At 62.0% G+C, this 44,261-nt stretch carries 48 protein-coding genes and 1 tRNA gene; 42 read left to right on the top strand and 7 right to left on the bottom strand.

All coding sequences use genetic code 11. From position 1 onward, the window contains the following. Nucleotides 1–179: 179 nt before the first annotated feature. The 9 genes from alaC to ACF8GF_RS02995 all read left to right on the top strand — a co-directional run bounded on the left by alaC (nt 180) and on the right by ACF8GF_RS02995 (nt 9,172). A complete protein-coding gene (gene alaC, locus ACF8GF_RS03035; protein WP_021781745.1) occupies nt 180–1,388 on the top strand; it encodes an alanine transaminase in 1,209 nt (402 codons plus the stop codon). A gap of 113 nt (nt 1,389–1,501) precedes the next feature. After that, entirely contained in the window at nt 1,502–2,629 is a 1,128-nt protein-coding gene (locus ACF8GF_RS03030; protein ID WP_176685512.1) for a hypothetical protein, read from the top strand. A gap of 160 nt (nt 2,630–2,789) precedes the next feature. Further along, complete coding sequence (locus ACF8GF_RS03025) at nt 2,790–3,173, top strand: YkgJ family cysteine cluster protein (RefSeq protein ID WP_016393961.1); 384 nt, start codon at nt 2,790–2,792, stop codon at nt 3,171–3,173. A 267-nt stretch (nt 3,174–3,440) separates the two neighbouring features. Further along, nucleotides 3,441–4,004 carry a GNAT family N-acetyltransferase gene (locus tag ACF8GF_RS03020; protein WP_176685513.1) on the top strand — a complete coding sequence of 188 codons (564 nt, stop codon included), beginning with the start codon at nt 3,441–3,443 and terminating at the stop codon, nt 4,002–4,004. A 56-nt stretch (nt 4,005–4,060) separates the two neighbouring features. After that, nucleotides 4,061–4,588 carry a sigma-70 family RNA polymerase sigma factor gene (locus ACF8GF_RS03015; protein WP_012051229.1) on the top strand — a complete coding sequence of 176 codons (528 nt, stop codon included), beginning with the start codon at nt 4,061–4,063 and terminating at the stop codon, nt 4,586–4,588. Beyond that, the gene (locus ACF8GF_RS03010; RefSeq protein ID WP_339444413.1) at nt 4,585–5,556 is read left to right on the top strand and encodes a FecR domain-containing protein; all 972 of its coding nucleotides are present in this window, start codon (nt 4,585–4,587) and stop codon (nt 5,554–5,556) included. The genes ACF8GF_RS03015 and ACF8GF_RS03010 overlap by 4 nt, the downstream gene beginning before the upstream one ends. Before the next feature lie 76 nt (nt 5,557–5,632). Then, entirely contained in the window at nt 5,633–8,158 is a 2,526-nt protein-coding gene (locus tag ACF8GF_RS03005) for a TonB-dependent receptor (RefSeq protein ID WP_176685515.1), read from the top strand. Nucleotides 8,159–8,225: 67 nt separating this feature from the next. Further along, a complete protein-coding gene (locus tag ACF8GF_RS03000) occupies nt 8,226–8,765 on the top strand; it encodes a hypothetical protein (RefSeq protein WP_176685516.1) in 540 nt (179 codons plus the stop codon). Nucleotides 8,766–8,785: 20 nt separating this feature from the next. After that, nucleotides 8,786–9,172: a lysozyme inhibitor LprI family protein gene (locus tag ACF8GF_RS02995; protein ID WP_392487627.1), complete on the top strand. Its 387-nt coding sequence runs from the start codon at nt 8,786–8,788 to the stop codon at nt 9,170–9,172. A 135-nt stretch (nt 9,173–9,307) separates the two neighbouring features. On the opposite strand, the gene mnmH is transcribed toward ACF8GF_RS02995, so the two are convergent. Both mnmH and selD read right to left on the bottom strand, forming a co-directional pair. Then, complete coding sequence (gene mnmH, locus ACF8GF_RS02990; RefSeq protein ID WP_392487626.1) at nt 9,308–10,420, bottom strand: tRNA 2-selenouridine(34) synthase MnmH; 1,113 nt, start codon at nt 10,418–10,420, stop codon at nt 9,308–9,310. Beyond that, nucleotides 10,420–11,454, bottom strand: coding sequence for a selenide, water dikinase SelD (selD, locus tag ACF8GF_RS02985; RefSeq protein WP_209967943.1), 1,035 nt, complete (start codon nt 11,452–11,454; stop codon nt 10,420–10,422). Before selD ends, mnmH begins: the two co-directional genes overlap by 1 nt. A 126-nt stretch (nt 11,455–11,580) precedes the next feature. On the opposite strand from selD, the gene ACF8GF_RS02980 reads away from it, so the two are divergent. From ACF8GF_RS02980 to phnE, 4 genes are read left to right on the top strand one after another with little or no spacing between them, the layout of a single operon-like run. Next, nucleotides 11,581–12,435, top strand: a complete 855-nt coding sequence (locus ACF8GF_RS02980; RefSeq protein ID WP_392487625.1) for a putative selenate ABC transporter substrate-binding protein — start codon at nt 11,581–11,583, stop codon at nt 12,433–12,435. Next, a complete protein-coding gene (locus ACF8GF_RS02975) occupies nt 12,432–13,241 on the top strand; it encodes an ATP-binding cassette domain-containing protein (protein WP_176685521.1) in 810 nt (269 codons plus the stop codon). The genes ACF8GF_RS02980 and ACF8GF_RS02975 overlap by 4 nt, the downstream gene beginning before the upstream one ends. After that, on the top strand, nt 13,235–14,062 hold the full coding sequence (locus tag ACF8GF_RS02970; protein ID WP_176685522.1) for an ABC transporter permease: 828 nt from the start codon (nt 13,235–13,237) through the stop codon (nt 14,060–14,062). The genes ACF8GF_RS02975 and ACF8GF_RS02970 overlap by 7 nt, the downstream gene beginning before the upstream one ends. Next, the gene (gene phnE / locus ACF8GF_RS02965) at nt 14,059–14,826 is read left to right on the top strand and encodes a phosphonate ABC transporter, permease protein PhnE (protein ID WP_176685523.1); all 768 of its coding nucleotides are present in this window, start codon (nt 14,059–14,061) and stop codon (nt 14,824–14,826) included. The genes ACF8GF_RS02970 and phnE overlap by 4 nt, the downstream gene beginning before the upstream one ends. A 37-nt stretch (nt 14,827–14,863) precedes the next feature. Here the strand turns inward: phnE and ACF8GF_RS02960 are convergent, their stop codons facing one another. Continuing rightward, on the bottom strand, nt 14,864–15,757 hold the full coding sequence (locus ACF8GF_RS02960) for a bestrophin family ion channel (RefSeq protein ID WP_176685524.1): 894 nt from the start codon (nt 15,755–15,757) through the stop codon (nt 14,864–14,866). A gap of 223 nt (nt 15,758–15,980) precedes the next feature. Here ACF8GF_RS02960 and ACF8GF_RS02955 point away from each other — a divergent pair, with 223 nt between their 5' ends. After that, nucleotides 15,981–16,274: a type II toxin-antitoxin system RelE/ParE family toxin gene (locus ACF8GF_RS02955; RefSeq protein WP_176685538.1), complete on the top strand. Its 294-nt coding sequence runs from the start codon at nt 15,981–15,983 to the stop codon at nt 16,272–16,274. Beyond that, nucleotides 16,271–16,567: an addiction module antidote protein gene (locus tag ACF8GF_RS02950; RefSeq protein WP_176685525.1), complete on the top strand. Its 297-nt coding sequence runs from the start codon at nt 16,271–16,273 to the stop codon at nt 16,565–16,567. Before ACF8GF_RS02955 ends, ACF8GF_RS02950 begins: the two co-directional genes overlap by 4 nt. A 10-nt stretch (nt 16,568–16,577) precedes the next feature. Here ACF8GF_RS02950 and ACF8GF_RS02945 read toward each other — a convergent pair whose 3' ends face one another. The 3 genes from ACF8GF_RS02945 to ACF8GF_RS02935 all read right to left on the bottom strand — a co-directional run bounded on the left by ACF8GF_RS02945 (nt 16,578) and on the right by ACF8GF_RS02935 (nt 18,222). Continuing rightward, nucleotides 16,578–17,057: a GNAT family N-acetyltransferase gene (locus tag ACF8GF_RS02945; protein ID WP_176685526.1), complete on the bottom strand. Its 480-nt coding sequence runs from the start codon at nt 17,055–17,057 to the stop codon at nt 16,578–16,580. 170 nt (nt 17,058–17,227) lie between these two features. Beyond that, entirely contained in the window at nt 17,228–17,875 is a 648-nt protein-coding gene (locus ACF8GF_RS02940; protein ID WP_176685539.1) for a trypsin-like peptidase domain-containing protein, read from the bottom strand. A gap of 262 nt (nt 17,876–18,137) precedes the next feature. Continuing rightward, nucleotides 18,138–18,222, bottom strand: a tRNA-Leu gene (locus ACF8GF_RS02935). A 105-nt stretch (nt 18,223–18,327) separates the two neighbouring features. Between ACF8GF_RS02935 and queA the strand changes: the two genes are divergently transcribed. The 6 genes from queA to ACF8GF_RS02905 all read left to right on the top strand — a co-directional run bounded on the left by queA (nt 18,328) and on the right by ACF8GF_RS02905 (nt 24,392). Further along, the gene (gene queA / locus ACF8GF_RS02930; RefSeq protein WP_021781763.1) at nt 18,328–19,377 is read left to right on the top strand and encodes a tRNA preQ1(34) S-adenosylmethionine ribosyltransferase-isomerase QueA; all 1,050 of its coding nucleotides are present in this window, start codon (nt 18,328–18,330) and stop codon (nt 19,375–19,377) included. 14 nt (nt 19,378–19,391) lie between these two features. After that, entirely contained in the window at nt 19,392–20,507 is a 1,116-nt protein-coding gene (gene tgt, locus ACF8GF_RS02925; RefSeq protein WP_014589748.1) for a tRNA guanosine(34) transglycosylase Tgt, read from the top strand. A gap of 42 nt (nt 20,508–20,549) precedes the next feature. After that, nucleotides 20,550–20,885: a preprotein translocase subunit YajC gene (yajC, locus tag ACF8GF_RS02920; RefSeq protein ID WP_003248556.1), complete on the top strand. Its 336-nt coding sequence runs from the start codon at nt 20,550–20,552 to the stop codon at nt 20,883–20,885. 63 nt (nt 20,886–20,948) lie between these two features. Then, complete coding sequence (gene secD, locus ACF8GF_RS02915) at nt 20,949–22,811, top strand: protein translocase subunit SecD (protein ID WP_209967932.1); 1,863 nt, start codon at nt 20,949–20,951, stop codon at nt 22,809–22,811. A gap of 10 nt (nt 22,812–22,821) precedes the next feature. After that, nucleotides 22,822–23,730 (top strand): protein translocase subunit SecF, encoded by a 909-nt coding sequence (gene secF, locus ACF8GF_RS02910; protein ID WP_176685528.1) that lies wholly within the window; start codon nt 22,822–22,824, stop codon nt 23,728–23,730. Between the two features lie 119 nt (nt 23,731–23,849). Further along, nucleotides 23,850–24,392 carry a glycine zipper 2TM domain-containing protein gene (locus tag ACF8GF_RS02905; RefSeq protein WP_010952063.1) on the top strand — a complete coding sequence of 181 codons (543 nt, stop codon included), beginning with the start codon at nt 23,850–23,852 and terminating at the stop codon, nt 24,390–24,392. 168 nt (nt 24,393–24,560) lie between these two features. Here ACF8GF_RS02905 and suhB read toward each other — a convergent pair whose 3' ends face one another. Beyond that, a complete protein-coding gene (suhB, locus tag ACF8GF_RS02900) occupies nt 24,561–25,379 on the bottom strand; it encodes an inositol-phosphate phosphatase (RefSeq protein WP_003248548.1) in 819 nt (272 codons plus the stop codon). A gap of 151 nt (nt 25,380–25,530) precedes the next feature. Between suhB and trmJ the strand changes: the two genes are divergently transcribed. The 21 genes from trmJ (at nt 25,531) to ACF8GF_RS02795 (ending at nt 44,152) form a co-directional block, all read left to right on the top strand. Further along, on the top strand, nt 25,531–26,286 hold the full coding sequence (gene trmJ / locus ACF8GF_RS02895) for a tRNA (cytosine(32)/uridine(32)-2'-O)-methyltransferase TrmJ (RefSeq protein WP_176685529.1): 756 nt from the start codon (nt 25,531–25,533) through the stop codon (nt 26,284–26,286). A gap of 3 nt (nt 26,287–26,289) precedes the next feature. Further along, nucleotides 26,290–27,075: a serine O-acetyltransferase gene (cysE, locus tag ACF8GF_RS02890; RefSeq protein ID WP_176685530.1), complete on the top strand. Its 786-nt coding sequence runs from the start codon at nt 26,290–26,292 to the stop codon at nt 27,073–27,075. A 178-nt stretch (nt 27,076–27,253) separates the two neighbouring features. Continuing rightward, the gene (iscR, locus tag ACF8GF_RS02885) at nt 27,254–27,745 is read left to right on the top strand and encodes a Fe-S cluster assembly transcriptional regulator IscR (RefSeq protein ID WP_003248542.1); all 492 of its coding nucleotides are present in this window, start codon (nt 27,254–27,256) and stop codon (nt 27,743–27,745) included. Nucleotides 27,746–27,790: 45 nt separating this feature from the next. Further along, the gene (locus tag ACF8GF_RS02880) at nt 27,791–29,005 is read left to right on the top strand and encodes an IscS subfamily cysteine desulfurase (protein WP_003248541.1); all 1,215 of its coding nucleotides are present in this window, start codon (nt 27,791–27,793) and stop codon (nt 29,003–29,005) included. A gap of 46 nt (nt 29,006–29,051) precedes the next feature. Next, a complete protein-coding gene (iscU, locus tag ACF8GF_RS02875; RefSeq protein WP_003248539.1) occupies nt 29,052–29,438 on the top strand; it encodes a Fe-S cluster assembly scaffold IscU in 387 nt (128 codons plus the stop codon). 28 nt (nt 29,439–29,466) lie between these two features. Further along, complete coding sequence (iscA, locus tag ACF8GF_RS02870) at nt 29,467–29,790, top strand: iron-sulfur cluster assembly protein IscA (protein ID WP_003248536.1); 324 nt, start codon at nt 29,467–29,469, stop codon at nt 29,788–29,790. 8 nt (nt 29,791–29,798) lie between these two features. Continuing rightward, the gene (gene hscB, locus ACF8GF_RS02865) at nt 29,799–30,320 is read left to right on the top strand and encodes a co-chaperone HscB (RefSeq protein ID WP_010952065.1); all 522 of its coding nucleotides are present in this window, start codon (nt 29,799–29,801) and stop codon (nt 30,318–30,320) included. 43 nt (nt 30,321–30,363) lie between these two features. Further along, nucleotides 30,364–32,226 carry a Fe-S protein assembly chaperone HscA gene (gene hscA, locus ACF8GF_RS02860; protein WP_176685531.1) on the top strand — a complete coding sequence of 621 codons (1,863 nt, stop codon included), beginning with the start codon at nt 30,364–30,366 and terminating at the stop codon, nt 32,224–32,226. Between the two features lie 3 nt (nt 32,227–32,229). Then, nucleotides 32,230–32,571 (top strand): ISC system 2Fe-2S type ferredoxin, encoded by a 342-nt coding sequence (gene fdx / locus ACF8GF_RS02855; protein ID WP_021781772.1) that lies wholly within the window; start codon nt 32,230–32,232, stop codon nt 32,569–32,571. 10 nt (nt 32,572–32,581) lie between these two features. Then, the gene (gene iscX, locus ACF8GF_RS02850; protein WP_003248529.1) at nt 32,582–32,782 is read left to right on the top strand and encodes a Fe-S cluster assembly protein IscX; all 201 of its coding nucleotides are present in this window, start codon (nt 32,582–32,584) and stop codon (nt 32,780–32,782) included. An 88-nt stretch (nt 32,783–32,870) separates the two neighbouring features. After that, nucleotides 32,871–33,296 (top strand): nucleoside-diphosphate kinase, encoded by a 426-nt coding sequence (gene ndk, locus ACF8GF_RS02845; RefSeq protein ID WP_003248526.1) that lies wholly within the window; start codon nt 32,871–32,873, stop codon nt 33,294–33,296. Nucleotides 33,297–33,324: 28 nt separating this feature from the next. Beyond that, the gene (gene rlmN / locus ACF8GF_RS02840) at nt 33,325–34,470 is read left to right on the top strand and encodes a 23S rRNA (adenine(2503)-C(2))-methyltransferase RlmN (RefSeq protein WP_392461357.1); all 1,146 of its coding nucleotides are present in this window, start codon (nt 33,325–33,327) and stop codon (nt 34,468–34,470) included. Between the two features lie 14 nt (nt 34,471–34,484). Further along, complete coding sequence (gene pilW / locus ACF8GF_RS02835; protein WP_392487624.1) at nt 34,485–35,243, top strand: type IV pilus biogenesis/stability protein PilW; 759 nt, start codon at nt 34,485–34,487, stop codon at nt 35,241–35,243. Next, nucleotides 35,240–36,244: a RodZ domain-containing protein gene (locus tag ACF8GF_RS02830; RefSeq protein ID WP_176685533.1), complete on the top strand. Its 1,005-nt coding sequence runs from the start codon at nt 35,240–35,242 to the stop codon at nt 36,242–36,244. Before pilW ends, ACF8GF_RS02830 begins: the two co-directional genes overlap by 4 nt. Before the next feature lie 3 nt (nt 36,245–36,247). Beyond that, on the top strand, nt 36,248–37,357 hold the full coding sequence (ispG, locus tag ACF8GF_RS02825) for a flavodoxin-dependent (E)-4-hydroxy-3-methylbut-2-enyl-diphosphate synthase (protein WP_021781776.1): 1,110 nt from the start codon (nt 36,248–36,250) through the stop codon (nt 37,355–37,357). A gap of 25 nt (nt 37,358–37,382) precedes the next feature. Continuing rightward, complete coding sequence (hisS, locus tag ACF8GF_RS02820) at nt 37,383–38,672, top strand: histidine--tRNA ligase (RefSeq protein ID WP_176685534.1); 1,290 nt, start codon at nt 37,383–37,385, stop codon at nt 38,670–38,672. Nucleotides 38,673–38,711: 39 nt separating this feature from the next. After that, complete coding sequence (locus ACF8GF_RS02815; RefSeq protein ID WP_176685535.1) at nt 38,712–39,353, top strand: tetratricopeptide repeat protein; 642 nt, start codon at nt 38,712–38,714, stop codon at nt 39,351–39,353. Further along, nucleotides 39,354–40,496 carry an outer membrane protein assembly factor BamB gene (gene bamB, locus ACF8GF_RS02810; RefSeq protein WP_021781779.1) on the top strand — a complete coding sequence of 381 codons (1,143 nt, stop codon included), beginning with the start codon at nt 39,354–39,356 and terminating at the stop codon, nt 40,494–40,496. Nucleotides 40,497–40,609: 113 nt separating this feature from the next. After that, complete coding sequence (gene der, locus ACF8GF_RS02805) at nt 40,610–42,073, top strand: ribosome biogenesis GTPase Der (protein ID WP_176685536.1); 1,464 nt, start codon at nt 40,610–40,612, stop codon at nt 42,071–42,073. A gap of 151 nt (nt 42,074–42,224) precedes the next feature. Next, nucleotides 42,225–43,373 (top strand): pyridoxal phosphate-dependent aminotransferase, encoded by a 1,149-nt coding sequence (locus tag ACF8GF_RS02800; RefSeq protein ID WP_176685537.1) that lies wholly within the window; start codon nt 42,225–42,227, stop codon nt 43,371–43,373. Beyond that, a complete protein-coding gene (locus tag ACF8GF_RS02795; RefSeq protein WP_021781782.1) occupies nt 43,361–44,152 on the top strand; it encodes an amidohydrolase in 792 nt (263 codons plus the stop codon). Before ACF8GF_RS02800 ends, ACF8GF_RS02795 begins: the two co-directional genes overlap by 13 nt. The last annotated feature ends 109 nt before the right edge of the window (nt 44,153–44,261 follow it).

Here is a 44,261-nt window from a genome sequence, read left to right as displayed (position 1 = left end):
GAGGCCAGCACAGGAAAATATAAATCTCTGATTTTCAAACAATAGATCTGAAAAGCTCTAACAAAACAGGAAATTATCCTTTACACGGATCCTGTTTCGGCACTATCTTCTGATTCAGGCCGCCACATCGGCCAGCGTCGCTCGGACGGTTCCGGGCGCTTACGTAATCAGAGGAAGCCATGGCCAACCCAGGTTCGCCGCGCCGCTTTGCGCGCATCGATCGTCTCCCCCCCTACGTCTTCAACATCACCGCCGAGCTCAAGATGGCTGCCCGCCGTCGTGGCGAGGACATCATCGACCTGAGCATGGGCAACCCCGATGGCGCCACCCCGCCGCACATCGTCGAGAAGCTGGTACAGGTCGCCCAGCGTGAAGACACCCACGGCTACTCCACCTCTCGCGGCATCCCGCGCCTGCGCCGGGCCATCTCCAACTGGTACAAGGACCGCTACGAGGTCGACATCGACCCGGAAAGCGAAGCCATCGTTACCATCGGCTCGAAAGAGGGCCTGGCCCACCTGATGCTGGCCACCCTCGACCAGGGCGACACAGTGCTGGTGCCTAACCCCAGCTACCCGATCCACATCTACGGCGCAGTGATCGCCGGTGCCCAGGTGCGTTCGGTGCCGCTGGTACCGGGTGTGGACTTCTTCAACGAGCTTGAGCGGGCCATCCGCGAGTCCATCCCCAAGCCTAAGATGATGATCCTTGGCTTCCCGTCCAACCCCACCGCCCAGTGCGTGGAACTGGACTTCTTCGAGCGAGTGGTGGCCCTGGCCAAGCAGTACGACGTGCTGGTGGTGCATGACCTGGCCTATGCCGACATCGTCTACGATGGCTGGAAAGCCCCGTCGATCATGCAGGTCCCGGGGGCCAAGGACATTGCGGTGGAGTTCTTTACCCTGTCCAAGAGCTACAACATGGCCGGCTGGCGCATCGGCTTCATGGTCGGCAACCCTGAGCTGGTCAGCGCCCTGGCGCGGATCAAGAGCTACCACGACTACGGCACCTTCACCCCGCTACAGGTCGCGGCCATTGCCGCGCTGGAAGGCGACCAGCAGTGCGTCCGCGACATTGCCGAGCAGTATCGCCAGCGCCGCAACCTGCTGGTCAAAGGGCTGCACGAACTGGGCTGGATGGTCGAGAACCCCAAGGCGTCGATGTACGTGTGGGCGAAGATCCCGCCGGAGTATGCGCATCTGGGTTCGCTGGAGTTCTCCAAGAAGCTGCTGGCCGAGGCCAAGGTTTGTGTGTCGCCGGGGATCGGTTTTGGTGACTATGGGGACGACCATGTGCGCTTTGCTCTGATCGAGAACCAGGACCGTATTCGCCAGGCCATCCGCGGAATCCGGCAAATGTTCCGGGCTGACGGTTTGGCTCGCAAGTAAGCCCATTGGGGCTGCGAAGCAGCCCCATCTGCCTCTTGGGTGAGCTTTCCGCCTGCCTTCTGGTTACCCGTACGCCTACCTTCAGCACTCATTTCTCACCAAAGAGATCCCCCATGAGTGTCTTCACCGCCTACTTCTGCGGCACTGGCTCGCACCGTTTCGACGATGCCAATCCCAACTTCTGGAATGGCGAGCTGGTCTCGACCCTGGCCAGCAACGACCAGAGCCGGGAATTTGCCCACTGGATCGCCGTCGACGGCCCAGGCAGCGGCAACCTTCAGGATGACAACCTGTTCGTCGAACCCGGCGGCTACTTCAACTGGACCGGCCAGCTGTTTGGTCGCGGTTGGGAGGAGAACGTCAGCCATGTACTGCAGGTCATCAAGGGCGAAAGCAACTGGCGGCGCACCAAACTCAGTGAGCAAGAATACGAGCGGCTGAAAGCTGCCGGCGTGCCGATTCCGGATGTTGCTTCCTCCGCCTCATGGTTCTGGCGAACCTACGACTACGGCGATCGCCACCCAACCCCGCAGGAACTGCAGGAGCGCATCATCAGCATGTTCCGCAAACCGCGCCTGCCAACCCAGGTCAACCTGGTGGGCTGGAGCAGGGGAGGGATCAGTTGCCACATGCTGGCCAATGCCATGGCGCAAGACCCGGTATTGCGGGGCATACCGGTGAACATATTTGCCATCGACCCGGTGCCTGGGGTCGGTAACGTGCAAGCCGAGCGCGTAACGTTGGCGGATAACGTCAAAGAATACGTAGGCTTCTACTCGAGGGATGAGCGCTCCAAAGGTTTTGCCTGCGTGATCCCTTCGGTCGCCAAAGGGACGCGGATATGCGTTTATCCGATACCGGGCCGTCATGCCACGCTGGTAGGCAACGCCTCGGCTGATGGCGCAGGCGATGGCAAGGTGCTGGCCGAACCCGGGCTGGTCGTTCGCCACTTTGCCGAGGTTTGCCTGACCCGCTGGGGCGTGCAACTGGAGAAACGCTTGGCCTTGAGCAGCAGCCAGTTGATGAACTATCACCAGGTCATGGCGGCTGCCGACAGGCAGTACCAAGCGATGCGTAGTGAGTCCTACACGGTGCTCACCGAGGGCGATGAAAGCGATCGTCTGGTGCATTGTGGCGACGTGCAGACGCAGTTCAGCAAGGTGCAGGGAGGTGGCTACGAGCCGAGCGCAGGCCTTGGTCTGCAACGCTGGGATGCTGAAACTTATCAGCCCATCTGCTAACTGCAAGGGGGCGACCAGCGAAGGCATTGGTCGTCCTTGTTCAGCGGCCGGATCAGCGGTGATTTTTTTTTCATTCCCCCTCTATCCAGCGGCCCCCGCTTGGATTAAAAATGGCGCCGCGGGCCAGCCCCGATAACAACAACCTTCCCTCCGTGACATCATGTCTGAATATAACCCTTGCCTTGACTGCGGCGCCTGCTGCGGGTACTTCCGTGTGTCCTTCTTCTGGGGCGAATGCCAGTCTGCCGGGGGCCTTGTGCCGGACGACCTGGTGGTGCAGATCAACCCCACCCGCGTTGCCATGATCGGCACCGATGCCAAGCCTTGCCGCTGTGTCAGCCTTCAGGGCGAGATCGGAAAGGAAGTGGCCTGTACCATTTACGCCAACCGTTCCAGTCCTTGCCGCGAGTTCGAGGCGTCCTGGGAGGGTGGGGTTCATAACCCGAGCTGCGATGATGCGCGGGCGGCGTATGGGCTGCCACCGTTGACTCCGCCGGGGGCGAACGAGCCGCATTGGCCGGATGATGGGGCTGAGGTGGCGTGAAGTATCGATCGGCCTGACGCGGTCAATGTGGGGCCTTGTGTCGCGAAAGGGCTGCACAGTAGCCCCGGGGTTTCAGCGTCGATGCAAGTAATGCCGGGGCCGCTTTGTGGCCCTTTCGCGACACAAGGCCGCTCCTACAGGTATCGTGCAAGGCTACTGGTCTGTGGTGAACCTGCCGACGACGGGCTGCAAAGCAGCCCCGAGATGCCTGAACCCAGCACATGACGTTAAACTGTCATCTCCCCAGCAATGGACAGGAGATCCGGTGTGACCCCACCCCGCAGTTTCCCCAGTGACCTCTGCCTCGACAGCCCGCGCCTGCAATTGCGCCCCATGCGCCATGCCGATGCCGCGCAGTGGCTGGCGATCATGGCCGATCCCGAGGTCATGCGCTATTGGCACCATGCACCCTGGCAGGACCTGGCCGAGGCCGAAAGCGCCCTGGCCGCCGACCGCGAAGCCTATGCCAATGGCGATCAGCTCAAGCTCGGCATGTACCGCCGCGACAACGGCGAACTGATCGGCATGGTCCAGCTGTTCAACATCGACGATATTTCCCGCCGTGGCGAAATCGGCTACTGCCTGGCCAGCGCCATGCAGGGCAGGGGCTACATGGACGAAGCACTGACCTGCTTCATCGACTACCTCGCCCACACCCTGCACATGCGTCGCCTGGAAGGCGAAATCGATCCGCGCAACCAAGGCTCGGCACGCACCCTTGAGCGCCAGGGCTTCGTGCTGGAGGGCACGTTGCGAGCGCGCTGGTGCGTGGCAGGTGAGCTGTCCGACTCTGGCATCTACGGCTTGTTGCTCGAACCACCTGTTGCATAGGCTTACGGCGAATAGCTACTATTCGGGAACAATTCTCACTTGTGTCCCGGTGCCCCATGCCCGTAGCCGACTCACCGAGCCCGTACCCGCTTGAACAGCTTTACAGTGAGCACCATGGCTGGCTATTTAGCTGGCTACGTCGCAAGCTGCGCTGCTCGCACAGCGCAGCCGACCTCGCCCAGGACACCTTCGTGCGCATCCTGGCCTCGCGTGATGCCTTGCTGGGCATGCGCGAGCCACGCGCCTACCTCAGTACCACTGCACGCCGCCTGTTGATCGACCGGGTGCGTCGACAGCAAATCGAAGAGGCCTATCTCAGCGAACTTGCCTTGGCTGCCGAGGCGCTGGAGGGGCACCAGTCTCCCGAAAGCATCCTCATCACCCTCGAAGCGCTGGAGCAGATCGCTTTCCTGCTGGAAGGCCTGCACGTGAATGCCCGCGAGGCTTTCGTCGGTTACTACCTGGACGACCTGACCCAGCCGCAGATTGCCAAACGCCTGCAGATTTCCCCACGCATGGTGCGCAAGTACCTGGCCCAGGCCCTGATCCATTGCCACCGCACGCTGGACATTGCCGAACCGTGAACCCCTCGCGTATCGAACAGGAAGCTGCCGAATGGGCCCTGTGCCTGGGCGAGGGTGAACTGGATGCCGACGAGGCAGGTGAGTTCGACGCCTGGCTGCAGGCCGACCCACGCCACGGCGCCACCTTGCGCCGCATGCAAGGGGTGATCAGCCAGGTGCAGGCACTGCGCGAGCAACGCGGCCCGGTGGGTGCCGGGCTGCGCGCCGGCGTACGGGTTTCGACTCCAGGCTCGGGCGCACGGCACACTTTGCTCGGTGTGGCCCTGGCAATCTCCTTGCTGGGCGCACTGAGCCTTTCCGGTGGTACGCCGCGCGACTGGCTGGCCGACTTGCATACCGCGCCGGCCGAGTGGCGCAGCCAAACCCTGGAAGATGGCTCGCAGCTGACCTTGGCGGGCAACTCTGCCGTGGATGTGGAGTTCAGCACTGGCCAGCGGCGCATCCGCCTGCTGCATGGACAGGTGCTGGTGGATGTCAGCCATGACCCGACGCGACCCTTCGTGATACAGACCGACGAAGGCAGCTTCAAGGCCCTGGGTACGCGTTTCGTGGTCAGCCAAGGCCGTGCCCGCAGCGAACTGACCATGCTTGAGTCCCGGGTCGAGGCGCGCAGTGCCGTGTCCGGCGATCAGTTGGTCGTCGGCCAGGGCGAGCGGGCATGGGTGGCGCGTGACGGGCTTGGTCCGTTGCCGGCGATCGACCCGACGCGGGTCGATCGGGCTTGGCAGCATCACCAGTTGGTGGCCGACGGCGTACCGCTCGACCAGGTGCTCGATGCCCTGGCCGAGCAACGCCGTGGCGTGCTGCGCTTCGACCGCCAGGCAATGCGGGCGATCAAGGTGTCGGCGGTACTGCCTCTGGATGACAGCGAGCGGGCCCTGCGCCTGCTGGCCGAGGCACTGCCGATTCGTATCGGCGGCGTTGGCCGCTGGTGGACCACGGTCGAGCCCGTCTCACAAGAAAATTGACCCAGGTGGTTCCGCTTCTGCGCAGTGGCCCGTCAGACAAGAGGCCAACCGATCAAGAACAAGGAGCCGATCCACCATGCGCCGATTCCCTGGCCACCCCGTCCTCAGCCCGCTAGCCCTGGCCTTGCGCCTTTCCTGTGCCGGTTTGGCCCTAGCCGTTGCGGCCCTGCCGGCCGTCGCCGAGGAGGCCGCCCGCCGTAGCTTCGAAGTGCCCGCCGGCAACCTGGCCCAGGCGCTTGGTAGCTATGCCCAGCAAGCCGCCGTGTCGCTGGCCTTCACACCCGAAGCACTGGCCGGCCTGCAAAGCAAAGGCCTGCATGGCCTGTATTCGGTGGACAGCGGTTTTGCCGTGCTGCTGGCCGGCAGTGGTTACCGGGTAGAGCGTAGCGATAACGGCTACCGGCTGGTGGCCGAGCCGCAAGCGGCGGTGAGCAGTGACGCGATGGAACTCGGCGTGACCACAGTAGCCGGGCAGGGCATGGGCCAGAGTACCGAGAACACCGGCTCCTACGCGCCGGGCCTGATCAGCGTTGGCTCCAAGACCCCGACCAGCCTGCGCCAGACGCCGCAATCGGTGTCGACCGTGACTCGCCAGCTGATTGAAGACCAGCAACTGACCGACATCAACCAGGCGATGAAAGTGACGCCGGGCATCGTCACCCAGAGCACCACCTTCCGCACCCAGGACTTCCTCTCGCGTGGTTTCAGCATCCAGAACCTGCAGATCGACGGCGCTGCACCGCAGGCGCTGGGCACTGCCATGGGTTCGTTCTATTCGTCGAACATCTTCGAACTGGCCGAGTTCGACCACATCGAGGTGCTGCGCGGTACTGCTGCGTTGTATGGTGGCTCGGGTGACCCGGGTGGCATCATCAACATGGTGCGCAAGCGGCCAACTTCTTTTAACCAGCTGAAGCTGACCCTGTCGGCCGGTAGCTGGGACAACTATCGCCAGGAGTTCGACCTGTCCGGCCCGCTGGGCTGGGATGGTCGCCTGCGCGGTCGCCTGGTGATGTCCAACACCGATCGCCAGTATTTCACCGACAACCGCGCCACCGAGCGGCCGTTGGTGTATGGCGTGCTGGAGGCGGACGTTACGGACGACACCATGCTCACCTTCGGTGCTCGCTACAACAAGTCCCACGAAACCGGCAGCAACAGCGCGGTGCCGCGCTACAGCAATGGTGCTGACCTGAACCTGCCACGGCATACCGGCCTGACCAAGAATTGGGCCTACCTCGACGCCACCGCACGCGAGTACTTCGCCAAGGTGGACCACCGATTCAACGACGACTGGAAGCTCAACCTCAGCTACACCAACACTTGGGACCTTGGGCTGTTCAAGACGGCGACTACCCTGAATGCAGTAGACCCGGTGACCAATACCGGGGCGACCTGGTACGGCACCTCGACCCGCCAGGAGAACGAGCAGCACCTGTATGACGGTAACGTCTCTGGCCACTTCCAGGCCTTTGGTCTGGACCATGAAGTGGTCTTCGGTGCCGACTACCAGAAGATCGACAGCCGGTGGCTGGGCACTGCGCCTTATGCCGCATCGGGCGCGCCGGCCAACGTGTTCGACCCCGACAGCTCGGCGTTCGACGACCCCGGCAACGGGCGTGACTACAAGCGCGACTACAGCCCCAACTCGCAACGCCAGTACGGCCTGTACGGCAGCCTGCGTTTGCAGCTGGCCGAACCCCTGCACCTGATTGTCGGGGCGCGTGCACAGCGATTCCACTTTTGGCAGACCTACACCAACAACCTGACCTCGCCAGCAAGTATCTCCAGCCCGGAGCAGCGTATAGGCACCAAGGTCACCCCGTTCGGTGGCCTGGTCTACGACCTTGACGATCAATGGTCGACATACGTCAGCTATTCGGAAATCTACAAACCGCAGTCCAGCCGAATCAGCGGCCCTGCGCAAAGCGGTTCGCCGCTTGAGCCCATGACCGGCAAAACCTACGAAACCGGCCTCAAGGGTGAGTTGTTCAACGGCGCACTCAACGCCAGCGTGGCGCTGTACTACAGCACCCGCGAAAACGAAGCGGTGCAAGACCCGAACTTCCTGGCCACCAGCGCCGGCTTCTCGGGCAGCTGCTGCTATGTGTCCAACGGTAAGGTGGTGAGCAAGGGCATCGACATGGAGCTGTCTGGCGAGCTGCTGCCGGACTGGATGCTGGTGGGGGGCTACACCTTCAACCTGAACCGCAACCGCAGCGCCGATGCACCGCTGAGCACGGTGATGCCAAAGCACCTGTTCAAGCTGTACAGCACCTACCGGCTGCCGGGTATCCTCAGCGACTTCAAGGTCGGCGGCGGCGTGCAGGTGCAAAGCGCCACGTACATGAGCGGTACAGTGAATCGCTACGACAGCAGCGGCGCGCTGGTTGAGCGAAACGTACCGTTCGACTTCGACCAGAGCGGCTATGCGATCTGGAACGCATTGGTCGAATACCGTGTCGATGATCACTGGAACGTCACGCTCAACGGCAACAACCTGTTCGACAAGAAGTACTACGAAACCGTGGGTACTTCGACCTATGGCAACTACTATGGTGAGCCACGCAACTTCATGGTGACCCTGCGCGGCACCTATTGAGGGTTTGGAAGCGGGGCAGGGCCTGGGTTAAGGTCGTAGGCTGTCCCGTTTCTCTCAGGAATCCCCTTTGCCCGTTTTCTACCTGAGTATCAGCCTGCTGCTGTATCTGCTCGCCCTGTTCTTCGATGGTGCGCTGATGGGCGGCGAGCGTCACATGCCGGCCCTGCAGATGCTGCTGTACGGGCCATGGGGTATGCCATTCGGCTTGTACCAATGGTTCGCCAACCCACTGCTTGCCCTGGCCATCCTTGCCCATCGGCGGTTTCGCCGGCTGGCCTTGCTGGCCGGGCTTGGCGCGGCGTATCTGGCTGCCAGCAGTTTTGGCATCGACCGCTTGCCGGATAATCGCAGCTACGAGTTTCATGACCTTACCGGCTTTGGTGCAGGCTTCTACCTGTGGCTGGCGGCGATGGTGGTGTTTTGCCTTGGGCAAGCCTGGTTTTGCTGGAGGGCGCGAAGGGCTGATGACGTGCCAGGCTGGAACTGGCTTGATGTCGCCTTGATTGCGGCCCTGGGGGTAACGTTGTATGCAGCGACGCAAATGCCATCGCTGCGCTTCGAGCCAGGCAAGGTGTTGATGCCCCCGGAGCAGCCGCAGACGCTTTGAAACCCACAAGGAGGGTTAGCATGATCAAGCATTACCTGGCCGGCCTGGCACTGGCCTGCGTGCTACCGGTAGCGATGGCGGACGATTACACGGCGGCCTACGGGCAGTGCATGGACAAGGCTTCCAGCACCGTGGCCATGAACGCGTGCATCGGGGCCGAAACGCAAGTGCAGGACCAGCGGTTGAACCGGGTGTACAAGCAGTTGATGGGCAAGCTGGATGCCGGGCAGCAGAAGAGCCTGCGGGATGTGCAGCGCAAGTGGCTGGCCTACCGTGATGGCAATTGCCAGTTCCATGTACAGGCCAGTGGCGGGACCCTGGCGCAGTTGGAAGGTGGCACCTGCATGATGGACATGACCCGCGTCCGCGCGGCGGAGCTGGAGCGGGTGCTTAGCCCAGGGCAGTAGCGCCTGTTCGAGCATGATTGGCCCACATTTGCAGGCGCGGGTTTAGCCGCGAACATCGGCTTTGCCGGTGTCATGCACCGCGTTGCCGTCTTCGCGGGTAAACCCGCTCCTACAGGGGACTGGATGGTGCTGGTTCTATTTGCGCGGTTGGCGCAGCGCCCGGGCCTTGAGGTACTCGCGCACTTCCACGGCATCCCCGGCAAACTCGATGCGCTCGGCCTTGGCTGCGCGCTGGTAGGCATACATCGGGTCGTAGTACTCGTTCAGCAAGCCTTCGATCCAGCCCCGGTGCAGGTCTACCGCGCCGCTGCGCCGCTGCTCTTGCAAGGCTTCGCGCAGCATCTCGGACAAGCGCTGATGGCGCTCTCCACCTAAACGCTTGTAGATATTGGCCATGCTCTGCAGCATGCGCTCGGCAAACAACCGGGGACCGTCTTCCTCGCCATGCACGGCCTTGAACTCGGCGCTCAGGTTGACCACGTAGTCGCGCAGGATGCGCTCCACGCGGTTGGTGAAGCTGTCTTCAAGCCACACCAGGGGGTAATGCTGCATGCCTTGGTACAACTCCAGTGGCACCGTGCAACTGCCGACAATGCGGCCTTCATCTTCCAGCACGAACTGCCCGATACCGCGGTCGCGCTTTTTCAGCACGTCGATTGCCAGCTGGTTTTCAAAGTCGATCTGCGCCGGTTGCGCAGTGGCGCGCTTGCCGAAACTGGAGCCGCGATGGTTGGCGTGGCCTTCAAGGTCGAGCACGTTGTCCAGTTGGTGCAGGACATCGGTCTTGCCGGTGCCGGTCAGGCCACCGACCAGTACGAAATCACATTGCTCCACCGCTTGCTGGGTGGTCTCCAGCAGGAAGGTACGCATGGCCTTGTAGCCGCCTTTGACACGCGGGTACTGAATACCCGCCTCATCGCGCAGCCAGCCCTGCACGATCTGCGAACGCAGGCCGCCACGGAAACAGTACAGGTAACCCTCAGGGTGGGTTTTGGCAAACGCCGCCCAGGCCTCCAGACGGGCCTGTTTGGTGGCGCCACTGACCAACTGGTGGCCCAGGGCGATGGCGGCGGCCTGGCCCTGTTGCTTGTAGCAGGTGCCGACCTTCTGCCGCTCCTGGTCGGTCATCAGCGGCAGGTTTACCACCCCAGGGAAGGCGCCTTTGGCGAATTCGACGGGGGCGCGCATGTCCATCATTGGCACGTCGTCGAGGAACAGCTGACGGAAGTCGGTGCAGTCGTGGCGCATCAGATCACCTCGACCGCATGGCTCTGTCGCTCGACCAGCTTGCCGATCGGGGACAGTTTCAGGCCTAGTTCGGCAGCCTCGGCAAGGAACTCGGCTTCACCCTCCGGGGCCACTGCTACCAGCAAACCACCGCTGGTTTGCGGGTCGCACAGCAGATGCTTCTGGTCGTCGCTGAGGGTGCCGATCTTGTGTCCGTAGCTGTCGTAGTTGCGCAGGGTTCCACCGGGGATGCAGCCCTCGGCCAGGTAATGGTCGACGCTAGGCAGGCGTGGCACGGCGGCATAGTCCAGATGCGCGGTCAGGCCGCTGCCTTCGGCCAGCTCGACCAGGTGGCCAAGCAGGCCGAAGCCGGTGACGTCGGTCATGGCCTTGACCCCGTTCAGCTTGCCGAAGCGGCTGCCGGGCGTGTTGAGGGTGCACATCCAGTCGCGGGCCAGGCCCTGGTCCTGCGCGCGCAGCTTGGCCTTTTTCTCGGCAGTGGTGAGGATGCCGATGCCCAGGGGCTTGGTCAGGTACAGCTGGCAGCCTGCGCTGGCGGTGTCGTTGCGTTTGAGATGACGTTTATTGACCACGCCGGTGACGGCCAGGCCAAAGATTGGCTCGGGCGCGTCGATCGAGTGGCCGCCGGCCAGCGGGATACCGGCTTCGGCGCATACCGCACGGCCGCCGCGGATGACTTCGCGGGCGACTTCCGGTGGCAGCACGTTGACCGGCCAGCCAAGGATGGCGATGGCCATCAACGGGTCGCCGCCCATGGCATAGATGTCGCTGATGGCGTTGGTGGCGGCAATGCGGCCGAAGTCGTAAGGGTCATCGACGATCGGCATGAAGAAGTCGGTGGTCGAAACCACGCCGCGCTCGTCGTCCAGCGCGTACACTGCTGCATCGTCGCGCGATGCGTTGCCGACCCACAGTTTCGGGTCCAGGGCCTGGGTGCCGCTTTCGGCGAGGATCACGTCCAGCACCTTGGGGGATATCTTGCAACCACAGCCGGCGCCATGGCTGTACTGGGTCAGGCGAATCGGCTCGCTCATATGCACCTCTGCAGGTCAAATTGTTGCGCGATTGTAGCAAAGCTGGCCTTTGGGCCCTTGCCTCTTATAATTCCCGGTGCCGGCAAATGTGTCGGCACTTCCCCGCTATTGAACCGGAGAACACCCATGCTCAAACGCCCCTTGGCGCTCGCCGCCGGCCTCGTGCTGTCTTGCTGTGCTGTTGTCGTTCAGGCCGCCGAAATCCTGCGGGTCAGCGCCATCCCCGACGAAGCGCCGACCGAACTGCAGCGCAAGTTCAAGCCTTTGGGTGAGTACCTGGCCAAGCAACTGGGCATGGAGGTGAAGTTCGTACCCGTGGCCGACTACCCGGCGGTGGTCGAGTCGCTGGCCGCAGACCGCCTCGACCTGGCCTGGCTGGGGGGCTTCACGTTCGTTCAGGTGCACCTGAAGGACCCGACCGCCACGCCACTGGTACAGCGTGAGCAGGACGCACAGTTCACGTCCAAGTTCATCACCGCCAACCCCGACGTGAAAAGCCTGAGCGATCTGAAGGGCAAGTCGTTTGCCTTCGGTTCCATTTCGTCTACTTCGGGCAGCCTGATGCCGCGTTACTTCATGCTCAAGCAGGACAATATCAAGCCTGAAGATTACTTCAGCCGCGTGGCCTATTCCGGCGCCCACGATGCCACCGTGGCCTGGGTGCAGGCTGGCAAGGTCGAGGGTGGCGTGCTGAACGCCAGCGTGTGGCAGAAGCTGGTGGATGCCGGCAAGGTCGATACCACCAAGGTGAAGGTGTTCGCCACCACCCCGACCTACTTCGACTACAACTGGACCGTGCGCGGCAACATGGACCCGGCGTTGAAACAGAAAATCAAGAAAGCCTTCCTGGACCTTGACCCGAGCAATCCGGAGCACAAGGCCATCCTTGACCTGCAGGCCGCCAGTCGTTTCATCGAGACCAAGCCTGAGAACTACAAGGGCACCGAACAAGCTGCACGCGAGGCCGGCCTGCTCAAGTGACAGCTTCGAATGTGGCAATCCATCTGCACGGTGCCAGCCTGCGCCATGGCCAGGTACGCGCGCTTGATGCGGTGAGCCTGCGTATCGCGCAGGGCGAGCGTGTGGCCATCATCGGGCCGTCGGGAGCGGGCAAGTCCAGCTTGCTGCACCTGATGGCCACGGCCGTTCAGCCCAGCAGTGGGCGCCTTGAGTTGCTTGGCGAGCAGCCTTGGGCACTGTCGGCAAGGGCACGCCAGCGCCTGCGCGCGAGGGTTGGCCTGGTGCATCAGTCGCCGCCTTTGCCACCGCGTCAGCGGGTGGTGACCGCAGTGCTGGCGGGTCGTCTGGGGCAGTGGGGTACGCTGCGCAGTTTGCTCAACCTGCTGTGTCCCAGCGATGTGCCGGGGGCGCGCGAGGCGTTGGCCGAACTGGGCCTGGCCGACAAGCTGTTCGTGCAGTGTGGGCAGTTGTCCGGTGGCCAGTTGCAGCGGGTGGGCATTGCTCGGGCGTTGTACCAGCGGCCGCAGGTGCTGCTGACCGACGAACCGGTATCGGCCATGGACCCGGTGTTGGCTGACCACAGCCTCGCCTTGCTCAATCGCCATGCCCAAGCCACTGGCGTGACGTTGGTGGCGAGCCTGCACGCTGTAGAGCTGGCGCTGGCGCATTTTCCGCGGGTGATTGGTATTCGGGAAGGGCAGGTTGTGTTCGACTGCCCGGCCGAAGTGGTCACCGAGCAACTGCTGGACGCGCTATATGCCAACGAACAACTGGCTCCGCCGCCCACCCAGGGGCCGGCCCTGACCGTGCAGATTCCGCGATGCTGAAGGCCGACGCCCGCGACCCGGCCCTGCTGCCGCGGTTGCTGCTGGCCCTGTTGGCGGTGGCAATACTGTGGCCGGCTATCCAGTCAAGCGAACTGAACCCTGGGGTGCTGCTGCAGGCGGACAACCGTCAGCAGATTGCCAGCTTCACCAGCGCCTTCTGGCCGCCGGCACATGATGCCGATTTTCTTGCTCTATTGTATGAGGCCACCTTGCAGACCCTGGCCGTGGCGACTGCCGGCATGGCGCTGGCGTTGTTGTTGGCGATCCCGGCTGGCTTGCTGGCCAGCCGTGCCTTGTCCTTGCGTGCTGCTTCACGCGGCGGGCGGGCCGGGTTGTGGTCGCGACTGTTGCGCCTGCCGGTGCGCGGGCTGCTGATTTTCCTGCGTAGCGTGCCGGAGATCGTCTGGGCGTTGCTGTTCGTGCGCGCCGTGGGGCTGGGGCCGACGGCGGGCGTACTGGCTATCGCCATCACCTACAGTGGCATGCTCGGCAAGGTTTACGCCGAAATCTTCGAGTCGGTCGACCAGCGCCCGGCGCATGCCTTGTTGCAGGCGGGCAGTGGCCGGCTGGCGGCGTTTTTCTACGGCATCCTGCCCAATGCCGCCAGCGAAGTGGTGTCGTACACCGTCTACCGCTGGGAGTGCGCGGTGCGGGCTTCGGTGGTGATGGGCTTCGTCGGTGCTGGCGGGCTTGGCCAGCAGATCGACCTGTCGATGCGCATGTTTGCGGGTGCGCAAGTGGCAAGCATGCTGTTGACGTTCCTGCTGCTGGTGATCCTGGCCGACCTGCTCAGCCGCCTGCTGCGCTGGAGGCTGGCATGAACCGGGTAATCAACCTGCTGCTGCTGGGCTCCCTCGCGGTAGCGGTGGCGGCCTCGTTCGCATACCTGGAACTGGACTTGCACGCACTGGTCGGCAATGGCGGGCTGGGGCAGATGGGCGAGTACGCCGGGCGCTTCTTGCAGCCGGATCTGTCTACCGGCCACCTCAAGGCAGTGTGGCGCGGGGCGCTGGAAACCCTGGCCATGTCTGGCATGGGCACCTTGTTGGCAATGGTATTGGGAATGTTGCTGGCACTGCCGGCGGCGGGCCGCTTCGGTTGGCCGTTGCAAGGGGCGGCGCGTCTGCTGCTGAATGCCTTGCGTGCCATTCCTGAACTGGTGTGGGCAGCGCTGACTGTGCTGGCGGCCGGGCTCGGGCCGAATGCCGGTACCCTGGCTTTGGCGTTGCACACCGCTGGCGTGCTGGGGCGGCTGTTTGCCGAGGCGCTTGAGAACGCCCCGCCCGAGCCGGCGGCGGCGATCCGTTTGCAGGGGGGCAGCCAGGTGGCGGCGTTCTGCTTTGGCACCCTGCCCAACCTGTGGCCGCAGTTACTGGCCTACAGCTTGTACCGCTGGGAGAACAACATCCGCATGGCCAGCGTGCTCGGGTTCGTCGGGGCGGGTGGGTTGGGGCAGATGCTGTACACCACCTTGAGCCTGTTCCAGGAGGCCCAGGCCAGCACGGTGATCATCGGTATGTTGGTGTTGGTGTTGTTCGTGGATCTGTTGAGTGATGTATTGCGTCAGCGTTATGTACGGGCCTGATGGGTAGGCGGGGTTGCAAGGCATCCCCAAAAATCTCTCAGACGCTTACGGCCTCGGCACACTGCGCCTCCCGCTGCATCGACTCCAGGTTGCGCTCGATCGTCTCGCAGATGGTATCCATCTGGATCTGATGCTCGCTGAACCTGAACGGGCTCTGCAAATCCGTGCCGATGCGCTCGATAGCCAGCAACATGAACCCTACCACCGTCGACGCCAGCGGCGTGAACCAGCCCAGCGACTCCACCAGCCCCACCGGCACGATCAGGCAGAACAGCGTGATGAACAGCCGTGGGAAATACACATAGGGGTAGGGCAGCGGCGTATTGGCAATCCGCTCCATGCCACCCTGGGCGTTAGACAGGTCTACCAGCGTCGACTCCAGTCGCGCCAGGCGAATGCTGTCCAGCCGCCCGGCCTGGTACTCCCGCGCGAGCAAGGCCGCAGAGCCACTGAGGATGTCATTGGCGAAATTGTTCGAGCGGTTGCGCCGTTCGAACTCCGCCGGGGGGATGAAGGCCATCAGTTCCTCCGGGCAGCTTTCGCCTTTCAAGTGCGCCGCCAGGCAGTTCACATAGGCGATATGCCGGCGCAGCAGGGTGGCCTTGACCGGGTTCAGGCCGTCATCCGGGTCATCGATCAGCGTCAGCGTCTGCCGGGCGAAGCTGCGCGAACTGTTCACCAGCGCCCCCCATAGGGTGCGAGCCTCCCACCAGCGGTTGTAGGCGCTGCTGTTGCGAAAACTCACCAGCACCACCAGGGCTGAGCCCAGCAAGGTCAACGGGATCAGTGGCAGGGTGAACTTGCTGTTCAAGAACAGCATGAAATCGAGGGTGACCAGCACATCCCAGATCAGCAGCCAGAACAGCGACCAGCCAATATAGCCGATGGTCTTCACCACCAGGCGGTACTTGCGGGCGATGACGTCTTTCACGCGGGGGCACCTCGAAACGCGGGGGATGCAGGATGGGACGCCGAGGCTCGTCGAAGGTTCGAGGGTTGAATGTTGCAAGGGATTTTGTAGTTGAAACGAAGGGGAAAATCCGACCAGCCTATCAGATGTGCCTGAATTCCTGATTCAGCTCAAAAACGACAGAGTGGGCCGCTTCAATCCTTGAATGGGTGTATCCATAAGGATACGATTGGGTGACCTCTTGATGTTTCTCGTTGAACAGACGGAAAGCTTTGCCGCTTGGCTATCGAGCTTGAGAGATTTGAGGGCCAGGCTGGCGATAGGTCGTAGGCTGGAGCGAGCAGCGGCGGGCAATCTTGGTGACTTCAAGTGGCTTGGAGGCGGTATTGGTGAGCTTCGCATCGACATAGCTGCCGGTTATCGCGTCTATTTCACGCAAAAGGGGCAGAGGTTGGTTTTACTGCTGGTCGGCGGCGACAAGTCCACCCAGGCCGCCGACATCCTCAAAGCCAGAAAGCTGCTGAAGGAGATGAAATGAGCGAAAAATTGATCCCGTTTGATATGGCAGCCTTGTTGAGCAGCGATGAGGCAATCAGTGAATACCTTAGCCAGGTGCTATCAGATGGCGATACCGAGGAAATCATTCGAGCACTTGGCCATATCGCTCGTGCACGGGGCATGACACATATTGCTACGGAGAGTGGGCTGGGTAGAGAAAGCCTGTACAAGGCGCTGAGCCCTGGCGCGAAGCCTCGTTTTGACACTGTATTGAGGGTCATTCGTGCTCTGGGGGTGGACCTTCTCGTTCAGCCGCATGTAATGACCCGCTGATCCAGCTCGGTTAAGCCAGTATTTGCTTCATCTGCACCAACGCTACCCGCGTGCCGTCCCACGCCTGCCGCTCCTCTATGCCGAACGGTGTGAAGCCCAGCTGTGGATAAAGCAGCAGGCCGGCGGTGTTGTGATTGAAGCATGACACCCAAACCTCCCGGGCGCTGTACTGCTGGCGGGCGAGGTCGATCATGGCCGTTACCAGATAACGCGCTACACCAAGGCCGCGGGCGCTGGGGGCCACCACTACGTTGCCCAGGGCACATAGGCCGCCATGTTCGGCTTTGTAGAAATTGGCGAAGGCCAGGACAGCGCCGTTACCTTCCACTACCGTGGAGCCGCTGCGTTGGGCTATGGCGTCGCTCAGCTGGTTGGGGGTGAGGGGGTAGGTGGCTTTGGGGAACATGTAGAACAGTTCGTCCGGGCTCTGCGGGAAGCTGCAGATAACGGGGATGTCTTCTGGCCGGATGGGGCGGTGGGTCAGGTGCATGGCAGGTCCTTCTCGCGTTGGCTGGCAGGGCCTCTCCGCGGGTAAACCCGCTCCCTCAGGTACTGCACAAGGCTCAAATCCTGTGCAGGCCCTGTGGGAGCGGGTTTACCCGCGAAGAGGCCATCAGCCTCACATCATAGGCCGCTTTCCATCCAACACCGCGCCCCGATTCACGGCTTGGCGGCCACCGCCACGTAGCCTTTGACCGCAGCCGGCGCCCTCGGCTTGGCCTTGTGCGCCAACAGGTACTGATAGCGCCGCCATTCCTTGTCGATCTCGTTGAATGACATGAATACGCTGATGCGATCCTTACCGGCCAGGTCCGGGCGCTTGCCGGCGTCGATCTCGCTGGTGGGAATGATGGCGACGTTGATGCCTACCACCTTGCCGTCATCGGCAAACACAGGCCCACCCGACATGCCCTTGGTGATCGGGCCGTCATGTACTGAGTAGAAGACACTGCCAGGCGTACCTTCAAGCCGTACCAGCGACGACAGGGCATGGCCCTTGCCCTGCATCGGCATCATGAAACTGTTGAAGCCCACCGCCGTCACGGCTTCCCCAGGCACGTACTGGCGCCAGTGCGGCACGCTGCTGGCTTTGTGCTTGAAGAACACTACGTCACCGAGGCCCTCGTGGACCACGTTGCGCAGGAAGGGGGTGTGTTTGGCGGTTACAGCGTAATCCTCGTTCCACTGGATGGCGCTGGCCATCAGCAACATGGGCAGCGGGGCACCTGAGGTAACCACGAACGCCTGGCTGTAGACGGGATCTGAAACGTACGACGTTGGCACTCCATTGCACCCACTGAGCAGCATCATTGCCGCCATGCAGGGCGCGATTGTTTTCATGGGACACACATTGCGTGGAGAAAGGGGGGGCGCCACTATGGCGAAGTGCCATTACTCTAACAATACTTTCGGAATATATCTGACGAATGACAGCTTAAGTGCTAGTGCAAGGCGCGGCCAATAGAATGCAGGTATGGGGGGAGGCGTGGGAGTCAGGGGGGCGGCGTCAATGACGGGCGTGAATCGCAGGCACAAAAAAACCGACCGTAAGGTCGGTTTTTTCCGGATTTGGTGCCCCGAGGGAGACTCGAACTCCCACTCCTTTCGAAAACGGATTTTGAATCCGCCGCGTCTACCAATTCCGCCATCAGGGCGTGGCGCGCAGTATAAAGAGGTGCCGCTGGTCGGTCAATCGGCTTTCATGGTCAATTTTCACACATTGGGCTAAACTTCCCGGCCCTGCCGAACCGAACATCATCATGCGCGTCGCCGATTTTTCCTTCGAACTCCCTGATTCCCTGATCGCCCGCCACCCGTTGGCCGAGCGCCATGGCAGCCGTCTGCTGGTGCTCGATGGGCCTACCGGCGCGCTGGCGCACCGGCAATTCCCCGACTTGCTCGACTATCTGCGCCCCGGCGACTTGATGGTGTTCAACAACACCCGGGTGATCCCGGCGCGGTTGTTTGGCCAGAAAGCCTCCGGCGGCAAGCTGGAGGTACTGGTCGAACGCGTGCTCGACAGCCACCGGGTGCTGGCCCATGTGCGCGCCAGCAAGGCGCCCAAGGTAGGCGCGGTCATCCTCATCGATGGCGGTGGCGAGGCCGAAATGGTCGCGCGTCATGACACGCTGTTCGAGCTTCGCTTCACCGAAGAGGTGCTGCCGTTGCTCGACCGTGTCGGCCATATGCCGTTGCCGCCCTATATCGACCGCCCGGACGAGGGCGCCGACCGTGAGCGCTACCAGACCGTGTACGCCCAGCGCGCCGGTGCGGTCGCCGCGCCTACTGCGGGCCTGCACTTTGACGAGGCGCTGCTGGAAAAGATCGCAGCCAAGGGTGTCGAACGCGCCTTCGTCACCCTGCATGTGGGCGCCGGCACCTTCCAGCCGGTGCGGGTCGACAAGATCGAAGACCACCACATGCATAAAGAGTGGCTCGAAGTGGGCCAGGACGTGGTCGATGCCATCGAGGCCTGCCGGGCCCGTGGTGGTCGGGTGATCGCGGTTGGCACCACCAGTGTGCGTTCGCTGGAAAGCGCCGCGCGTGATGGCGTGCTCAAGGCCTTCAGTGGCGACACCGACATCTTCATCTACCCGGGCCGCCCGTTCCATGTGGTCGATGCCCTGGTCACCAACTTCCATCTGCCGGAGTCCACGCTGCTGATGCTGGTCTCGGCTTTCGCCGGCTACCCCGAGACCATGGCTGCCTATGCAGCGGCGGTCGAGCACGGGTACCGCTTCTTCAGTTACGGTGATGCCATGTTCATCACCCGCAATCCGGCGCCACGCGGGCCCGAGGATCAAGCATGAGTCGCACCTGTCGAATGTCCTTCGAACTGCTGGCCACCGACGGCAAGGCCCGTCGTGGTCGCATCACCTTCCCACGTGGCACCGTGGAAACCCCGGCATTCATGCCGGTGGGTACCTATGGCACGGTCAAGGGCATGCTGCCACGCGATATCGAGGCCATCGGCGCCGAGATGATCCTTGGCAACACCTTCCACCTGTGGCTGCGTCCGGGCACCGAGGTGATCAAGAAGCACAACGGTCTGCACGATTTCATGCAGTGGAAAGGCCCGATCCTCACCGACTCCGGTGGTTTCCAGGTGTTCAGCCTGGGTGCCATGCGCAAGATCAAGGAAGAGGGCGTGACCTTCGCCTCGCCAGTCGATGGCTCGAAGGTGTTCATGGGCCCGGAAGAGTCGATGCAGGTGCAGCGTGACCTGGGCTCGGACGTGGTAATGATCTTCGACGAGTGCACCCCGTACCCGGCCGAGCACGATGTGGCACGCACTTCCATGGAGCTGTCGCTGCGCTGGGCCCAGCGCTCGAAGAACGCCCACGCCGACAACACCGCCGCGCTGTTCGGCATTGTCCAGGGTGGCATGTACCAGGACCTGCGCATGCGCTCGCTGGAAGGCCTGGAGAATATCGGTTTCGATGGCCTGGCCATCGGCGGCCTGTCGGTGGGCGAGCCCAAGCACGAAATGATCAAGGTGCTGGATTACCTGCCGGGCCAGATGCCTGCTGACAAACCTCGTTACCTTATGGGGGTAGGCAAACCGGAAGATCTCGTTGAGGGTGTGCGCCGCGGCGTCGACATGTTCGACTGCGTGATGCCGACGCGTAACGCGCGCAACGGTCATCTGTTCGTCGATACAGGGGTGATCAAGATCCGCAACGCGTTCCATCGTCACGATGAATCGCCGCTGGACCCGACCTGTGACTGCTATACCTGCACCAACTTCTCGCGCGCCTATCTCCATCATCTGGACAAATGCGGCGAAATGCTGAGCAGCATGCTGAATACCATCCACAACTTGCGCCATTATCAGCGCTTGATGGCCGGTTTACGCGAGGCTATTCAACAGGGTAAATTGGCCGCCTTTGTCGACGCCTTCTACGCCAAGCGCGGGCTTCCTGTACCGCCCTTGGACTGACTGTCCGCATCCATTATTAGAAAATTACATTAGGAGTGCCCAATGAGCTTCTTCATCCCCGCCGCATACGCGGACGCTGCAGCACCTGCCGCTGGCCCAGCCGGTACCGGCTTCGAGTGGATTTTCCTGGTCGGTTTCCTGGTCATCTTCTACCTGATGATCTGGCGCCCGCAGGCCAAACGCGCGAAAGAGCAGAAGAACCTGCTGAGCAACTTGCAGAAAGGTGACGAAGTTGTCACCAACGGCGGCATCGCCGGCAAGATCGTCAAGGTTTCCGATGATTTCGTGGTGCTGGAAGTATCCGACACTGTCGAACTGAAGTTCCAGAAGGGTGCCATTGCTGCGACCCTGCCAAAAGGTACGCTCAAGGCTATCTGAGTTACCGGTTTTATTTTCCAGTCGGGGCGCGCAACGCGCCCCGCGTCTTGAACGGGCGGCGTGATGCTGAACAAATATCCTCTGTGGAAATATGCACTGATCGTGCTGGTACTGGTGGTCGGTTTCATTTATTCCGCTCCCAACCTCTACCCGGATGACCCGGCGGTACAGATCAGCGGTGCCAGTTCGGCGCTGCAGGTGAATCAGGCCGACCTCGATCGCGTCAGCAAGGCGCTGGTCGATGCCAAGATCGCTGTAAAGGGCGCAAGTCTGGGTGAAAAGGGTAGCGGGCTGATCCGCCTGACCAATCAGGAAGACCAGCTGCCAGCCAAGGATGTAGTGCGCAAGGCACTGGGCGATGATTACGTCGTGGCCCTGAACCTGGCTCAGACTACCCCGCAATGGCTGCGCAACCTGGGCGCAAGCCCGATGAAGCTGGGCCTGGACCTGTCCGGTGGTGTGCACTTCCTGCTGGAAGTGGACATGGACAAGGCCATGACTGCCCGCATGAAAGTCTACGAAGGCGAGGTCAAGACCTTGCTGCGCAAAGAGCGCATCCGCTACCGCAGCCTGCCTCAGCAGGATGGCGGCATCATGCTGGGCTTCGCTGACGATACTGCCCGCGAACAGGCACGTGCCCTGATCCGCAAGAATTTCAATGATTTCGACCTGACCACCACCGAGCGCAACGAGCTTGCGGTGCTGCGTCTGGCGCTGACCCAGGCGAAAGTCGCCGAGATCCGCGAATACTCGATCAAGCAGAACCTCACCACCGTGCGCAACCGCGTGAACGAACTGGGTGTGGCCGAGCCGCTGGTACAGCGCCAGGGCGCCAACCGTATCGTGGTCGAACTGCCAGGTGTGCAGGACACTGCCGAAGCCAAGCGTATCCTTGGTAAAACGGCCAACCTTGAGTTCCGCTTCGGTGCCGAGCCGGGCGCGTCCAAGGCCACCACCGAGGTGTTCGAGTTCCGTGAAGGCGGCCGCTCCGCTGCCGTCGAGCGTGGCCTGATCATCACCGGTGACCAGGTTACCGACGCCCAGGCCAGTTTTGACGAGCATGGTAGCCCGCAGGTGAACATCCGCCTGGATGGTCACGGTGGCGAGCTGATGAGTCGTGCTACCCGTAGCAACGTCGGCCGTAGCATGGCGGTGATCTTCATCGAGCAGAAGCCGGTGACCCGCTACGTCAAGCAGACTGTCGGTGGCGTCGAGAAGGACGTTGCCGTACAAAGTTTTGTGGAAGAGAAGAAAATCATCAGCCTGGCGACCATCCAGTCGCCACTGGGCAGCCAGTTCCGCATCACCGGCCTGAACGGTCAGGGCGAATCGTCGGAGCTGGCACTGCTGCTGCGTGCCGGTGGCCTGGCCGCCCCGATGTACTTCGCTGAAGAGCGTACCATTGGCCCAAGCCTGGGTGCCGACAACATCACCAAGGGTATCGACGCCTCGCTGTGGGGCATGTTGTTTGTCTCTCTGTTCATCATTGCCATCTACCGCGCCTTCGGCGTGCTGGCCACCATCGCCCTGGCGGGCAACATGGTGCTGCTGCTGGCGTTGATGTCGCTGCTGGGGGCGACCCTGACCCTGCCGGGCATCGCTGGCATCGTATTGACCATGGGTATGGCGGTGGACGCCAACGTGCTGATCTTCTCGCGTATTCGCGAAGAGATCGCTGCTGGCATGTCGGTGCAGCGCGCCATTCACGAAGGCTTCAATCGCGCCTACTCGGCAATCGTCGACGCCAACCTGACCACTCTGTTGGTCGGCGGCATCCTGTTCGCCATGGGTACCGGCCCGGTCAAAGGCTTTGCTGTCACCATGTCCCTCGGGATTTTCACCTCGATGTTCACTGCCATCATGGTGACCCGTGCATTGGTCAACCTGACCTGTGGCGGGCGTGACATCAAGAAGCTGTGGGTTTGAGGGAGCTGCGATGAAAACCATCAATTTCATGGGTGTGCGCAAAGTCGCGTTCGCCGTCACCGTGCTCCTCACCGTGCTGGCGCTGTTCAGTTGGTGGCAAAAGGGCCTGAACCTCGGGCTGGACTTCACCGGGGGCACGCTGATCGAGTTGACCTACGAACGCCCGGCCGACGTCAAGGCTGTGCGTGCCGAGCTGGTCAATTCCGGCTTCCACGAAGCCGTGGTTCAGAGCTTCGGTGCTACCACCGACCTGTTGGTACGCATGCCGGGCGACGACCCGATGCTGGGTAACAAGGTGGCCGAAGCCTTGCAAAAGGTTGGCGGCGACAACCCGGCCAAGGTCAAGCGTGTCGAGTTCGTCGGCCCGCAAGTGGGTGAAGAGCTGCGTGACCAGGGCGGCTTGGGCATGCTTCTGGCCCTGGGCGGCATCCTCATCTACCTGGCGTTCCGCTTCCAGTGGAAGTTCGCCGTGGGGGCGATCGTTTCGCTGATCCACGACGTGGTGGTAACGCTGGGTATCCTGTCGTTCTTCCAGATCACCTTTGACCTGACGGTGCTGGCGGCGGTACTGGCGATCATCGGTTACTCGCTGAACGACACCATTGTCGTGTTCGACCGGGTGCGCGAGAACTTCCGCGTGATGCGCAAGGCCTCGTTGATCGAGAACATCAACATTTCCACCACCCAGACCCTGCTGCGTACCGTCGCCACTTCGGTTTCGACCCTGTTGGCCATCGCCTCGTTGCTGTTCTTCGGGGGTGACAACCTGTTCGGGTTCTCACTGGCACTGTTCATTGGTGTCATGGCCGGTACTTACTCGTCGATCTATATCGCCAACGTGGTACTGATCTGGCTGAACCTGAGCAGCGAAGATCTCATTCCGCCGGTCAAGGCCGAGGGTGTGGACGATCGTCCGTAAGTTCTTCGCTGCGCCGCCTGGCGGTGAAAAGGCGCGAGTGTTGAACTCGCGCCTTTTTTTTTGCTCCAAGGCTGGGAGAAGCGCGGGTTCATGCCCGCTGGTACGATCAGGAGGTTCACGTGAATAAATCAATGCTGGTGGGTGCGGTGCTGGGTGCTGTCGGTGTAACTGCCGGAGGTGCTGTGGCGACCTACAGCTTGGTGAACAAAGGCCCTGAAGTCGCCCAGGTGACTGACGTGCAGCCGATCAAGCAGCAGGTGAAAACCCCGCGTGAAGTTTGCAAGGACGTGACTGTGACGCGGCAGGCGCCGGTCAAGGATCAACACCAGATTGCCGGTACCGTAGTCGGTGCGTTGGCAGGTGGTCTGTTGGGTAACCAGATTGGTGGCGGTACCGGCAAGAAGATTGCCACGGTGGCCGGTGCGGTCGGTGGTGGTTATGCGGGTAACAAGGTGCAGGAAGGCATGCAGGAGCGTGATACCTACACAACCACGCAAACCCGCTGCAACACGGTCAACGACATCAGCGAGAAGGTAGTGGGCTACAACGTGACCTATTCCATCGGTGATCAGGTAGGCAAGGTGAAGATGGATCGCGAACCGGGGTCGACCATTCCGTTGGACAAGAATGGCAAGTTGATCCTGAGCGAGGCTGGGCAGTAATTTGCGTTGTCTGTACGGGCCTCTTCGCGGGTAAACCCGCTCCTACAGGGGCATGCGATCCATGTAGGAGCGGGTTTGCCCGCGAAGAGGCCGGCACAGGCCACGCAAAACCACCAAGCACAAAAAAAGCACCTCGAGAGGTGCTTTTTGTTTGCCGGCAATCTGCGCTTAGCGCTTCATGCTTTCTGGCAGGTGTGGCTGGATGGCAGTCAGTACCGCCTTGAAGCACTTGATGTTGCCTGCAACGATGTGGCCTTTGTCGAGGAAGTCGTGGCCGCCGTTGAAGTCGCTCACCAGGCCACCGGCTTCCTGGATCAGCAGCACGCCAGCTGCCATGTCCCATTCGGACAGGCCCGACTCCCAGAAGGCGTCGAAGCGGCCAGCGGCCACGTAGGCCAGGTCCAGGCTGGCGGAGCCGGCGCGGCGGATGCCGGCGGTCTGGCCGGTCAAGGCGCGGAACATGCCCAGGTAGTTGTCCATGTCCGCCATCTGGCCATCACGGAACGGGAAGCCGGTGCCCAGCAGGGCGCCTTCCAGGCTTGTACGCGAGCTGACGCGCAGGCGGCGGCCGTTGAGTTGGGCGCCACGGCCCCGGCTGGCGGTGAATTCTTCCTGGCGAACCGGGTCGACGATCACGGCGTGCTCAAGGCGACCGCGGTACTTGCAGGCGATGCTGACGGCGAAGTGCGGGATGCCGCGCAGGAAGTTGGTGGTGCCGTCCAGCGGATCGATGATCCACAGGTAATCCTTGCCTTCTTCGCCGCTACCCGCGTGCAGACCGGTTTCCTCGCCCTGGATGGAGTGGTTCGGGTAGGCCTTGCGCAGGGCGTTGACGATGCTTTGCTCGGCGGCGCGATCGACTTCGGAAACGTAGTCCTTGGCCTCTTTCTCATCGACCTTGATGCTATCCAGGCGTTCGATGGAGCGGAAAATCAGTTCACTGGCGCTGCGAGCGGCGCGCAGGGCGATATTCAGCATAGGCTGCATGGGCGGGTCACCTGGAGATGTTAAAGAAGAAAGCCGATCATTCTAGCAGAAAACTTTGGCGGCAGAAGTGTCACATTTGCTTTCATGGCGTTACGTCTGTCGGTTCTGTAAGATCGAAGGCCCTGATTCCTGCATCTGTGAGCACAACACCTTGCTGCAAAATATTCGTGTTGTTCTGGTCAATACCAGCCACCCCGGCAACATCGGCGGCGCTGCGCGTGCCATGAAAAACATGGGCTTGTCGCGTCTGGTGCTGGTGCAGCCGAAAGAATTCCCCGCCTTGGATGCCAGTGCCCGTGCCTCGGGCGCCGACGACTTGCTGGATAACGCCCAGGTGGTCGACAGCCTCGAACAGGCGCTGGTCGGCTGCAACCTGGTGATGGGCACCAGCGCCCGCGAGCGCAGCATTCCCTGGCCGTTGATCGGCCCGCGTGAGTGCGGTGCCAAGGCGGTGGAACATGCCAATGGCGGCGAGGAAATCGCCCTGGTGTTCGGGCGCGAACACGCCGGCCTGACCAACGAAGAACTGCAGCGATGTCACTTCCATGTGCACATTCCCTCCAATCCCGACTTCAGCTCGCTGAACCTGGCTGCTGCCGTGCAGGTGCTTTCCTACGAGGTGCGCATGGCCTGGCTGGCTGCCGGCGAGGTGCCGGGCAAAGTCGAGAAGATTGATGCCACTGAGCTGGCGACCATGGATGAAATGGAGCTGTTCTACGACCACCTGGAGAAAACCCTGGTGGGCATTGGCTTCCTCGACCCCGAAAAGCCCAAGCACCTGATGCCGCGCCTGCGCCGGCTGTATGGGCGGGTGGCGGTCGAGCGTTCGGAAATGAGCATTTTGCGCGGCATCCTCACCGAGACCCAGAAAGTGGTCCGGGGCGAGCCGCATAAACGGAAGGACTGACAGATGTTCGAACGCCTGCGTGAAGATATTCAAAGCGTATTCCACCGTGACCCGGCTGCGCGCAATGCCTTCGAGGTGCTCACCTGCTACCCCGGCATGCATGCCATCTGGCTGCACCGCCTGGGCAATGCCCTGTGGAGGCGTGATTTCAAATGGCTGGCCCGGCTGGTGTCGAATTTCGGCCGCTGGCTGACCGGTATCGAAATCCACCCGGGCGCCACCATTGGCCGGCGCTTTTTCATCGACCACGGTATGGGCATCGTCATTGGCGAAACCGCCGAGATCGGCGATGACGTCACCCTGTACCAGGGCGTGACGCTCGGTGGCACCAGCTGGAACAAAGGCAAACGCCACCCCACCTTGGAGAACGGCGTGGTGGTAGGGGCGGGTGCCAAGGTCCTGGGGCCTTTCACCGTCGGCGCCGGGGCCAAGATCGGTTCCAATGCGGTGGTCACAAAGGCAGTGCCGGCTGGGGCTACGGCGGTAGGCATTCCAGGGCGGATCATCGTCAAGAGCGAGGACACTGAAGTCGAAGCCAAGCGTAAGGCAATGGCCGAGAAGATCGGCTTTGACGCCTACGGTGTCAGCGGCGACATGCCCGACCCGGTGGCGCGGGCCATCGGCCAGATGCTCGATCATCTGCAGGCCGTCGACGAACGGTTGGAGGGTATGTGTGGCGCGCTGACCAAGATGGGCAGTGACTATTGTGCCAAAGAACTGCCGGCCTTGCCGGAGGACGACTTCACCGAGGTTGCTCAGGTGGCCCAGCGCGACACTCAGTCGCATTGATCGCGCCGTGCTGAAATCATGTTGACATGCGGGCGTGTGCTCACGCCCCTCGTCTGCTACAATCGCGCCCGCCTCCCTGATGCAAACCCGACTAAAGCAGTAGGTCTAATAGTTGACTTAAATGCTCGGGAATCGCATACTCGCACACATCCCGAAACTCCCGTGGTACCCAATAGCCATGCGACTGACTACCAAAGGCCGATACGCTGTGACCGCCATGCTCGATCTGGCGTTGCACGCGAAGCATGGGCCGGTGTCTTTGGCCGATATTTCCGAGCGCCAGGGCATTTCCCTCTCTTATCTGGAGCAGCTGTTCGCCAAGCTGCGCCGCAGCAGCCTGGTTTCCAGCGTGCGCGGTCCGGGCGGTGGCTACCAGCTGTCGCGGGGCATGGAAACCATCCAGGTGGCCCAGGTCATCGATGCGGTCAACGAATCGGTCGATGCCACCCGTTGCCAGGGCCTCGGGGACTGCCATGCCGGTGATACCTGCCTGACCCACCACCTGTGGTGCGACCTCAGCCAGCAGATCCATGAATTCCTCAGCGGTATAAGCCTGGCCGACCTCGTCAAGCGCCGTGATGTGCAGGAAGTCGCCCAGCGCCAGGACCTGCGGCGTGTCGCAGGACGAACCGCCCAGCTGGACAAGATTGAGACGTCTGCCGTCGATTGACCCCCTGGGACGACGAGCGACGCCACCGCCTGATAGGAGAGACAAATGAAGTTGCCGATCTACCTCGATTACTCTGCGACCACTCCGGTCGACCCACGCGTGGCCCAGAAGATGGCCGATTGCTTGCTGGTCGACGGAAACTTCGGTAACCCGGCCTCGCGCTCCCACGTCTTTGGCTGGAAAGCCGAGGAAGCGGTGGAAAACGGTCGCCGCCAGGTTGCCGAGCTGATCAATGCCGATCCGCGCGAAATCGTCTGGACCAGCGGTGCCACCGAGTCCGACAACCTCGCACTCAAAGGTGTCGCGCACTTCTATCAGACCAAGGGCAAGCACATCATTACCTCCAAGATCGAGCACAAGGCGGTCCTGGATACCGCTCGCCAGCTGGAGCGTGAAGGTTTTGAGGTCACCTACCTGGAACCGGGCGAAGACGGTATCGTCACCCCGGCCATGGTAGAGGCGGTGCTGCGCGACGACACCATCCTGGTCTCGCTGATGCATGTGAACAACGAAGTCGGCTCGATCAACGACATTGCCGCCATCGGTGAACTGACCCGTTCGCGCGGCGTGCTGTTCCATGTCGACGCCGCCCAGTCGGCCGGCAAGGTCGAAATCGACCTGCAAAAGCTGAAGGTCGACCTGATGTCGTTCTCGGCGCACAAGGTCTATGGCCCGAAAGGCATCGGCGCACTGTACGTCAGCCGCAAGCCGCGTGTACGCCTGGAAGCCATCATTCACGGCGGCGGTCATGAGCGCGGCATGCGTTCGGGCACCTTGCCGACCCACCAGATCGTCGGCATGGGCGAAGCCTTCGCCATTGCCAAGCAGGAAATGGTTGCAGAAAACGCACGCATCAAGGCCCTTAGCGACCGCTTCTTCAAGCAGGTCTCGAACCTTGAAGAGCTGTACGTCAATGGCAGCCAGACTGCACGTGTACCGCACAACCTGAACCTGAGCTTCAACTACGTCGAAGGCGAATCGCTGCTGATGTCGCTGAAAGACATCGCTGTATCGTCCGGTTCGGCCTGTACCTCCGCGTCGCTCGAGCCGTCCTACGTACTGCGTGCTCTGGGCCGCAACGACGAGCTGGCGCACAGCTCGATCCGCTTCTCCTTCGGCCGTTTCACCACCGAAGAAGAAGTCGACTACGCCGCGCAGAAAGTCTGCGAGGCTGTCAACAAATTGCGTGAACTGTCGCCGCTGTGGGATATGTACAAAGACGGCGTTGACATCTCCAAGATCGAGTGGGCCGCCCACTAAGCAGTCGCCGGCAAGAGCGGCTCCCTGATGAGGAAGGAATTGCACCATGGCATACAGTGAAAAGGTCATCGACCACTACGAAAACCCGCGCAACGTCGGCAAGATGAATGCCGAAGACCCGGATGTCGGCACCGGCATGGTCGGCGCCCCGGCCTGCGGTGACGTGATGCGCCTGCAGATCAAGGTCAACGAGCAGGGCGTTATCGAAGACGCCAAGTTCAAGACCTACGGCTGCGGTTCGGCCATCGCCTCCAGCTCCCTCGCCACCGAGTGGATGAAGGGCAAGACCCTGGACGAGGCCGAAACCATCAAGAACACCCAACTGGCCGAAGAACTGGCGTTGCCGCCGGTCAAGATCCACTGCTCGGTACTCGCCGAGGATGCCATCAAGGCAGCCGTACGCGACTACAAGCAGAAGAAAGGCTTGATCTAAGTCGCCTGTTGCAAGGTAAGGAGTTCTGATGGCTATCAGCATGACAGAAGCCGCCGCCAACCACATTCGCCGCTCCCTCGACGGGCGCGGCAAAGGTGAGGGCATTCGCCTGGGCGTGCGCACCACCGGTTGCTCGGGTCTGGCCTACGTGCTGGAATTCGTCGACGAACTGGCGGACGAAGACCAGGTGTTCGAGAACCATGGCGTCAAGGTGATCATCGATCCCAAGAGCCTGGTCTACCTCGATGGCACCGAGCTGGATTTCGTCAAGGAAGGGTTGAACGAAGGCTTCAAGTTCAACAACCCCAACGTGCGCGGTGAGTGTGGCTGCGGCGAAAGCTTCAACGTTTGAGGCTGGCTGTGGGTACTCCTTGTCATTACGCATTGTTTGACCTCCAGCCAAGCTTCCGTCTGGATCTCGACAAGCTGGCCACTCGCTATCGCGAGCTGGCCCGCGAAGTCCATCCTGACCGCTTTGCCGACGCCTCCGAGCGTGAGCAGCGTATAGCGCTGGAAAAATCCGCGGCCCTCAACGACGCTTACCAGACGCTGCGCAGTGCGCCGCGTCGCGCGCGCTATCTGCTGGCCATCAGCGGCCACGAAGTGCCCCAGGAAGTCACGGTCCACGACCCTGACTTCCTGCTGCAGCAGATGCAGTGGCGTGAAGAGCTCGAAGAACTGCAGGATGAAGCCGACCTTGACGGTGTCGGCGTGTTCAAGAAGCGCCTGAAGGCCGCCCAGGACACGCTGAATGAGGACTTTGCCGGCTGCTGGGATGCCCCGGGCGAGCGCGACAAGGCTGAACGCCTGATGCGCCGCATGCAGTTCCTCGACAAGCTCGCCCAAGAAGTGCGCCAACTGGAAGAGCGCCTCGACGATTAACCCCGGTGCTGCCCGTGATGGCACCTAAGGTATTCAGATAAGCATGGCCCTACTGCAGATTGCCGAACCCGGTCAAAGCCCTCAGCCGCACCAGCGCCGTCTGGCGGTTGGGATCGACCTGGGCACCACCAACTCAATGGTCGCTGCGCTGCGCAGCGGCCGTAGCGAGCCCCTGCCCGATGCGCAGGGTAACGTCATTCTGCCGTCCGCGGTGCGCTACCTCGAAGGGCGCAACGAAGTGGGGCAGGCCGCGCGTGATGCCGCCTCCAGCGACCCGTTGAACACCGTGCTGTCGGTCAAGCGCCTGATGGGGCGCGGCCTGGCCGACGTCAAGCAGCTGGGTGAGCAACTGCCATACCGCTTTGTGGGTGGTGAATCGCACATGCCGTTCATCGACACCGTGCAGGGGCCGAAAAGCCCTGTGGAAGTGTCTGCCGACATCCTGAAGGTGTTGCGCGAACGTGCCGAGGCCACCCTGGGTGGCGAGCTGGTAGGCGCGGTGATCACCGTGCCGGCCTATTTCGATGATGCCCAGCGTCAGGCTACCAAAGACGCAGCGCGTCTGGCCGGCCTGAACGTGCTGCGCCTGCTCAACGAGCCGACTGCGGCCGCCGTAGCCTATGGCCTGGACCAGAACGCCGAAGGCGTGGTGGCCATCTATGATCTGGGCGGCGGTACTTTCGATATTTCCATCCTGCGCCTGACCGCTGGCGTATTCGAAGTGCTGGCCACCGGCGGTGATACCGCCCTGGGTGGTGACGACTTCGACCATGCGATTGCCGGCTGGATCATCGAGCAGGCTGGCCTGTCGACCGATCTGGACCCGGCTACCCAGCGCGCGCTGCTGCAAACCGCCTGCGCCGCCAAGGAAGCCCTGACCGACGCTGACGTGGTCAGCGTCAGCCATGGTGCCTGGCACGGAGAGCTGACCCGTAGCGCCTTCGAAGCCATGATCGAGCCACTGGTTGCCCGTAGCCTGAAGGCCTGCCGCCGTGCCGTGCGCGACAGTGGCGTTGAACTGGAAGAAGTCAGCGCCGTGGTCATGGTCGGTGGTTCGACCCGCGTGCCGCGTGTGCGTGAGGCCGTGGGCGCGCTGTTCGGGCGCACCCCGCTGACCTCGATCGACCCGGACCAGGTGGTGGCCATTGGTGCCGCCATCCAGGCCGACACCCTGGCCGGCAACCGCCGTGAAGGTGGCGAGCTGCTGCTGCTCGATGTCATCCCGCTGTCGCTTGGTCTTGAAACCATGGGCGGGCTGATGGAGAAGGTGATTCCGCGCAACACCACCATTCCGGTGGCCCGCGCTCAGGAGTTCACCACGTACAAAGATGGCCAGTCGGCCATGATGATTCACGTGCTGCAGGGCGAGCGCGAGCTGATCAGTGACTGCCGTTCGCTGGCCCGCTTCGAACTGCGCGGCATCCCGGCCATGGTTGCCGGTGCTGCGAAAATCCGCGTCACCTTCCAGGTGGATGCCGATGGCCTGCTCAGCGTCGCTGCCCGCGAGCTGGGTTCGGGCGTGGAAGCCAGCATTCAGGTCAAGCCGTCCTACGGCCTGACCGACGGCGAAATCGCCCGCATGCTCAAGGACTCCTTCGAACACGCCGGTTCCGACAAGCACGCCCGTCAGTTGCGTGAGCATCAGGTGGATGGCGAGCGGCTGCTCGAAGCGGTGCAGGGCGCCCTGGACGCCGACGGCGATCGCCTGCTCAGCAGTGACGAGCGCGACGCCATCGAATTCCAGATGCAAGAACTACGTGATTTGCTGGCCGGCACCGATGGCGCAGCCATCGAGCAACAGACCAAGCGTTTGTCGCAGGTGACCGATGCATTTGCCGCCCGTCGCCTTGATTCGACGGTCAAAGCCGCACTGGCCGGGCGCAACCTGAATGAGATCGAGGAGTAATCGATGCCGCTGGTGACATTCCTGCCGCATGAGAAGTTCTGCCCCGAGGGGCTGACCGTGGAGGTCGAGCCCGGGACCAACATCCTGGAGCTGGCCCACGACCATCACATCGAGATGGAAAGTGCCTGCGGCGGCGTCAAGGCCTGCACCACTTGCCACTGCATCGTGCGCAAGGGCTTCGATTCGCTCGAAGAGGCTGACGAGTTGGAAGAGGACATGCTGGACAAGGCCTGGGGCCTGGAAGCGCAATCGCGCCTTGGCTGTCAGGTGGTCGTCGCTGACGAAGACCTGACCATCGAGATCCCCAAGTATTCGCTCAACCACGCTGCCGAAGCACCGCACTGAGGGTCTGTACATGAGTCTGAAATGGGTTGATGTACTTGAGATCGCAATCCAGCTTGCAGAAAGCAAGCCTGAGGTCGATCCTCGTTATGTGAATTTCGTGGACCTGCACCGCTGGGTGCTGGCATTGCCAGAGTTCAGCGACGATCCGTCACGCGGCGGTGAGAAAGTGCTCGAGGCAATCCAGGCCGCCTGGATCGACGAAGCCGACTAAGCGTCACTTGCAGGTTAGGCAATCCCCCGGAACCCGCGTATAATTCGCGGGTTTAATTTTTCGTAACACTCATATTCTGGAGTTTTCCATGGCTGTTCAACGTACTTTCTCCATCATCAAGCCTGACGCTGTTGCCAAAAACGTCATCGGCAAGATCACCACTCGCTTCGAAGAAGCCGGCCTGAAAATCGTTGCCTCGAAAATGAAGCAACTGTCCAAAGCCGAAGCCGAAGGCTTCTACGCTGAGCACAGCGAGCGCGGCTTCTTCGGTGACCTGGTTGCCTTCATGACTTCCGGTCCCGTCGTTGTCCAGGTTCTGGAAGGCGAGAACGCCATCGCCAAGAACCGTGAGCTGATGGGCGCTACCAACCCTAAAGAAGCTGCTGCCGGCACCATCCGTGCTGACTTCGCCGAGTCGATCGACGCCAACGCCGTTCACGGTTCGGACTCCGAAGCTGCTGCTGCTCGCGAAATCGCTTACTTCTTCGCTGCTACCGAGGTAACCACTCGCTAAGCGAAAGCTTACGGGTGAGGGTGAATCCATGACGACATCTACTGGCAAAATCAACCTGTTGGGTCTGACCCAGCCGGAAATGGAACAATTCTTCGACTCTATCGGGGAGAAGCGCTTCCGTGCCGGCCAGGTGATGAAATGGATTCACCATTTTGGCGTGTCCGACTTTGCGGCCATGACCAACGTAGGCAAGGTCTTGCGCGAAAAGCTCGAGGCCGTTGCCGAGATTCGCCCGCCGGAAGTGATCAGTGAAGACATTTCCGCCGACGGCACCCGCAAATGGGTGATCCGCGTTGCCTCCGGCAGCTGCGTCGAGACCGTCTATATTCCAACCGACGACCGCGGCACCCTCTGCGTATCGTCGCAAGCCGGCTGTGCCCTGGACTGCAGCTTCTGCTCCACCGGCAAGCAAGGCTTCAACAGCAACCTTACCGCCGCCGAAGTGATCGGCCAGGTGTGGCTTGCCAACAAATCCTTCGGGACCGTTCCTGCCAAAGTCGACCGCGCGATTACCAACGTGGTCATGATGGGCATGGGCGAGCCCTTGCTGAACTTTGACAACGTCATTGCCGCCATGAAAATCATGATGGATGACCTTGGCTATGGCATTTCCAAGCGTCGTGTCACCTTGTCCACCTCGGGCGTGGTGCCGATGATCGACGAACTGGCCAAGCACATCGACGTGTCGCTGGCCCTGTCGCTGCACGCGCCGAACGACGAACTGCGCAACAAGCTGGTGCCGATCAACAAGAAGTACCCGCTGAAGATGCTGCTGGAATCGTGCATGGGCTACATGTCCACTTTGGGCGGCAAGCGCGTGCTCACCGTCGAGTACACCCTGCTCAAGGACGTCAACGACCAACCCGAGCATGCCGCGCAGATGATCGAACTGTTGCGCGATGTACCCTGCAAGATCAACCTGATCCCGTTCAACCCGTTCCCGCATTCGGGCTACGAGCGACCAAGCAACAACGCCATTCGTCGCTTCCAGGATCTGCTGCACCACGGTGGCTTCAACGTCACCACCCGTACCACGCGCGGCGACGACATCGACGCTGCCTGTGGCCAACTGGTCGGTCAGGTCAATGACCGTACCCGCCGCAGTGAGCGCTATATCGCTGTTCGCCAGCTTTCTGCGGACGTCGAACTGCCAGACAGCGCCGCCAGCCACTGACAGGTACCTTGCCCATGAGCCTGCGCGCCGCGTCGATCCTTGCGCTTTCGCTGCTGGCCGGCTGCGTGTCAGGCGGCGCGAGCGACCCCTTGGCCAGCCGCCAGGGCAGAGTGGAGGCGGGGCGGGCTTATGTACAGCTTGGCTTGGGTTATTTGCAACAAGGTTTGACCGAACAGGCCAAGGCGCCGCTGGGCAAGGCCCTGGCACTGGATGACCAGGATGTCGACGCGCACGCGGCACTGGCGGTAGTGTTTCAAGCCGAAGGTGAGCCGGCGCTGGCCGAAGCACACTTTCGCAAGGCCTTGCTGATAAGTCGCGGTGACACGCGAATTCGCAACAATTACGGCAGTTTCCTTTATGCTCAGGGGCGATTTGCCGAGGCCAAGCAGATGTTTCGCCTGGCCAGTGCCGATACCCTGTATCCTGAGCGCTCACGCGTGTACGAAAATCTGGGCCTGACCGCCCTGAAGCTCGAACGCCGCGATCAGGCGCACGCGTATCTGTTGAAAGCGTTACAACTCAACCAGCACCAACCAAAAGCGTTGCTGGAAATGGCTGAGTTGTTCTACGAAAACAGGCATTATGTGCCGGCCCGGGACTACTACGATCGTTTCAGCCAGTTGAGCGACCACGACGCCCGTAGCCTGCTGCTGGGCAGCCGCCTTGCCAGGGTGTTCGACGAGCAGGGCGCACTGGCCGAATTGGGCCAGCAATTACAACGACTTTATCCCGGTACGCCGGAATACCAGCAATACCTGTCGGAGCAACGATGAACGCCGCGCATCCCGAAGTAGCAGTAGCGCCTGGCCAGAACCCCGGTGAGCTTTTGCGCCTGGCCCGTGAGAAACGGGACTGGTCTCAAGCCGAGGTGGCCCGCAAGCTCAACCTCACTGTCAGTTCGTTGAACCATGTGGAAACCGGCGCCTTCGACAAGCTGCCCGGGCATACTTTCGCTCGTGGCTACATTCGTGCCTACGCCAAGTTGATGGACCTCGACCAGGCCGCCCTGGTAGATGCCTTCGACCGCTACACCGGTACCCACGCCAAAGGCAGCGACGTGCATTCGCTGGGCCGTATCGAAGAGCCTGTGCGGCTGTCGCACAACATCCTGCGCGGCGTCAGCCTGTTGTTGCTGGTGGCTGTTGTCGGTGGTGGCTTTTTCTGGTGGCAGGACCAGGGCAGCCTGCGGGGCAAGGAGCTGGCCAAGATTGCCCTGGAGCACGTCGAGGTCGAAAGCGCCGACGGCACGACACAGATTCACCCGCTCGATGAGCCTGAAGACCAGGCCGTTTCCGTTGGCCAGCAAGCTGAAAGTGCACCGCTGGCGCTGGAGCAAGGCGCTGCCGAGCAGCCTGCTGCCGCTGAACAGGCGCCGGTAAGCTCGGAGCCAGCCATTGCCGCAGCGCCTGCTCCGGCACAGCAAGCGCCTGCGCAACCCGCACCTGCTGCTTCGCCTGCTCCGGTTACGCCCCCGGTACAGGCCGCTGCTGCACCTGCACCGGCCGCCGCTGAGCCTGCCGCGGTGCCGACTGGCAGTGCCAAGGTCGCCATTCAGTTCACCGCCGATTGCTGGACCCAGGTCAGCGACGGCAACGGCAAGGTGCTGTTCAGCGCCATCAAGCGCAAGGGGGACAACCTCGAGCTGACCGGCAAGCCGCCTTTCTCGGTACGCCTGGGCTTTGCCCGGGGCGCCCAGGTCAGCTACAACGGCCAGGCCGTCGATGTTGCTCCGTTCACCAGTGGCGAGACTGCTCGCCTGAAGTTGGGACAGTAAGTCATGCACGGCGAATCTCCGATCAAGCGTCGCGAATCCCGCAAAATCTGGGTTGGCAATGTGCCGGTGGGCGGTGATGCGCCCATCGCGGTGCAGAGCATGACCAACACCGACACCAACGATGTCGCTGCCACCGTGGCGCAAATCCAGCGTCTGGTCGATGCCGGCGTGGACATCGTGCGGGTCTCGGTGCCGGACATGGACGCGGCCGAAGCTTTTGGCAAGATCAAGCAACTGGTCAGCGTGCCGCTGGTCGCCGACATCCATTTCGACTACAAGATCGCATTGCGCGTTGCCGAGCTGGGTGTTGATTGCCTGCGTATCAACCCGGGCAACATCGGCCGTGAAGACCGTGTGCGCGCCGTGGTCGATGCCGCCCGCGACCGCGGCATTCCGATTCGTATCGGGGTCAACGCCGGTTCGCTGGAAAAAGACCTGCAGAAGAAGTACGGCGAACCGACCCCGGCTGCGCTGGTCGAGTCGGCCCTGCGTCACGTCGAGCATCTCGACCGCCTGGATTTCCAGGACTTCAAGGTCAGCGTCAAGGCCTCGGACGTGTTCATGGCTGTCGAAGCCTACCGCCTGTTGGCCAAACAGATCGTACAGCCGCTGCATCTGGGCATCACTGAAGCCGGCGGCCTGCGCTCGGGGACGGTGAAGTCCGCCGTCGGCCTCGGTATGCTGCTGGCCGAAGGTATTGGCGATACCATCCGTATCTCGCTGGCGGCCGACCCGGTCGAAGAAGTGAAAGTCGGCTACGACATCCTCAAGTCGCTGCATCTGCGTTCGCGTGGCATCAACTTCATCGCCTGCCCGAGCTGCTCGCGGCAGAACTTCGATGTGGTCAAGACCATGAACGAGCTGGAAGGGCGTCTGGAAGACCTGCTGGTGCCGCTGGATGTGGCGGTGATTGGTTGCGTGGTCAACGGCCCGGGTGAAGCCAAGGAAGCCCATGTAGGGTTGACCGGCGGCACGCCGAACCTGATCTACATCGACGGCAAGCCTGCCCAGAAACTGACCAATGACAACCTGGTCGATGAGCTGGAAAAGCTCATCCGCCAGAAAGCGGCCGAAAAGGCCGAAGCCGACGCGGCGCTGATCGTCCGTGGCTGACACACCGAATTCGTAAGGACTTTTCGTGAGCAAATCGCTGCAAGCCATTCGTGGCATGAACGACATCCTGCCAGAACAGTCGCCGCTGTGGCGCTACTTCGAAGGCACCGTGGCCGGTCTGCTGGACACCTACGGGTACAGCCAGATCCGCACGCCGATCGTCGAGTTCACCGAGCTGTTCAAACGCTCGATCGGTGAAGTGACCGACATCGTCGAAAAAGAGATGTACACCTTCGAGGACCGCAACGGCGATTCGCTGACCCTGCGTCCTGAAGGCACCGCTGCCTGCGTGCGAGCGGTGCTCGAGCACGGCATCACCGGCAACGGTCAGGTGCAGAAGCTGTGGTACATCGGCCAGATGTTCCGCCACGAGCGCCCGCAGAAGGGCCGTTACCGTCAGTTCCACCAGATTGGCGTGGAAGTGTTCAACCTGGACGGCCCGGACATCGATGCCGAGCTGATCATGTTGACCTGGCGCCTGTGGGGCCTGCTGGGCATCCAGGACGCGGTCAAGCTCGAGCTCAACAGCCTGGGCACCAGTGAAGCCCGCGCACGCTACCGTGACGCGCTGGTCGAGTTCCTTTCGGCGCGTCTGGAGCAGTTGGACGAAGACAGCCAGCGTCGCCTGAAGAGCAACCCGCTGCGCATCCTCGACAGCAAGGACCAGAACACCCAGGCGGTGCTGGTCGGCGCGCCGAAGCTGGAAGACTATCTGGACGAAGAATCGCGCGTGCACTTCGAGGGCCTCAAGGCCCGCCTGGATGCCGCCGGTATTCCGTTCGTGATCAACACCAAGCTGGTACGTGGCCTGGACTATTACAGCAAGACCGTGTTCGAGTGGGTAACCGACAAGCTCGGCGCCCAGGGCACAGTGTGCGCGGGTGGCCGTTACGACGGCCTGGTCGAACAGATGGGTGGCAAGCCGACCACTGGCGTTGGTTTCGCCATGGGCATCGAGCGCCTGATCCTGCTGTTGGAAACCCTGGGCAAAGTGCCGGAGTCCATCAGCCGCCAGATCGACGTGTACCTGTGCGCCTTTGGCGAGCAGGCGGAGCTGGCCGGCCTGCGCCTGTCCGAAGGCCTGCGCGACCGCTTGCCGGGCCTGCGCCTGGCCGTCAACGCCGGTGGTGGCAGCTTCAAGAGCCAGTTCAAGAAAGCCGACAAGAGCGGTGCACTGTTCGCCCTGATCCTCGGCGACGACGAGCTGGCCAAGCAAGAAATCGGCTTGAAGCCCCTGCGCGGCCAGGGCGAACAACAGAACATTGCCTGGGATGCTCTTGCAGAGCACCTGGAAACCGCGATCGTGCAGGCGTAACGCGGTTCAACAAGCGAATAGGCGAAAAGGAGTATTGGGGTGTCGAGTACCGATGATGATGACCTGGCAGGGATCAAGGACTGGTGGAGCCGCAACGGCAAGCCGCTGCTGACCGGCGCATTGCTGGCTGGCGTGGTGGTGTTGGGCTGGAATACCTGGCACAAGTACCAGAACAACCAGTCGCAAGGTGCCTCGCAGTTGTATCAGGCGTTGATTGAAACCAGCCTGACACCGACCGGCCAGCCGGACACCACCAAGGTCGCGGAGCTGGCCGGCAAGCTCAAGAGCGAGTTTGGCGGCACCGCTTACGCCCAGTACGGCAGCCTGTTCGTGGCCAAGGTCGCGGTCGACAGCGGCAAGCTCGATGACGCCGCAGCGGAGCTGAAAAGCGTGCTGGACAATCCGGCCGACGTCACCCTGGGCGAGATTTCGCGTCAGCGTCTGGCGCGCGTACTGGCAGCCCAGAACAAGGCCGAAGATGCCCTGAAGCTGCTCGACGGCGACGCCGACAAAGCTTTTCTGGCCAGCCGTGAAGAGTTGAAGGGTGACCTGCTGGTTCAGCTGGGTCGCGCCGACGACGCACACAGCGCTTACGAAAAAGCCAAGGCCGCGCTGTCCGATGACGCGGCGGTCGGTGGCTTGCAATTGAAGCTGGATGACCTGGCTAAAGGGGACGCGTAAGTGATCGGTTGGAAACATGCAGCAGTGCTGACCCTGGCCGTACTGGCCGCGGGTTGCAGCAGCAACAGCAAGAAGGAACTGCCCCCGGCCGAGCTGACCAAGTTCACCGAGGAAGTGGTGCTGAAGAAGCAGTGGAGCCGTTCGATCGGTGACGGCCAGGGTGAAACCTACAACACCCTGGTCCCGGCCATCGAGAACGACCGCATCTACGCTTCCGACGTCAACGGCGAAGTCTATGCCCTTGATCGCATCACCGGTGACGTGGTGTGGAAGAAGGACCTGGAGCTGAAGGTTTCCGGCGCAGTTGGCGTGGGCTACGGCCTGGTCATGCTCGGTACCCTCAAGGGTGAAGTCATTGCCCTGGACTCCAGCACCGGTGAGGAGCGTTGGCGCTCGCGCGTGACCAGCGAAGTGCTGGCCCCGCCTGCCAACAACGGTGACGTGGTGGTGGTACAGACCCAGGACGACCGCCTGATTGGCCTGGATGCCGCCACTGGCGACCGCCGTTGGATCTACGAGAACTCCCCGGCCGTGCTGACGCTGCGTGGCACCGGTGCGCCAATCGCCACCAACCGCCTGGCAGTTGCCGGCCTGTCTACCGGCAAGGTTGTAGCGGTGGACATCAACAATGGTGTGCCGGTGTGGGAAAGCCGCGTGGCCATCCCGCAGGGCCGTTCCGAGCTGGACCGTGTGGTCGACATTGACGGCGGCCTGCTGCTGTCCGGTGGTATCTTGTACGTCAGCACTTACCAGGGGCGCGTTGCTGGCCTGGACCTGGAAAGCGGCCGCGAGCTGTGGCAGCGCGATGCCTCCAGCTACGTGGGTGTCGCCCAGGGCTTCGGTAACGTCTATGTGAGCGAGGCTTCTGGCTCGGTCGAGGGTATCGATGAGCGTTCTTCCAGTGCCCTGTGGACCAACGACTCGATGGCGCGTCGCCAACTGACCGCGCCTGAAGTGTTCTCCAGCTACGTAGCGGTAGGGGACTTCGAAGGTTACCTGCACTTGCTCAGCCAGGTCGATGGCCGTTTCGTCGGCCGTGAGCGCATCGACAGCGATGGCCTGCGCGCCCGCCCGCTTGTGGTCGGCGACACCATCTATGTCTTTGGCAACAGCGGCAAGCTCGAGGCACTGACCATCCGCTGAAGCTATGCTTGAAGCCTTGACCGGCTTCAAGTCGCGGCGTACGCGCCGCCCGTACTCCGGCCGCTGCCTTGCAGCGGCCTTTGCATTTTCAAGAATTCGAGAGTGGAGAGCCGATGGTTCCCGTAATTGCCCTGGTGGGCCGCCCGAACGTCGGCAAATCCACCATGTTCAACCGCCTGACCAAGACCCGCGATGCCATCGTCGGTGACCTGTCGGGCCTGACCCGTGACCGCCAGTATGGTGATGCCAGCTGGCAGGGTCGCTCCTTCATCCTGATCGACACCGGTGGTATCACCGGTGACGAAGTGGGCATGGACGAGAAAATGGCCGAGCAGTCGCTCATGGCCATCGAAGAAGCCGACTACGTGCTGTTCCTGGTTGATGCCCGTGCGGGCATGACCGCAGCCGACCAGATGATCGCCGAGCACCTGCGCAAGCGGAACAAGTCGGCGATCCTGGTTGCCAACAAGATCGACAACATCGACCCCGACGTTGCCCGCGCCGAATTCTCGCCAATGGGCATGGGTAACGCCATCCCGGTGGCGGGCTCCCAGGGCCGTGGTATCAGTGCCCTGATGGAAGCCGTGCTCGGCCACTTGCCGCGCGATGCCGAAGAGGAAGCCCTCGACCAGGACGTCGCTGAAGGTGAGGAAGCCGTGCGCATTCCTGGCCCAAGCGAGAAGGATGGCATCAAGATCGCCATCATCGGTCGCCCGAACGTTGGCAAGTCGACGCTGGTCAACCGCATGCTCGGCGAAGAGCGTGTGGTGGTCTACGACGAGCCAGGCACCACCCGTGACAGTATCTACATCCCGTTCGAGCGCGATGGCGAGAAGTACACCTTCATCGACACCGCCGGGGTGCGCAAGCGGGGCAAGATCCACGAGGAAGTCGAGAAGTTCTCGGTAGTGAAGACGCTGCAGGCGATCAAGGACGCCAACGTCGTCATCTTCGTCATGGATGCCCGCGAAGGTGTGGTCGACCATGACCTGAACCTGCTGGGCTTCGCCCTTGAAGCCGGTCGCGCCATCGTCATTGCCCTGAACAAGTGGGATGGCATGGAGCCAGGTGAGCGTGCCTACGTGAAGACCGAGCTGGAGCGCCGGCTGTTCTTCGTCGACTTTGCCGACATCCACTTCATTTCCGCGCTGCATGGCACGGGCGTGGGCAACTTGTACAAGTCGGTACAGGCTGCGTTCACGTCCGCGGTTACCCGTTGGCCAACCAGCCGCCTGACGCAAATCCTCGAAGATGCCGTGAGTGAGCACCAGCCGCCGATGGTCAATGGTCGCCGCATCAAGCTGCGCTATGCCCACCTCGGCGGTGCCAACCCGCCGCTGATCGTGATCCACGGCAACCAGACCGACAGCATTCCCAAGTCGTACTCGCGTTACCTGGAAAACACCTATCGTCGGGTGCTCAAGCTGGTCGGTACGCCGATCCGTATCGAGTACAAGGGGGGTGAGAACCCGTACGAGGGCAAGAAGAACACCCTTACCGATCGCCAGGTCAACAAGAAGCGCCGCCTGATGTCGCACCACAAGAAGGCCGAGAAGAAGCGTCGCGACAAACGTTAAGTAGCGCCATGTGGGGGCGGGCAAGGTCGCCCCCACAGACGCCCCTTGATCCAGAGCAATCCCCCTATTGTTTCAACCTTTTTCCTGACCGCTTGATCCGCTATGCTCGGACTCCACCCCGTGCCGGATATACCCCAGGAAAGAGGGCTCCATGATCCGCAGCAAACTGCCGAATGTCGGCACGACCATCTTCACCACCATGTCCCAGCTCGCCGTGCAGGCTGGCGCGCTCAACCTGTCCCAGGGTTTTCCTGACTTCAATGGCCCGCAGGCCCTGCTCGATGCAGTGGGCCGGCACGTGGCTGCCGGGCATAACCAGTATTCGCCGATGACCGGCCTGCCGGCCTTGCGCCAGCAGGTAGCGGCCAAGGTCGAGCGGCTGTATGGGGCCAGGGTGGATGCCGATCAGGAAGTGACTATCACCCCCGGCGCCACCGAGGCTATTTTCTGTGCCATCCAGGCGGTGGTACATGCCGGTGACGAAGTGATCGTCTTCGATCCCTGCTACGACAGTTACGAGCCGTCGGTGGAGCTGGCCGGTGGCCGCTGTGTTCATGTGCAGCTGAGCGACGGTACCTTCCGTATCGACTGGCAGAAATTCAGCGATGCCTTGAGCCCGCGCACGCGCATGGTCATCCTCAACTCGCCACACAACCCCAGCGGCGCGCTGATCACTCGCGAAGACCTCGACCAGCTGGCCGCGCTTATTGCCGACCGCGATATCTACCTGGTCAGCGATGAAGTGTACGAGCACCTGGTCTACGACGGCGTACGCCACGCCAGCGTGCTGGCCCATGAGCAGTTGTACTCGCGTGCCTTCGTGGTCAGTTCGTTCGGCAAGACGTACCACGTTACCGGCTGGAAGACCGGGTACGTGATTGCACCGCCTGCCTTGAGCGCCGAGCTGCGCAAAGTGCACCAGTACGTCAACTTCTGTGGCGTGACGCCGCTGCAGTGTGCCTTGGCCGATTTCATGGCCGAGCACCCCGAGCATATTGATGAGTTGCCGGCCTTTTACCAGGCCAAGCGCGACCTGTTCTGCGGTTTGCTGGGAGGCTCGCGTTTCAACTTTACCCGCACGACGGGCACTTATTTCCAACTGGTGGACTATTCGCAAATCCGCCCGGACCTGAACGACGTCGACATGTCGCTGTGGCTGACGCGTGAGCACGGCGTGGCGACCATCCCGGTATCGGTGTTCTACCAGCAACCCATCCCCGAGCAACGCCTGGTGCGCCTGTGCTTTGCCAAACGAGAGGAGACGCTGCGTCAGGCAGCGGAAAGACTATGCGCGATCTGAGTACACTGCCGAACCTGAAAGTCGCCCTGGTGCAAACCACCCTGGCCTGGCATGACCGCGAGGCCAACTACGCGCACTTCGAGGTGCTGCTGGAGCAGGTGGGCGAGGTGGACCTGGTGATCCTGCCGGAAATGTTCACCACCGGCTTTTCGATGCAGTCGGAAAGCCTGTGCGAGCAGGAGAACGGTCCGACCTATAAATGGTTGAAAGCCCAGGCGAAGAAGCACAATGCGGTGATTACCGGCAGTGTGATCATCCAGGCGGCCGATGGCAGCCACCGCAACCGCCTGTTGTGGGCACGGCCGGACGGCGAGATTCTGCACTACGACAAACGCCACCTGTTCCGCATGGCCGGTGAGCACAAACATTACACCCCAGGCGAGCGGCAGGTGCAGTTCGAGGTCAAGGGCTGGCGGATTCGCCCGCTGATCTGCTACGACCTGCGCTTCCCGGTGTGGAGCCGCGACGCCCAGGACACTGACCTGCTGCTGTATACCGCCAACTGGCCGGCCGCGCGCCGCCAGCACTGGAACCGTCTGCTGCCGGCGCGGGGCATCGAAAACCTGTGCTATGTGGCGGCGGTGAACCGGGTGGGCACGGACGGTAAAGGCTTTGCTTATTCTGGTGACAGCCAGGTGCTGGATTTCCAGGGTGAGAGCCTGCTCAGTGCCGGGGAGGCGGACGGGGTGTTTACTGCAGTGCTGAGCGCGTCGGAACTGGCGGCGTACCGGGCCAAGTTCCCGGCCAACCTGGATGCCGATACCTTCGAGCTGCACTGACAGCAGCGCCGGCTTCTTCGCGGGCCTGCCCGCGAAAGGGCCTGGTGGCCAATCTCCCTGGCCCTTCACCGTTGCCGCCGCCACCGTATTCGCGGGTAAACCCGCTCCT

The sequence above is a fragment of the Pseudomonas sp. yb_5 genome (genome assembly GCF_043103865.1).
In the GTDB taxonomy this organism is placed as follows: domain Bacteria; phylum Pseudomonadota; class Gammaproteobacteria; order Pseudomonadales; family Pseudomonadaceae; genus Aquipseudomonas; species Aquipseudomonas putida_Y.
The sequence above is the reverse complement of the archived record's forward strand: the minus strand, read 5'-3'. Positions and strand labels throughout refer to the sequence as shown.

Coding starts and splice junctions, on each gene's coding strand:
- alaC (WP_021781745.1), top strand. CDS start 180: ATGGCCAACCCAGGTTCGCCGCGCCGCTTTGCGCGCATCGATCGTCTC.
- ACF8GF_RS03030 (WP_176685512.1), top strand. CDS start 1,502: ATGAGTGTCTTCACCGCCTACTTCTGCGGCACTGGCTCGCACCGTTTC.
- ACF8GF_RS03025 (WP_016393961.1), top strand. CDS start 2,790: ATGTCTGAATATAACCCTTGCCTTGACTGCGGCGCCTGCTGCGGGTAC.
- ACF8GF_RS03015 (WP_012051229.1), top strand. CDS start 4,061: ATGCCCGTAGCCGACTCACCGAGCCCGTACCCGCTTGAACAGCTTTAC.
- ACF8GF_RS03005 (WP_176685515.1), top strand. CDS start 5,633: ATGCGCCGATTCCCTGGCCACCCCGTCCTCAGCCCGCTAGCCCTGGCC.
- ACF8GF_RS02995 (WP_392487627.1), top strand. CDS start 8,786: ATGATCAAGCATTACCTGGCCGGCCTGGCACTGGCCTGCGTGCTACCG.
- mnmH (WP_392487626.1), bottom strand. CDS start 10,420: ATGCGCCACGACTGCACCGACTTCCGTCAGCTGTTCCTCGACGACGTG.
- selD (WP_209967943.1), bottom strand. CDS start 11,454: ATGAGCGAGCCGATTCGCCTGACCCAGTACAGCCATGGCGCCGGCTGT.
- ACF8GF_RS02980 (WP_392487625.1), top strand. CDS start 11,581: ATGCTCAAACGCCCCTTGGCGCTCGCCGCCGGCCTCGTGCTGTCTTGC.
- ACF8GF_RS02970 (WP_176685522.1), top strand. CDS start 13,235: ATGCTGAAGGCCGACGCCCGCGACCCGGCCCTGCTGCCGCGGTTGCTG.
- phnE (WP_176685523.1), top strand. CDS start 14,059: ATGAACCGGGTAATCAACCTGCTGCTGCTGGGCTCCCTCGCGGTAGCG.
- ACF8GF_RS02955 (WP_176685538.1), top strand. CDS start 15,981: ATGTTTCTCGTTGAACAGACGGAAAGCTTTGCCGCTTGGCTATCGAGC.
- ACF8GF_RS02950 (WP_176685525.1), top strand. CDS start 16,271: ATGAGCGAAAAATTGATCCCGTTTGATATGGCAGCCTTGTTGAGCAGC.
- ACF8GF_RS02945 (WP_176685526.1), bottom strand. CDS start 17,057: ATGCACCTGACCCACCGCCCCATCCGGCCAGAAGACATCCCCGTTATC.
- ACF8GF_RS02940 (WP_176685539.1), bottom strand. CDS start 17,875: ATGCTGCTCAGTGGGTGCAATGGAGTGCCAACGTCGTACGTTTCAGAT.
- queA (WP_021781763.1), top strand. CDS start 18,328: ATGCGCGTCGCCGATTTTTCCTTCGAACTCCCTGATTCCCTGATCGCC.
- tgt (WP_014589748.1), top strand. CDS start 19,392: ATGTCCTTCGAACTGCTGGCCACCGACGGCAAGGCCCGTCGTGGTCGC.
- yajC (WP_003248556.1), top strand. CDS start 20,550: ATGAGCTTCTTCATCCCCGCCGCATACGCGGACGCTGCAGCACCTGCC.
- secD (WP_209967932.1), top strand. CDS start 20,949: ATGCTGAACAAATATCCTCTGTGGAAATATGCACTGATCGTGCTGGTA.
- secF (WP_176685528.1), top strand. CDS start 22,822: ATGAAAACCATCAATTTCATGGGTGTGCGCAAAGTCGCGTTCGCCGTC.
- suhB (WP_003248548.1), bottom strand. CDS start 25,379: ATGCAGCCTATGCTGAATATCGCCCTGCGCGCCGCTCGCAGCGCCAGT.
- cysE (WP_176685530.1), top strand. CDS start 26,290: ATGTTCGAACGCCTGCGTGAAGATATTCAAAGCGTATTCCACCGTGAC.
- iscR (WP_003248542.1), top strand. CDS start 27,254: ATGCGACTGACTACCAAAGGCCGATACGCTGTGACCGCCATGCTCGAT.
- ACF8GF_RS02880 (WP_003248541.1), top strand. CDS start 27,791: ATGAAGTTGCCGATCTACCTCGATTACTCTGCGACCACTCCGGTCGAC.
- iscU (WP_003248539.1), top strand. CDS start 29,052: ATGGCATACAGTGAAAAGGTCATCGACCACTACGAAAACCCGCGCAAC.
- iscA (WP_003248536.1), top strand. CDS start 29,467: ATGGCTATCAGCATGACAGAAGCCGCCGCCAACCACATTCGCCGCTCC.
- hscA (WP_176685531.1), top strand. CDS start 30,364: ATGGCCCTACTGCAGATTGCCGAACCCGGTCAAAGCCCTCAGCCGCAC.
- fdx (WP_021781772.1), top strand. CDS start 32,230: ATGCCGCTGGTGACATTCCTGCCGCATGAGAAGTTCTGCCCCGAGGGG.
- iscX (WP_003248529.1), top strand. CDS start 32,582: ATGAGTCTGAAATGGGTTGATGTACTTGAGATCGCAATCCAGCTTGCA.
- ndk (WP_003248526.1), top strand. CDS start 32,871: ATGGCTGTTCAACGTACTTTCTCCATCATCAAGCCTGACGCTGTTGCC.
- rlmN (WP_392461357.1), top strand. CDS start 33,325: ATGACGACATCTACTGGCAAAATCAACCTGTTGGGTCTGACCCAGCCG.
- pilW (WP_392487624.1), top strand. CDS start 34,485: ATGAGCCTGCGCGCCGCGTCGATCCTTGCGCTTTCGCTGCTGGCCGGC.
- ACF8GF_RS02830 (WP_176685533.1), top strand. CDS start 35,240: ATGAACGCCGCGCATCCCGAAGTAGCAGTAGCGCCTGGCCAGAACCCC.
- ispG (WP_021781776.1), top strand. CDS start 36,248: ATGCACGGCGAATCTCCGATCAAGCGTCGCGAATCCCGCAAAATCTGG.
- der (WP_176685536.1), top strand. CDS start 40,610: ATGGTTCCCGTAATTGCCCTGGTGGGCCGCCCGAACGTCGGCAAATCC.
- ACF8GF_RS02800 (WP_176685537.1), top strand. CDS start 42,225: ATGATCCGCAGCAAACTGCCGAATGTCGGCACGACCATCTTCACCACC.
- ACF8GF_RS02795 (WP_021781782.1), top strand. CDS start 43,361: ATGCGCGATCTGAGTACACTGCCGAACCTGAAAGTCGCCCTGGTGCAA.